This window comes from Flavobacterium sp. HJ-32-4, assembly GCF_022532105.1.
Classification (GTDB): Bacteria; Bacteroidota; Bacteroidia; order Flavobacteriales; family Flavobacteriaceae; genus Flavobacterium.
The window spans coordinates 346,029-403,699 of sequence record NZ_CP092832.1; the positions used below are offsets into that span (position 1 = coordinate 346,029).

Annotated in this window: 52 protein-coding genes, 1 pseudogene and 1 riboswitch (1 of these 54 only partly in view); of the genes and pseudogenes, 28 read left to right on the plus strand and 25 right to left on the minus strand. The window is 51.6% G+C overall.

Annotation, left to right across the window (positions count from 1 at the left end; genetic code table 11):
* Positions 1–618, plus strand: partial view of a translation elongation factor Ts gene (gene tsf, locus MKO97_RS01295; RefSeq protein WP_241104270.1) — the 3' portion only. It extends 207 nt beyond the left edge of the window; only the last 618 of its 825 coding nucleotides appear in the window; the start codon falls outside the window, past its left edge; its stop codon occupies positions 616–618.
* 71 nt (positions 619–689) lie between these two features.
* On the opposite strand, the gene MKO97_RS01300 is transcribed toward tsf, so the two are convergent.
* The 3 genes from MKO97_RS01300 to MKO97_RS01310 form a co-directional block, all read right to left on the minus strand.
* On the minus strand, positions 690–1,244 hold the full coding sequence (locus MKO97_RS01300; protein ID WP_241104271.1) for a DUF4256 domain-containing protein: 555 nt from the start codon (positions 1,242–1,244) through the stop codon (positions 690–692).
* Positions 1,245–1,344: 100 nt separating this feature from the next.
* Positions 1,345–2,883, minus strand: coding sequence for a ribonuclease E/G (locus MKO97_RS01305; protein ID WP_241104272.1), 1,539 nt, complete (start codon positions 2,881–2,883; stop codon positions 1,345–1,347).
* A 370-nt stretch (positions 2,884–3,253) separates the two neighbouring features.
* Complete coding sequence (locus tag MKO97_RS01310; RefSeq protein WP_241104273.1) at positions 3,254–3,544, minus strand: HU family DNA-binding protein; 291 nt, start codon at positions 3,542–3,544, stop codon at positions 3,254–3,256.
* A 132-nt stretch (positions 3,545–3,676) separates the two neighbouring features.
* On the opposite strand from MKO97_RS01310, the gene mutY reads away from it, so the two are divergent.
* Genes mutY through MKO97_RS01335 form a run of 5 tightly spaced genes read left to right on the plus strand, consistent with a single transcriptional unit; the run spans position 3,677 to position 7,512 of the window.
* Positions 3,677–4,741, plus strand: a complete 1,065-nt coding sequence (mutY, locus tag MKO97_RS01315; protein WP_241104274.1) for an A/G-specific adenine glycosylase — start codon at positions 3,677–3,679, stop codon at positions 4,739–4,741.
* Positions 4,742–4,760: 19 nt separating this feature from the next.
* A complete protein-coding gene (locus MKO97_RS01320) occupies positions 4,761–5,195 on the plus strand; it encodes a single-stranded DNA-binding protein (RefSeq protein WP_241104275.1) in 435 nt (144 codons plus the stop codon).
* A gap of 21 nt (positions 5,196–5,216) precedes the next feature.
* On the plus strand, positions 5,217–6,512 hold the full coding sequence (gldE, locus tag MKO97_RS01325) for a gliding motility-associated protein GldE (RefSeq protein WP_241104276.1): 1,296 nt from the start codon (positions 5,217–5,219) through the stop codon (positions 6,510–6,512).
* Complete coding sequence (gene gldD, locus MKO97_RS01330; protein ID WP_241104277.1) at positions 6,509–7,063, plus strand: gliding motility lipoprotein GldD; 555 nt, start codon at positions 6,509–6,511, stop codon at positions 7,061–7,063. The genes gldE and gldD overlap by 4 nt, the downstream gene beginning before the upstream one ends.
* Positions 7,060–7,512, plus strand: a complete 453-nt coding sequence (locus tag MKO97_RS01335) for a hypothetical protein (protein WP_241104278.1) — start codon at positions 7,060–7,062, stop codon at positions 7,510–7,512. Before gldD ends, MKO97_RS01335 begins: the two co-directional genes overlap by 4 nt.
* 139 nt (positions 7,513–7,651) lie before the next feature.
* On the opposite strand, the gene MKO97_RS01340 is transcribed toward MKO97_RS01335, so the two are convergent.
* Positions 7,652–8,038 carry a heavy-metal-associated domain-containing protein gene (locus tag MKO97_RS01340; RefSeq protein ID WP_241104279.1) on the minus strand — a complete coding sequence of 129 codons (387 nt, stop codon included), beginning with the start codon at positions 8,036–8,038 and terminating at the stop codon, positions 7,652–7,654.
* 109 nt (positions 8,039–8,147) lie between these two features.
* On the opposite strand from MKO97_RS01340, the gene MKO97_RS01345 reads away from it, so the two are divergent.
* Positions 8,148–9,014 carry a DMT family transporter gene (locus MKO97_RS01345; RefSeq protein WP_241104280.1) on the plus strand — a complete coding sequence of 289 codons (867 nt, stop codon included), beginning with the start codon at positions 8,148–8,150 and terminating at the stop codon, positions 9,012–9,014.
* 139 nt (positions 9,015–9,153) lie between these two features.
* On the opposite strand, the gene MKO97_RS01350 is transcribed toward MKO97_RS01345, so the two are convergent.
* Together MKO97_RS01350 and MKO97_RS01355 are read right to left on the minus strand one after the other, a co-directional pair.
* On the minus strand, positions 9,154–11,160 hold the full coding sequence (locus tag MKO97_RS01350) for a pitrilysin family protein (protein WP_241104281.1): 2,007 nt from the start codon (positions 11,158–11,160) through the stop codon (positions 9,154–9,156).
* A 57-nt stretch (positions 11,161–11,217) separates the two neighbouring features.
* The gene (locus MKO97_RS01355; protein ID WP_241104282.1) at positions 11,218–12,546 is read right to left on the minus strand and encodes a pitrilysin family protein; all 1,329 of its coding nucleotides are present in this window, start codon (positions 12,544–12,546) and stop codon (positions 11,218–11,220) included.
* 306 nt (positions 12,547–12,852) lie between these two features.
* On the opposite strand from MKO97_RS01355, the gene rplU reads away from it, so the two are divergent.
* Together rplU and rpmA are read left to right on the plus strand one after the other, a co-directional pair.
* Positions 12,853–13,281, plus strand: a complete 429-nt coding sequence (gene rplU / locus MKO97_RS01360; RefSeq protein WP_241104283.1) for a 50S ribosomal protein L21 — start codon at positions 12,853–12,855, stop codon at positions 13,279–13,281.
* A gap of 23 nt (positions 13,282–13,304) precedes the next feature.
* Positions 13,305–13,565, plus strand: a complete 261-nt coding sequence (rpmA, locus tag MKO97_RS01365; RefSeq protein ID WP_241104284.1) for a 50S ribosomal protein L27 — start codon at positions 13,305–13,307, stop codon at positions 13,563–13,565.
* A 105-nt stretch (positions 13,566–13,670) separates the two neighbouring features.
* Here the strand turns inward: rpmA and MKO97_RS01370 are convergent, their stop codons facing one another.
* Together MKO97_RS01370 and ahcY are read right to left on the minus strand one after the other, a co-directional pair.
* A complete protein-coding gene (locus MKO97_RS01370) occupies positions 13,671–15,044 on the minus strand; it encodes a hypothetical protein (protein ID WP_241104285.1) in 1,374 nt (457 codons plus the stop codon).
* A 332-nt stretch (positions 15,045–15,376) separates the two neighbouring features.
* On the minus strand, positions 15,377–16,693 hold the full coding sequence (gene ahcY, locus MKO97_RS01375) for an adenosylhomocysteinase (RefSeq protein ID WP_241104286.1): 1,317 nt from the start codon (positions 16,691–16,693) through the stop codon (positions 15,377–15,379).
* 280 nt (positions 16,694–16,973) lie between these two features.
* Here ahcY and MKO97_RS01380 point away from each other — a divergent pair, with 280 nt between their 5' ends.
* The 6 genes from MKO97_RS01380 to MKO97_RS01405 all read left to right on the plus strand — a co-directional run bounded on the left by MKO97_RS01380 (position 16,974) and on the right by MKO97_RS01405 (position 23,923).
* Positions 16,974–17,606, plus strand: a complete 633-nt coding sequence (locus tag MKO97_RS01380; RefSeq protein ID WP_241104287.1) for a 4'-phosphopantetheinyl transferase superfamily protein — start codon at positions 16,974–16,976, stop codon at positions 17,604–17,606.
* Positions 17,590–18,330: a geranylgeranylglyceryl/heptaprenylglyceryl phosphate synthase gene (locus MKO97_RS01385; protein WP_241104288.1), complete on the plus strand. Its 741-nt coding sequence runs from the start codon at positions 17,590–17,592 to the stop codon at positions 18,328–18,330. Before MKO97_RS01380 ends, MKO97_RS01385 begins: the two co-directional genes overlap by 17 nt.
* 1 nt (position 18,331) lies before the next feature.
* On the plus strand, positions 18,332–18,952 hold the full coding sequence (pnuC, locus tag MKO97_RS01390) for a nicotinamide riboside transporter PnuC (protein WP_371820448.1): 621 nt from the start codon (positions 18,332–18,334) through the stop codon (positions 18,950–18,952).
* A complete protein-coding gene (locus MKO97_RS01395; protein ID WP_241104290.1) occupies positions 18,916–20,520 on the plus strand; it encodes a DUF4301 family protein in 1,605 nt (534 codons plus the stop codon). The genes pnuC and MKO97_RS01395 overlap by 37 nt, the downstream gene beginning before the upstream one ends.
* Positions 20,520–20,921, plus strand: a complete 402-nt coding sequence (gene arfB / locus MKO97_RS01400) for an alternative ribosome rescue aminoacyl-tRNA hydrolase ArfB (protein WP_241104291.1) — start codon at positions 20,520–20,522, stop codon at positions 20,919–20,921. Before MKO97_RS01395 ends, arfB begins: the two co-directional genes overlap by 1 nt.
* 570 nt (positions 20,922–21,491) lie before the next feature.
* A riboswitch (TPP riboswitch) is annotated at positions 21,492–21,584 on the plus strand.
* A gap of 227 nt (positions 21,585–21,811) precedes the next feature.
* Positions 21,812–23,923, plus strand: a complete 2,112-nt coding sequence (locus MKO97_RS01405; RefSeq protein WP_241104292.1) for a TonB-dependent receptor — start codon at positions 21,812–21,814, stop codon at positions 23,921–23,923.
* 64 nt (positions 23,924–23,987) lie between these two features.
* Here the strand turns inward: MKO97_RS01405 and MKO97_RS01410 are convergent, their stop codons facing one another.
* On the minus strand, positions 23,988–24,419 hold the full coding sequence (locus tag MKO97_RS01410) for a hypothetical protein (protein WP_241104293.1): 432 nt from the start codon (positions 24,417–24,419) through the stop codon (positions 23,988–23,990).
* A 221-nt stretch (positions 24,420–24,640) separates the two neighbouring features.
* Between MKO97_RS01410 and greA the strand changes: the two genes are divergently transcribed.
* Positions 24,641–25,117 (plus strand): transcription elongation factor GreA, encoded by a 477-nt coding sequence (greA, locus tag MKO97_RS01415; RefSeq protein ID WP_241104294.1) that lies wholly within the window; start codon positions 24,641–24,643, stop codon positions 25,115–25,117.
* Complete coding sequence (locus MKO97_RS01420) at positions 25,117–25,506, plus strand: HIT family protein (RefSeq protein WP_241104295.1); 390 nt, start codon at positions 25,117–25,119, stop codon at positions 25,504–25,506. Before greA ends, MKO97_RS01420 begins: the two co-directional genes overlap by 1 nt.
* A 5-nt stretch (positions 25,507–25,511) precedes the next feature.
* Here MKO97_RS01420 and MKO97_RS01425 read toward each other — a convergent pair whose 3' ends face one another.
* Positions 25,512–26,660, minus strand: a complete 1,149-nt coding sequence (locus MKO97_RS01425) for a PAS domain-containing sensor histidine kinase (RefSeq protein WP_241104296.1) — start codon at positions 26,658–26,660, stop codon at positions 25,512–25,514.
* A gap of 125 nt (positions 26,661–26,785) precedes the next feature.
* On the opposite strand from MKO97_RS01425, the gene MKO97_RS01430 reads away from it, so the two are divergent.
* The 3 genes and pseudogenes from MKO97_RS01430 (at position 26,786) to aat (ending at position 28,773) form a co-directional block, all read left to right on the plus strand.
* The gene (locus tag MKO97_RS01430) at positions 26,786–27,664 is read left to right on the plus strand and encodes a flavin reductase family protein (protein WP_241104297.1); all 879 of its coding nucleotides are present in this window, start codon (positions 26,786–26,788) and stop codon (positions 27,662–27,664) included.
* 18 nt (positions 27,665–27,682) lie between these two features.
* Complete coding sequence (locus MKO97_RS01435; protein ID WP_241104298.1) at positions 27,683–28,072, plus strand: DUF3127 domain-containing protein; 390 nt, start codon at positions 27,683–27,685, stop codon at positions 28,070–28,072.
* Positions 28,073–28,131: 59 nt separating this feature from the next.
* Positions 28,132–28,773: pseudogene (aat, locus tag MKO97_RS01440) on the plus strand (leucyl/phenylalanyl-tRNA--protein transferase).
* A 6-nt stretch (positions 28,774–28,779) separates the two neighbouring features.
* Here the strand turns inward: aat and MKO97_RS01445 are convergent.
* From MKO97_RS01445 to MKO97_RS01470, 6 genes are all read right to left on the minus strand, one after another.
* Complete coding sequence (locus MKO97_RS01445) at positions 28,780–29,598, minus strand: hypothetical protein (RefSeq protein ID WP_241104299.1); 819 nt, start codon at positions 29,596–29,598, stop codon at positions 28,780–28,782.
* A gap of 15 nt (positions 29,599–29,613) precedes the next feature.
* Positions 29,614–30,174: a DNA-3-methyladenine glycosylase I gene (locus MKO97_RS01450; RefSeq protein ID WP_241104300.1), complete on the minus strand. Its 561-nt coding sequence runs from the start codon at positions 30,172–30,174 to the stop codon at positions 29,614–29,616.
* Entirely contained in the window at positions 30,155–30,823 is a 669-nt protein-coding gene (locus MKO97_RS01455; protein ID WP_241104301.1) for a queuosine precursor transporter, read from the minus strand. The genes MKO97_RS01450 and MKO97_RS01455 overlap by 20 nt, the downstream gene beginning before the upstream one ends.
* 92 nt (positions 30,824–30,915) lie before the next feature.
* Positions 30,916–33,291 carry a penicillin-binding protein 1C gene (gene pbpC, locus MKO97_RS01460; protein WP_241104302.1) on the minus strand — a complete coding sequence of 792 codons (2,376 nt, stop codon included), beginning with the start codon at positions 33,289–33,291 and terminating at the stop codon, positions 30,916–30,918.
* Positions 33,292–33,294: 3 nt separating this feature from the next.
* Positions 33,295–38,928, minus strand: coding sequence for an alpha-2-macroglobulin (locus MKO97_RS01465; RefSeq protein ID WP_241104303.1), 5,634 nt, complete (start codon positions 38,926–38,928; stop codon positions 33,295–33,297).
* A 182-nt stretch (positions 38,929–39,110) separates the two neighbouring features.
* Positions 39,111–39,554, minus strand: coding sequence for a nucleoside deaminase (locus MKO97_RS01470; protein ID WP_241104304.1), 444 nt, complete (start codon positions 39,552–39,554; stop codon positions 39,111–39,113).
* An 81-nt stretch (positions 39,555–39,635) separates the two neighbouring features.
* Here MKO97_RS01470 and MKO97_RS01475 point away from each other — a divergent pair, with 81 nt between their 5' ends.
* Together MKO97_RS01475 and MKO97_RS01480 are read left to right on the plus strand one after the other, a co-directional pair.
* The gene (locus tag MKO97_RS01475) at positions 39,636–41,396 is read left to right on the plus strand and encodes a 1-deoxy-D-xylulose-5-phosphate synthase (RefSeq protein WP_241104305.1); all 1,761 of its coding nucleotides are present in this window, start codon (positions 39,636–39,638) and stop codon (positions 41,394–41,396) included.
* A gap of 33 nt (positions 41,397–41,429) precedes the next feature.
* Entirely contained in the window at positions 41,430–42,398 is a 969-nt protein-coding gene (locus tag MKO97_RS01480) for a DUF3078 domain-containing protein (protein WP_241104306.1), read from the plus strand.
* Between the two features lie 2 nt (positions 42,399–42,400).
* On the opposite strand, the gene dgt is transcribed toward MKO97_RS01480, so the two are convergent.
* From dgt to MKO97_RS01505, 5 genes are all read right to left on the minus strand, one after another.
* Complete coding sequence (gene dgt / locus MKO97_RS01485) at positions 42,401–43,750, minus strand: dGTP triphosphohydrolase (RefSeq protein WP_241105482.1); 1,350 nt, start codon at positions 43,748–43,750, stop codon at positions 42,401–42,403.
* Positions 43,751–43,804: 54 nt separating this feature from the next.
* Positions 43,805–44,098 (minus strand): hypothetical protein, encoded by a 294-nt coding sequence (locus tag MKO97_RS01490; protein WP_241104307.1) that lies wholly within the window; start codon positions 44,096–44,098, stop codon positions 43,805–43,807.
* Between the two features lie 83 nt (positions 44,099–44,181).
* Positions 44,182–44,688, minus strand: coding sequence for an RDD family protein (locus MKO97_RS01495; RefSeq protein ID WP_241104308.1), 507 nt, complete (start codon positions 44,686–44,688; stop codon positions 44,182–44,184).
* 12 nt (positions 44,689–44,700) lie between these two features.
* Positions 44,701–47,112, minus strand: coding sequence for a ribonucleoside-diphosphate reductase subunit alpha (locus MKO97_RS01500; RefSeq protein WP_241104309.1), 2,412 nt, complete (start codon positions 47,110–47,112; stop codon positions 44,701–44,703).
* A gap of 258 nt (positions 47,113–47,370) precedes the next feature.
* Positions 47,371–48,348: a ribonucleotide-diphosphate reductase subunit beta gene (locus MKO97_RS01505; protein ID WP_241104310.1), complete on the minus strand. Its 978-nt coding sequence runs from the start codon at positions 48,346–48,348 to the stop codon at positions 47,371–47,373.
* 442 nt (positions 48,349–48,790) lie between these two features.
* Here MKO97_RS01505 and MKO97_RS01510 point away from each other — a divergent pair, with 442 nt between their 5' ends.
* Both MKO97_RS01510 and MKO97_RS01515 read left to right on the plus strand, forming a co-directional pair.
* Complete coding sequence (locus tag MKO97_RS01510) at positions 48,791–50,254, plus strand: PhoX family protein (protein WP_241104311.1); 1,464 nt, start codon at positions 48,791–48,793, stop codon at positions 50,252–50,254.
* A gap of 62 nt (positions 50,255–50,316) precedes the next feature.
* Positions 50,317–52,098 carry a cytochrome-c peroxidase gene (locus MKO97_RS01515; RefSeq protein ID WP_241104312.1) on the plus strand — a complete coding sequence of 594 codons (1,782 nt, stop codon included), beginning with the start codon at positions 50,317–50,319 and terminating at the stop codon, positions 52,096–52,098.
* 10 nt (positions 52,099–52,108) lie between these two features.
* On the opposite strand, the gene MKO97_RS01520 is transcribed toward MKO97_RS01515, so the two are convergent.
* A complete protein-coding gene (locus tag MKO97_RS01520) occupies positions 52,109–52,681 on the minus strand; it encodes a DUF3109 family protein (protein WP_241104313.1) in 573 nt (190 codons plus the stop codon).
* A 238-nt stretch (positions 52,682–52,919) separates the two neighbouring features.
* Here MKO97_RS01520 and MKO97_RS01525 point away from each other — a divergent pair, with 238 nt between their 5' ends.
* Genes MKO97_RS01525 through MKO97_RS01535 form a run of 3 tightly spaced genes read left to right on the plus strand, consistent with a single transcriptional unit; the run spans position 52,920 to position 54,343 of the window.
* Complete coding sequence (locus MKO97_RS01525) at positions 52,920–53,495, plus strand: MarC family protein (RefSeq protein ID WP_241104314.1); 576 nt, start codon at positions 52,920–52,922, stop codon at positions 53,493–53,495.
* 39 nt (positions 53,496–53,534) lie between these two features.
* Positions 53,535–53,732: a hypothetical protein gene (locus tag MKO97_RS01530; RefSeq protein ID WP_241104315.1), complete on the plus strand. Its 198-nt coding sequence runs from the start codon at positions 53,535–53,537 to the stop codon at positions 53,730–53,732.
* The gene (locus MKO97_RS01535) at positions 53,732–54,343 is read left to right on the plus strand and encodes an FAD-dependent oxidoreductase (protein WP_241104316.1); all 612 of its coding nucleotides are present in this window, start codon (positions 53,732–53,734) and stop codon (positions 54,341–54,343) included. The genes MKO97_RS01530 and MKO97_RS01535 overlap by 1 nt, the downstream gene beginning before the upstream one ends.
* Here the strand turns inward: MKO97_RS01535 and MKO97_RS01540 are convergent.
* From MKO97_RS01540 to MKO97_RS01550, 3 genes are read right to left on the minus strand one after another with little or no spacing between them, the layout of a single operon-like run.
* Positions 54,340–55,923, minus strand: coding sequence for a S41 family peptidase (locus tag MKO97_RS01540; RefSeq protein WP_241104317.1), 1,584 nt, complete (start codon positions 55,921–55,923; stop codon positions 54,340–54,342). The two genes, MKO97_RS01535 and MKO97_RS01540, sit on opposite strands and share 4 nt — an antisense overlap.
* A complete protein-coding gene (locus MKO97_RS01545; protein ID WP_241104318.1) occupies positions 55,920–56,357 on the minus strand; it encodes a dCMP deaminase family protein in 438 nt (145 codons plus the stop codon). The genes MKO97_RS01540 and MKO97_RS01545 overlap by 4 nt, the downstream gene beginning before the upstream one ends.
* Before the next feature lie 49 nt (positions 56,358–56,406).
* A complete protein-coding gene (locus MKO97_RS01550; protein ID WP_241104319.1) occupies positions 56,407–57,003 on the minus strand; it encodes a HupE/UreJ family protein in 597 nt (198 codons plus the stop codon).
* Positions 57,004–57,177: 174 nt separating this feature from the next.
* On the opposite strand from MKO97_RS01550, the gene MKO97_RS01555 reads away from it, so the two are divergent.
* Positions 57,178–57,609 (plus strand): TerB family tellurite resistance protein, encoded by a 432-nt coding sequence (locus MKO97_RS01555; RefSeq protein ID WP_241104320.1) that lies wholly within the window; start codon positions 57,178–57,180, stop codon positions 57,607–57,609.
* Positions 57,610–57,671 lie beyond the last annotated feature (62 nt).

Sequence of the window (57,671 nt, forward strand, 5' to 3'; positions counted from 1 at the left end):
AAAACAGAAGGTGCGGTCATCACGCTGAACTGTGAAACTGACTTCGTAGGTAAAAACGAAGGTTTTGTGAAACTCGCTACCGACCTGGCGAACCTGGCCCTTGGTTTCGACACCAAAGAGGCATTCCTCGCGGCTGACTACAACGGCATCACCGTTGCAGAGAAACTGATCGAGCAAACCGGTGTTATCGGTGAGAAAATCGAAATCGGTACGTTTGAGAAACTGTCAGGTGCGTTCGTAGGATCGTACATCCACGCAGGTAACAAAATCGCGACGCTTGTAGCCCTTTCTGCTAACGTAGCCGGTGCTGACGAAGCAGCGCGCAACGTAGCGATGCAGGCGGCTGCTATGTCGCCAATCGCGCTTGACGAGAACGGCGTAGATGCTGCTACCATCGAGAAAGAAATCGAGATCGCGAAAGACCAATTGCGTCAGGAAGGCAAGCCAGAGGCTATGCTCGACAACATCGCAAAAGGCAAATTGCAACGTTTCTTCAAAGACAACACCCTGGTTAACCAGGACTATATCAAGGATGGCTCTATGAGCGTTTCTGCTTATGTGAAATCCGTTGATGCGAACCTTACCGTAACCGGCTTCAAAAGAGCTGCATTGGGTTAATCATAATTCACCATTGAAAAAAGGGATGTCGAAAGGCGTCCCTTTTTTTTATGCCTATGAAATGCTTATGGTTATAAACGGATCTTAGCGCGAAAACCCCGCCCCGCATAATACGATTCGGCTCCGTTATGGTAGGTGAAAACGTGTCCGTACCGACGGTCGCAGAACAACGCGCCTCCCTTCTGCCGGATGGCGTCGGGCGTCAGAATCCAACTCGACGTTTTCTGGTCGAATTCGCCTACTTCCTGCAATTTCCGGTATTCTGCTTCAGTGAGTAACACGGCGCCCATCTCCTGGGCCCACTCCAGCGCGTTGTGGGCAGGTTTGTGCTCTTTGCGGGCATCCAGTGCTGCACGGTCATAACAACAGCTCCTGCGGCCTTTAGGACTCTCGACAGCACAATCGACAAAAACGACGCTTCCGTCGGGTTCGATGGCCAGCACATCGGGTTCGCCGCCGGTCATTTCCATCGCGTAGAGGCTTTCCAAAACCTCCGGCCGGGCTTCAAGTCGCTGTCGCACCTGCGACCATTGCGTATCGGGATGCCGTTCGGGATGGTTGTGAAACCGACTTTCGAGATGGGAAAGGAAGGCAATGCGTTCTTCGGAGGATAGTGGTTGCGTCATGAGAGGGGCGTCTACTGACACAAAGATCGCAATTTGACAGTTTCCTCCTGAAACAACCGGGCATAAAAAAACCGCCGATCTTTCGAAAGGCGGTTCTGTATTATTCGATTTGTTTCCCCTGTTTGTCGTAGAAGTGATACTCAAGGAAGGTGTAGGCATCCCGGGGGATGATACGAATCCACTTCCGATGAGCGAACAACCACTTGTAGCGCGGCGACGGAAAACCTTTTGACAGGTAGGCCGCCACAAAGGGATGGGCGTTCAGGATCACGTTTCCGTGTGTCTTCAACAGGCGTTCAAGGTCTTGCGCAATGCGGTCGACGATGACAATCGGCGCTTCGATTTCCCCGTTGCCATTGGGGTTGTCTTCATGGGTCTTGATATTGACCTCTGGCCGCACCCGTTGTCTGGTAATCTGCACCAGGCCAAATTTGCTCGGCGGCAGGATTTTGTGTTTGGCTTTGTCGTCGGCCATTTCGTCACGAAGTTTATCAAACAACACCTTGCGGTTGTCGGGGTTCGACATATCAATGAAGTCGACCACGATGATACCGCCCATATCGCGAAGGCGCAGTTGTCGTGCGATTTCGGTCGCAGCGATCATGTTCACCTCCAACGCGGTGGCTTCCTGGTTGGTTGCCTTGTTCGATCGGTTGCCACTGTTGACGTCGATGACGTGCAGGGCTTCGGTGTGTTCAATGATCAGATAGGCTCCTTTCTGCATGGAAACCGTTCGGCCAAAAGCCGTTTTGATCTGCCGTTCTATGTGGAACTTTTCAAAGATCGGATAATCCCGTGACTGGTAAAATCGGACGATCTTTTCTTTGGAAGGAGCGATCTCGCTGATGTACTCCTTCGTCTGTTGGAACAATTCGGCGTCGTCTACGTGGATCCCGGTGAAGGTGTCGTTGAAGACATCCCGCAGGATCGACGAGGCCCGGTTGAGTTCACCGAGCACTTTTGACGGATGGTGCGCCGTTGCTAATTTTTTACACATCCCCGACCATCTGTCGAGCAATGTCTGTAAGTCTTTTTCCAGTTCTGCCACTGATTGCCCTTCGGCCACCGTTCTGACGATGACCCCGAATCCTTTAGGGCGTACGGATTGTACCAGTTTTTTCAACCGGTCTTTTTCTTTCCTGGATTCAATTTTTTGGGAGATGGACACCCGGTCTGAAAACGGCACCAGCACAACGAACCGTCCGGCTAACGAGAGCTCGGAACTGATGCGTGGTCCTTTGGTGGAAATCGGCTCCTTCACGACCTGCACCAGCAACGATTGGTTGGCGGCAAGGATGTCGAGGATTGCCCCGTTTTTGTCGATTTCTTTTTCAAACTGGAAGTTCTTCAGGAACGGATCCCGAAGTTTTCCTGTGGTGGCCAGTTTGAGGAATTTAAGGGAAGTGAGGAGGTTAGGCCCCAGGTCATGGTAATGCAGGAACGCGTCTTTGTCGAAACCCATGTTGACGAAGGCGGCGTTCAGGCCGGCAACCGGCTTGCGGATCTTCGCAATGAAGATGTCGCCTACCTGGTAGTTGCTTTTTTCTTCTTCCCTGTGTAATTCAATGAGTCTTCCATCTTTCAGTAAGGCAAAATCTACGGCGTCAGAACTTGATCGGATGATTAATTCCTTATTCACTCTGTAGTTTTTTATCGACTGGCGACGGCGACGAAACGGATCATGGACCACTCCCTCAGGAGCGCCTTCCCGCCTAGTCGTTCACCAGCAAATGGATTGAACAATGTTTAACAGGCGTAATACCCAGTGTTTCCGATGGCTCCGGACGTTTCTTGGACGTCGGAAACCTAATGAACGCGTGGTGACACGCTTCCGGAAACTATTTCAATGAACGTTGATGCTCAAAAAAAGAAAAAGTAGTCGGAACTACTTTTTCTTCTTGTGGCGGTTAGCTCTCGCACGTTTCTTACGTTTGTGCGTCGCTACCTTATGTCTCTTTCTCTTTTTACCGCTTGGCATAGGAAGGTGTTTTTTTGATTAATGGTTCGGTTTATTTAGGCTCGTTGTTGGTTTTAACACCCTCTACGAATACTTTGGCTGGTTTGAAGGCAGGTATGTTGTGGGCTGGAATCTTGATCGTGGTGTTTTTTGAAATGTTACGACCTGTTTTCTCAGCTCTAGTCTTGATGATGAAGCTTCCGAATCCCCGAAGGTATACGTTATCTCCTGTCTCAAGCGAAGATTTCACCTCGTCCATGAAGGATTCAACGGTTGCCTGAACGTCTCCTTTTTCAAGGCCAAGCTTTTCAGAAATTTTCGCTACGATATCTGCTTTCGTCATTTTCTTTCTAGTTTTATTATTGTATTAAATTTTGCGAGTGCAAATATAGGAATATAAAAACGAAATATTCAACCTAATCAATTAAATTTTAATTACATAAACTTTACTTTTACCAAGCCCTACACCCCTTTCATGGATTTTGCCAACACGCTCAAAGACTGGTATTTAACAAATCGCCGCGACCTGCCCTGGCGGCACACCCGCGACCCCTATGCCATCTGGCTTTCTGAGATCATACTGCAGCAAACACGCGTGGCGCAGGGCCTTCCCTACTACGACGCCTTCCTAACAGCATTTCCCACCGTTGGTGACCTCGCCGCCGCCGAAGAGCAGCAGGTATTGCGGCTTTGGCAGGGGCTCGGCTACTATTCCCGTGCGCGAAACCTGCACGAAACGGCCCGGAAAATTGCGTTCGAACTGGGCGGCCGCTTTCCCGATGATTACAAGGGACTGACACAACTCAAAGGTGTGGGCGATTATACCGCAGCGGCCATTGCCTCTTTCGCCTACGATGAACCCGTTCCGGTGGTGGATGGAAACGTCTTCCGGGTATTGGCGCGGTATTTCGGCATCGAAGACGACATCGCCAAGCCCTCGTCGCGCGCTGTTTTCCGCGATGTGGCGCAACGGCAGTTATTGCACGACGATCCGGGTTTGTTCAACCAGTCGATCATGGAGTTCGGTGCCCTGCAATGCATTCCGGGAAAACCCGACTGCGAGAGGTGTCCGCTCCAGGTGGGATGCGTGGCATTCGCAACCGGAAAAGTCGCGCTTCTTCCTGTCAAAAACAAAAAAACGCGCATTACCGAACGGCACTTCCAGTATCTGGTGGCTGTCGATCCGAACGGAAAAACGCGGGTGCATCCCCGAACGGGACCGGGCATCTGGCGCAATCTCTATGAATTTCCTTTGCATGAAACCACCGCGGCAGTTGACGCCGATACGATACTCGAAGTAGCGCGGCTGGATTCCTTCTTCGGATCTGCCGTTGACGCCGTTTACCAGGTCAACCCGACTCCGATCATACACAAGCTGTCCCATCAGCACCTGTCGATCACCTTCTGGCACATTACGCTGTCTGATGAACTTCGCAATGGGATAGCCGTCAACGAACTGGCGGCGCTTCCGTTCCCAATTGTACTGCACAACTTTATAGAGCGGCACTTTCCCGGAATCCTCAAAAAACAGTATATTTGAGGATTCAAGCCAAAATCCCATGAACAACGGAACGCTCAATAAAGTCATGCTCATCGGCCACCTCGGCGATGACGTAAAGATGCACTACTTCGAGGGAGGCAACTGCATCGGGCGCTTCCCGCTGGCTACCAACGAGGTGTATATCAACAAATCGACCAACGAAAAGATCACGTCGACCGAATGGCACAATTTGGTAGTGCGCAACAAAGCGGCCGAGATCTGCGAAAAATACCTGACCAAAGGCGACAAGATCTATGTGGAAGGCCGCATCAAATCGCGTCAGTGGCAGGCTGAGGATGGAACGGTAAAGTATACGACGGAAATACAGGTAACCGAATTTACCTTCCTTACCACCAAGAAAGAAACCGAGGCGGGCCGCACGGCAGCGCCTTCCTATCACGATAGCAAAGGTGCCGAGAGCCCTGCCCTTCCAGAGAACGACATGCCGTTCTGATGTGTAACGAAAACCGTTGATTTGCTCACCGAGCCTCCCCCCTCCGATCCCACAGCGGCCCTTGCGACAGGGTTGCCGGCGCTGCTGGCGCTTCTCTTCCTTACGGCTATGGTTTCGGGTGCCGAAGTAGCCTTTTTTTCGCTGTCACCCTCCGATTTGTCGGATATTGCCAACCGCCATCCTGCCAAGGCAAAACGCATCCGCCGGCTGGTCGAACGGCCCCGTAAACTGATCGCTACGTTGGTCATGGCCAACACCTTCCTCAACATCAGCATCGCCGTTTTGTTTTCGCTGATCGGCCGCGACTGGTTCGGTTTCATCCCCTCGCCGTCGCTGAAGTTCATTGTCGATGTGACCTTCGTCGCCTTTCTCATCCTCTTTTTTGGCGACATCCTGCCTAAAATCTACGCCAACCGCCATCACACACAATTTGCGCTGGCCCTGGCACGACCGCTTTCGTTGCTCGACACCCTTCTCACCCCTTTTAGTGTGCCGATGCGTGCCATGACGCGTTTCCTGCAGCGGCAATTTGGCCCGGGACGACCTGATATTACCATCGAGAAACTGTCACAGGCCCTTGAGCTGACCTCCGATGTTGACGCCTCGCAAGACGAACAGCGGTTGCTGGAAGGCATCGTTTCGTTCGGAAATACGGATGTTGACCAGATCATGACACCCAGAATCGATATTTTTGCGCTGGATATCCGCTGCGAGTTCGCCGAGGTGATGCAGAAGATTGTCGAAAGTGGATTTTCACGGATTCCGGTCTATCGGGACAATATCGACCACATAGAGGGCGTTCTCTTCGTGAAAGACCTGCTTCCGTTCATCGGAAAAGACAACTGTGAATGGCAAAACTTGGTGCGTAAGCCGTTCTTTGTACCCGAGAACAAGAAGCTCGACGACTTGCTCACCGAATTCCAGGGGATGAAGAACCACCTGGCCATTGTAGTGGATGAATATGGAGGGACATCGGGCATCGTCACGCTTGAGGATATATTGGAGGAAATTGTGGGCGATATCAGTGATGAGTTCGATGATGGGGATATACAGTATACCCAAGTCGACGACACGACCTTCCGGTTTGAGGGCAAAGTGGCGCTCAAGGACTTTTACCGCGTCACCGGCGCCGATGCCACAGTGTTTGAAGCCGTGCGGGACGAGGCTGAAACGGTGGGCGGCTTTTTACTGGAACGATTTGGTCGTTTCCCGGAAGCTGGGCAGACGCTCGATTTCGGGGGATGGCATTTCAGGGTGGAAGAAACGGATACAAAACGCATACGGCAGGTGAAGGTCTGCCCGATAACAGCATTATGAAGCGATACTACTTTATTTTATTAGGGCTGGCCCTGACACTGGCTTCGTGCAAAGAAGAGGTCTTGCCGAAACCACCGGCGCAGCTCCGACTCGAATACGGCTCGGCCTCATATGAGCGGTTCGACAAAGATTGCCCGTTTTCGTTCGATATGAACCGTGCGGCTGTGCTTAACGAGAAAAATGGCTGTAACCTCACGATCGACTATCCGAAAATGAAGGCGACGATTTATATCAGTTACAAGCCTGTTTCCGGCAACATCAAACTATTGCTTCGCGATGCGCAGAAGCTCACCTATGAACACGTTATCAAGGCCGACAATATCATTGAGCAGCCGTTCCTTAATCGGGATCACAAGGTGTATGGGATGTTTTATGAGGTCAACGGCAATGCGGCGACCAACAGCCAGTTTTACGTGACCGACAGCATCCACCACTTTATCGACGGGTCGGTCTACTTCTATGCCAAGCCGAATTTTGACTCGGTGATGCCGGCGGTAGAGTATGTAAAGAAAGACATGCGAAAAATTATGGAGAGCCTTAAATGGAAATGAAACGTATACTTCTTCTTTTCTCCGCCTGTTTGCTTTCCCAAATTGGAGTAGCGCAATATCAGGAGACCATCGCCCTTTTCTATGCACCGGCGGGCGCAACAGAGGAAACTCCCCAGATCAACATTAGCCTAAGCAAAACGGAAGACGGGCACGCTTTTGTGGCATTCTCCTTTGGAAGCACCGATCGTTTCGAAACCGTAGATGGTCGGTATTTTGACGATGCACTTCGTTCGTTCAAGCAAATCAACCCCGAAGCGCTTTTTTCAGAAACGCAGGAAACAGACGGAAGAACGTTTTCCGTTTCCTGGTATTCCGAAAAAGGCTCGGCTGTCTACTCGCTTCATGCGCTTTCCCCTGCCGATTACGATAAGCCCGCTGCACCTTTTCTGAAAGTAGTGCTGACACTGTTGGAATCGGTCGGATTGGATTTTCTCTACCTACCCCAATAAAAAAAACCGGCCCTTTTCGCCGGTTCTTACGATTCTCTTTTTCATTATAACGCCTTTGGTACGGCACAAACGACTCAGGTCTTTTGCTTTTGCCGCTGCTGAAGCCTTCCTTAGGTATTCAGACCTGTCCTGAATTGAATTATTTCTTGGCGGCACGGGCCAACATGGCATGATCGGCCGTTGACTTCAATTCGGATACTTTATAGGTTTTTCCATCCGCTACTCCTTCCACTTTCGCTTTCAATTGCTGTGGCGTTACGGCTGCGGCATCATACTCGACGGTTGCCGACTTTTTGTCGAAATCCACTACGGCTTTTTTTACGCCTTCCATCTTCGACAATTCCTGTTGGATCTTTCCGGCACACATGACGGCGCAGCTCATCCCTTCGATGTGAAACGTAGCAGTTTCTGTTTTGCCCGCGACCGCGGTCGTTTTAGCAGTGGTATCGGCTGCGGCTTCTTTTTTACAACTGGTGAGGGTGCTTACCGCCAAGGCGAGGCAGAGCAGTGATAACGTCCATTTCATGGGAAACAAATTAAAGGTTGACTTCGTTTGATCGAAGGATATACAAAAATAACGAATGACGGCGCGCGGTCTCGTTAAAATACCGGATTTTTGTTCCAACACTACCATCATGAAGACCGAAAACCTCAAATGGCTGCTGCTGGCTTTTTTGGCCCTGATCTGGGGCAGTTCGTTTATATTGATCCTCCGCGGACTCGATGCGCTCTCACCGCTTCAGGTCGGAAGCCTGCGGATGATTGCCGCCGGCGCTTTCCTTTTGCTGATCGGGTTTCGGAAGTTGCCACAGATTCCGTTAGGAAAATGGAAGTATGTAGCGCTGACGGGGATTACCGGTAATTTCATCCCAGCCTTCCTGTTTGCGCTTGCCGAAACCGAGGTCAATAGTACGGTTAGTGCCATCCTGAATTCACTTACGCCCCTCAACACCCTCATCTTCGGACTCCTCTTGTTCCGGATGGATGTGGGACGCCACCAGGTGTTGGGAATCCTTGTGGGTTTCGCCGGCTGTATGCTGTTGGTCTACGGCGGTTCGTCGGAAGGTGGTGGTGACTGGCGGTATGCGTTCTTCATCCTGCTGGCCACGATTTGCTATGCGCTGAACATCCACTTTGTGAAACGCTACCTTTCGGATCTTTCCCCGCTTACGATCTCAGCAGGTAATTTTGCCGTACTGATCCTTCCCGCTACCGCCATTTTGCTGTCAACGGGCATCACCGGACACTACAGCGAACACGCCCTTCAGGTTTCCGCCTTTTACATCATCCTGCTTGGATTACTGAGCACGGGCATCTCCAACGTCGTTTTCTACCGCCTGATCCAGATGTCAACACCCATCTTCGCCTCGAACGTTACGTACCTTATTCCCGTTGTAGCGGCCTGTTGGGGACTACTTGCCGGCGAACGCCTCGGGTGGATGCAATTGATCGGCGCCGCGGTGATTTTGTCGGGTGTGTATTTGTCATCGCGGAAGCGGTAAGAGAGAGGAGAGCAGTGAGAGGTGAGAAGTGAGGGGAGAGAGGAATAACTACTGACCACTGACCACTGACTACTGACTACTGACTACTTCAAAAAAAAGGCCACCCGAAGGCAGCCTTTTCATTACACAAAAACAGTGCTTATTGGAAATCTGCGTCGCTGACGCCTTCGTTGATTTTCACATCCGACATTTTGATGTCGAGTTCGAAACCTACGTTCAACACCATGTTGAAAGGAAGTTTCACCCCTTTTACATCACGGTAATCGTTGATGTTGGTTACAACGGCTACTTTCTTACCGTCCTGGCCTTCCTGCATGTTTGACTCGGCTACTTTCAATCCGCTTGTCACATCGTAGTAGTAGGTTTTGTCACCGTCTACGACTGCATAGGCGTCTTTGCCGTTCATAGGCTCGATACCGGTTACGGTAACGCCTGCTTTCGACATCAGGTTGAGTTCTTCGAATGGAACAGCCGTCAGTTTCTCTTTTGCGAAGTCTTCAGCTGACATCGCCTGTTTCTGGCCTTGTCCGGACTGATAGCCCTCTTTTGCGCCTACTACCTGCTTCATGAGGCTTCCCATACCAGGCAGTGACAATTCTGTCATCACGAGGCCGCGTGCATCTACTTTACGCACGAACGAAAGTGGTGCCGGAGCTTGTGGAATCTTGGCAGAACCCGTGTAGAAAACAGTTTTTACCGCTTTTACTGCTTTCTCTCCACCAATCGCCTTGATGTAGTTGTCGAAAACGGTTTTGGCTGTTACGCCGGCAGGAACCGGTTTTTTCATCGCCGGTTTTTCAGCCGGGTTGCCGTATTTGTCGAAATACAGGATAGGCACCCCGATTTTCTCGAGTCCAGGCAACACATCCGAAGCCTTGCCCACTACGACGATCCGCCAGTTGTCGGCTTTGAAATAGGTGTTCGCCACACGCTTGATGTCTTCCGCTGTAACCGCGTTGATGTTCGCGATGTAGTTTTCGTAGAAGTTGTCAGGCAGGTTTTGTGTGCGTGTCTGCAAGGCATACTGCGCAACGGTCTGTGGTTTTTCGATGTTCATTACGAAACGGCCGATGTAACCCGCTTTCACGTTTTTCAGCATTTCATCCGTTACATCTTCTGTGCGGATACGCTTCAGTTCTTTGATCATCTCTACAACGGCACTGTCGGTAACCGCGTTGCGCACCTGAGTGGTAGCAGAAAAGCGCGATACATATTTGTTACCGCTGATACCGGAACGGGCACCATACGTCCAGCCGTGGGCTTCGCGCAGGTTCATATTGATGTAGCTGTTGAAGTCGCCTCCGAAGATTTGGTTGGCTACGATGGCAGCGAAATAATCTTTGTCGCCCATTTTGAGGTTGGTCACGTTATACGCCCCAATCTCTGACTGCACGGCATTCGGCATGTCGACAAAGTTGATTTGCGTATACTGAACGTCCTTAGGATCGTTGTACGATACGGAAGGAGCGGTCGCTTTTTTCCATGAACCGAACAGTTTCTCTACCATTTTCTTGGTATCCTTGAACTTCACATCCCCTACGATAACGAGGTACGCGTTGCTAGGTACGAAGTAGGTGTTGTAGTTCTGCTCAACGTCGGCAAGGGTTACGTTTTTGATGGTTTCCTCGCTGAGGTACTCACCTGCCGGGTGGTTGCGTCCGTATACGAGTACGCTACCTACACGCTGTGCAGCGGCCGGTACGCTTTTTTCGTCTGACTTCAATCCTTCGAGCAATTTGTCTTTCTCTTTCTCGAATTCTTCCTGTGTGAAAACCGGGTTCAATGCACCGTCCGCCATCAGTTCGAGTACACGGGCGCCGTATTTAGAGAGTGCGCTGGCACTTGCACCGCTGTCCCAGAAGTTGATATCGGCCCCAAGGAAGTCGATTTCTTCGTTGAATTTCTCCTTCGAGATCTTCTTGGTGCCATTACCCATCAGTGCGCTGGTCAGGTCAGATACGCCTTTCTTCGCTCCTTCTGCATACGGGGCATTGTCAAGTGTAAGGGTGAAGGATACACGCGGCAATTTGTGGTTCTCGACCACCATCACCTTGAGTCCGTTCGGAAGTTCGAACGTTTGTGGTTTGCCGATATTGATCTTCGGCGATGGGCCTGGTTTCGGCTGCGGAATTACTTGTCCTTGCATAGCGAAAGATAAGAACAGGCCTGATAATGCTATAAATATTTTTTTCATGATAGGTGCTTAGTTTTGGGCTTTTTCTTGGGCCGGAACATAACGGAGGATAAGACGTTGGTTCGGGTTGAGGTACTTTTTAGCAACCTCCCGGATTTCCTCACGTGTGATCGAACGGTACAGGTCAAGCTCGGTGTTGATCAGGTTGACATCCTTGTAAAGAAGATAGAAAGTCGCGAGGTTATCGGCTACACCTTCTACACCTGAGTTAGCGTTGACGTACTGATTTTCGTATTTGTTCTGCAGTTTCTGGAACTCGCTTTCGGAAATCAGGGTCGTTTGGAGTTTGGTGATCTCTTCGTCGATTTCTTTCACGAGGTCATCCATCGTGAAAGGCGACTGTGGCAAGCCGTAGATGAAATACGTGCCATAATCTTCCTGGCTGTAGTTGAAAGCGGCCATTTGGAGCGCCATTTTCTTGTCGTCCACCACTTTTTTGTAGAGGCGTGAGCTCTTACCATCGCTGAGGATGGTCGAGATCATATCCAGGATACGGGCATCGCGGGTCTTCATGGAAGGGGTGCGGTAGGCCGTTACCACCATTGGCAATTGGATGTTCGGATCTTCGAACGTTGCATTGATCGTTTCAGTGATCGGCGCTTCTGTGTAGGTCTGACGCGTGATCGGAGCCCCTTTCGGGATGCTGCCAAAGTACTGCGAAACCCATTTTTTAGTCTGGTCGATGTTTCCAAGGTCACCCGCCACTACCAATACAGCATTGTTCGGGATGTAGAACTTCTTGTTGAATGCCTGGAACTCCTCGAGTTTGGCCGCATCCAGGTGGGCCATGTCACCGATGGTCGTCCAGCGATACGGGTGGTTCTTGAACATGTATTTCTTCACTTGTGGAAGAAGTTGTCCGTATGGACTGTTGTCATAACGGAGACGTTTCTCTTCTTTCACCACCTCGTTCTGGGTGTCGACCCCGATTTGGTTGATGACCGGGTGAAGCATCCGCTCTGATTCCATCCACAGACCCAGTTCGAGGCTGTTGGAAGGGAACACTTCAAAGTAGTACGTACGGTCGTCGGTCGTATTGGCGTTGTTTACACCACCGTTGGACGTTACGATCTTGAACCACTCGCCGCGTTTGATGTTTTCGGTCCCTTCGAAAAGAAGGTGTTCGAAGAAGTGCGCAAATCCTGTGCGATCAGGTTGTTCGTCTTTTGCACCGACGTGGTACATCACCGAGGTGACGACGACAGGCGCGGAGTTGTCGTTGTGGAGGATGACGTGAAGCCCGTTGGGCAGGTCATACTCCTCGAAGTTCACTTTCTGGGCCGTAGCGGCTCCACCTAAAGAGAGTACAGCACCTAAAGCCATCAATGATTTTTTCATAAGTTACTATTTTGTTGCGAGCGTTGGTCGGCCAACGTTGGTTTTTGTTACGCAAAAGTAGGAATAAGTTTGTTTGGAAGTCGAAAGTCAAAAGTCGAAAGTCGAAAGTTGAAAAGATCAAACATGGAACCGGATGTATAGCCTGGAAAAGCGCGATCCCGCGGCTAACGACTACCTAGACATAGGTAAATTCCTCATTTTGAATCACCCCTTTTGACTTTTGACTTTCGCCTTTCCACTTTTTCCTTGCCCATTACATATTTATTCCTATATTTGCAGCCATTTTATAAACAAAACCTTATTGTTATGTATGCAATCGTAGAGATAGCAGGGCAACAATTTAAAGTTAGCAAAGACTCAAAGGTGTTCGTTCACCGTTTGGCAGGCGAGGCTGGTTCGAAAGTTTCTTTCGACAAAGTGCTTCTCCTCGATGACAACGGAACCATCACCCTGGGCGCCCCGGCTATAGAAGGTGCAACTGTTGAGGCCACCGTGCTTCAGCACCTGAAAGGCGACAAAGTGATCGTCTTCAAAAAGAAAAGAAGAAAAGGCTACAAGAAGAAAAACGGACACCGTCAGTCTCTTACAGAGATCCAGATTGGTGGTATCGTAACTTCGGCTCCAAAGAAAGCGGCTGCTAAGAAAGAAGCAGCGCCAGCATCCGAGGAAGCAGCAGAGGCTCCTAAAAAAGCCCCGAAAGCCAAAAAAGAGGAATCAACCGAATCAGCTGAATAATAACCTAATAATCCTAGAATAAGATGGCTCACAAGAAAGGCGTCGGTAGTTCCAAGAACGGACGCGAATCAGAAAGCAAACGTCTGGGCGTTAAGATTTTCGGCGGGCAGGCTGCAATCGCCGGTAATATCATCGTGCGTCAGCGCGGCTCAAAACATAACCCAGGCGACAACGTATATATGGGCAAAGACCACACCCTACACGCAAAAGTAGACGGTGTTGTACGTTTCCAGAAAAAAGGCGACAACAAGTCGTATGTATCGATCGTTCCGTTCGAAGCATAAGACAATCGCTCCTTATACGAACAAATCCCGCTTTCGAGCGGGATTTTTGTTTAGGATGGGTTCGGGTTCGTATAACTTTTTAATTCCATTTATTCCGTTCGCATATTACATCTTCTCGGATACAATCTTGACCGTTTTCGTCTTGTTGTCAAAGAATACGGAACGAAATTCCCCGTTCGTGAACTCGGCCGAAAACTCCCGTTTGCTTTTGTCATCCTTATACTTGTCGAGATAACGCTCTTTATCGACGTCCGGAAATAGCGTTTCGGACTTATCTGTTCCAATTTGGGTGAAGTCTGCGCTGACCGTAAATTCGATGGCCCTGGTTTTCTCACTGACTATGTCGATTTCGGCATCGGCGGGATGTGCGGGTCCAAACCCCCTCGGCATCGACATCTGCTGTTGGCGCATCATTTGCTGCTGCCACATCATTTGCTGCATGAACCATTGGAAATGCCACCAATCATGGTTATAGTTGTATTCGTTACGGTCGACGCGATCGATTCGTACTGCAAGATCGCCGCTACGCATTTTGTTGACGGTGACGGTGGCCGCAATATTGCTTTTGACGACCTGCTTTAGGTATTCGGAATAGGCATCGGGATTGATTTTGACGTCGCTGAGTGAAAATTGCCTCACCGCCTCACCGCGGTCAAGATCGAAAACCTTCATCGTGACCTCATTTTTGTCAATGCCCACGACAGCCAGTTTGTCATCTATTACGTAATCCGCGGTTTTCCTGACCTCGGACGGAAAATCGAGAGCTATAGTGGAATGGGCCAGTTTCTTTTCGACGAGATCAAACAGGAAGGTCTCCGTTTCCTTGCTGTCGCTAAGGGTGTATATAATCGCATTGCGTGTAATGTATCCTTTTGCGGGGGCAATCGACCCGTTCTTTACGAACTCCTGCTGGTTGACAGCTTCTGGTTTGGCGAAGGAGAGTTTGCGAAATGCTTTGGCCGTATCGGCAGAAGCTTTGATTGTCGTCAATACGGCTTTACCCCCCGTTGTTATAGTTTTTACCTCAAGTTCATTCGTCTTCTTATTGAACTCAACCAGCACGGTTTTATCAGAAAGGCGGAAAAGGTTGTCGTAAGGCAATTTCTGCTCTTCATTACCCACCGTAAAGCTGCCGCTTCTGAGATCGTAGTCCAATATCGAAATGGTTTTCTTCTCGGAACTGTATAGTACCAGTGTGAATGTCTCACCGTTGCGGTGGTACGATGCGATTTCGAATTGGATCTTTGAAACGAACGGGTCCAGGGCTTTGACCTCCGACCGATCATCGAGATGGTACGGAGTGACGGTGAAGTTCTTAGACACACTGTTCTTTGTCATCACGACATGTACTGTAGCATTGCCCAGGACGGCGCTGTAGGTGCCCTCTACCTTCTCATCTTTGTCGGGTTTTATCTCGAAGGGAGTGCCTGCAAAACCTAAACCTGAAACGAACAGCAATAACAGATACATTGTCTTCATCTTTTTTTTTGTTCGAAAGATATTCGATTTCGGTTCAAAAAGCAACGGTCCAATACGCCTACATTTGCGCTACTGTGGCGCGTCGCAGGCCCTCAACCGGAGGATGAAGGAAACCCACATGGTTCACCGAAGGCGTCTCAAGACGTACGAAATCGCCACGGCCGGGTCGTCTTTGAAAGGAGCGAGATCGGGGTGCGTTTTGTCCTGTGAACACGAATGCGTAACTGTATGTATGCACAGTACAGCACATGACCATATTCATTCGCTAATTACTACATCCGCTAATCAAAAAAGCCCCAGCGTCTCCGCCAGGGCTTTATCTCATTCGCTAGTTAATAACGATAGTACTCCGGCTTATAAGGTCCTTCCACCTTCACACCGATATACTCCGCCTGCTCCTTGTTCAGCTCCTCGAGCTCAACACCCAGTTTCGCAAGGTGCAGTTTCGCTACTTTCTCATCGAGGTGTTTCGGCAGCATGTAAACGTCGTTACCGTATTTGTCAGCGTGTTTCCACAACTCGATCTGCGCCAGTGTCTGGTTGGTGAACGAGTTCGACATTACGAAACTTGGGTGGCCTGTCGCACATCCCAGGTTTACCAAACGGCCTTCCGCCAGGATGATGATGTCTTTGCCATCGATGGTGTATTTGTCAACCTGTGGCTTGATTTCCACTTTCGACGCACCGTAGTTTTTGTTTAACCATGCCATGTCGATCTCATTGTCGAAGTGGCCGATGTTACACACTACCGTCTTATCTTTCATTTGTTCGAAGTGACGGCCTACCACGATGTCTTTGTTACCGGTAGTCGTGATCACGATGTCGGCCGTAGCGATCACCGTATCCAGTTTCTTCACTTCAAATCCGTCCATTGCCGCCTGAAGCGCACAGATCGGGTCAATTTCCGTCACGGTTACGATAGAACCGGCACCACGGAAAGAAGCCGCTGTACCTTTACCTACGTCACCGTAGCCACATACTACCACACGCTTACCAGCCAGCATCAGGTCAGTCGCACGACGGATCGCGTCAACTGCCGACTCCTTACAGCCGTATTTGTTGTCGAATTTCGACTTCGTCACCGAATCGTTTACGTTGATCGCCGGCATCGGAAGCGTACCATTCTTCACACGCTCATACAGACGGTGTACGCCTGTAGTCGTCTCTTCAGACAGACCTTTGATACCTGCTACCAATTCCGGATAACGATCCAATACCATGTTGGTCAGGTCGCCACCGTCGTCAAGGATCATGTTCAAAGGCTGACGGTCTTCACCGAAAAACAGCGTTTGCTCAATACACCAGTCGAATTCCTCTTCGTTCATTCCTTTCCAGGCATACACCTGAAGGCCCGCTGCTGCAATCGCAGCTGCTGCGTGGTCTTGCGTAGAGAAAATATTACAAGAGCTCCAGGTCACTTCCGCGCCCAGTGCTTTCAGCGTCTCGATCAACACCGCCGTCTGTATCGTCATGTGCAAGCACCCTGCGATACGTGCGCCTTTCAATGGCTGCTCGTTCTTATATTCCTCGCGAAGCGCCATCAGTCCGGGCATTTCAGCTTCCGCCAGTTCGATTTCCTTCCGTCCCCAGGCCGCCAGCGAAATGTCCTTCACTTTATAGGCCACATACGGCAATGTCTGTGTGCTCATCATTATTACGTTGATTTACTGAAAAAATTTTTGCAAATTTACGGAATAAGGTTGGGAATAACCAATGAGCAATTGTGAAATTCAACCTCCTTGTAACCAACTCCGTACGTTTAATTTTTTTGAAGCTTTTTCCGGCTGTTCGCTGCAAGCTTTTTCCCGCAACGCCGCTTTTGCGACCGCGCCTCCCGGCTTCCTCCGGTCGCCGTCGCCACGGGCAAAACCAGGCGTCGCGTGCAAAAAGGCTTTCCGCTGCCATCCGGGCTAGGGCTTCCTTCTGACCATGCCGCTTTATACTACCCTTACCGTCGATGACCACGCCCGGCTTTACGTCTGGAAAATCACCGAATCGTATGACGAACTGGCCACAGGCATGCGACTGAAACCAGCCAGCGAAGCCCGCCTGTCAGGCATGAAGTCCGAACAGCACCGCCGCGGCTTCCTGTCTGTACGCGCCCTGCTGCACGCCGCCGGCTACTCCGACTTCGACCTTTATTATGATGCCTCCGGCAAACCACACCTGCTCGACGGCCGCTATATTTCCATCAGTCACTCCTTTGGTTTTTCCGCCATCATCGTCTCCGACCGTCTTACCGGCATCGACCTGGAACTCCGCCGCGACAAAATCCGCCTCATCGACTACAAGTTCGCCGAACATGAAATGAAGTACCTTAACCCTGAGTACCACGACGACTACATCGCGCGGCTGACCGTCATCTGGGGCGTCAAGGAAGCCATTTTCAAAATCCGGAACGAACCCGGAATCAGTTTCAAAGACCATATCTTTGTACTTCCTTTCGAAAGGGCAACGGGCCAGGCCACAGCCGAACTGCACTTCGGCGACCGCCATGCCCCGTTCGACATCCGCTTTCTTGAAATCGAGGATTACACTATTGTTTATGCCTTTGAAAAATGACGTCATACCCTCGCTCTACGGCCACCTGCTCGACGCCCGGTCACGCGGCGAAAAAGCACTTGCCGTATTGATCGACCCCGACAAGGTTACTCTGGCACAGGTTGACGCGTTGTCGCATCGCCTCGAAGCCTCCCCGGCCACCTACCTGTTTGTAGGCGGAAGCACCGGCCCTACCGACCACCTCGATGAACTGGTACTGGCGCTGAAGGTCCGAACCGGACTTCCCATCGTGTTGTTTCCCGGGCATCCGTCGCAACTGTCGCGCCACGCCGATGCGTTGTTGTACCTCTCGCTTCTTTCCGGTCGCAATCCCGATTTCCTGATTGGGCATCATGTGGCCTCGGCCCAGGCGGTGGTGGCCTCCAAACTGGAAGTCATCCCCACCGGCTATATTCTTTGCGGCAGCGACGACCGTACTTCCGTGGCACGTGTCAGCGAAACAGCCCCCCTTCCGTTCGCCGACGGTGACCACATCGTCGACACAGCCCTTGCCGCACAATTGCTAGGCAAACAACTGGTCTATCTCGAAGCAGGCAGCGGTGCCCGCGAAGCCCTTCCCGCGGATATAATCAAACGCGTAGCCGACCAACTTTCGATCCCATTGATCGTTGGCGGTGGCATCCGTACCCAAAAAGGCATCCACGACGCCCACCATGCCGGTGCCGACCTCGTCGTAATCGGAACGGCATTTGAAAACGACCCTGATTTCTTCCTCCATGGATGAGATCGTTTCCTTCCTGCTCAACCCTTACCGCGATAGGCCCGTCTACGCCATCGTACTGGAAGCACTCACGTTCGTACTGGGCATCGCCAGTGTATGGCTCGCACGAAAGACCCATATCCTTACCTATCCGGTAGGACTTATCGCGACCGCCATCACCGCCTGGCTCTTGTATGAAGCCGGTTACCTTGGCGACATGAGCGTCAATATCTACTTTACCCTGATGAGTTTTTACGGCTGGTACCGGTGGTCGAAAAACCGTAACGCCGATTCCGATATTGCGATTTCCAGAACGACAAAACGTGAAAAAATAGCAGGTTTCGGCTTGTTTTGTCTCACAATTGTCGTAATTTTCGGGATTTACGCCGCTTTTGACATGGAAATCGAAACGGCGAATTATATTGACATACTGACCTCAGGGCTCTTTTTTACCGCGATGTGGTTCATGGCCCTGAAAAAAATCGAAAACTGGACGCTCTGGATCGTAGGCGATTGTATCGCCGTGCCACTCTACTGGCACCGCGGTCTCGGCATCCTGGCGCTGGAGTACGTCGTTTTTACGGCACTGGCGATAATGGCATACCAAGAATGGAGAACACTACTGAAACACAAAACAACGCGATAAAACAACTCAAACGCGCCTATCCGGAATTTACGGATGACGACTTCATCCAGATCGCGGCACACGGACTTACCCCCGCCGACGTCCTGCGGCAACTGCAGATTTTCGAGACCGGTATCGGCAAGGCCCATTTAGACCGGCCGGCCGTAATCGGCGATGGCATCCGGGCGTATTCAGAAGTCGTGCATGGTGAATTTGCCGCTTTTTTTGACAGCGTCCGCGACCAATACCGACTGAAGAAATTTGTTCCTGCGTCTGGTGCGGCCAGCCGGATGTTCAAGTTCCTGAGCGAATTCCGCAATGAATTCGACATCAGCCGTGAGACCATCAACGCGTACATCAACCGTAAAGGCGCAAAAGAGCTGCAGATTTTCCTGGCCGGGCTCGAAAAATTCCCGTTCTACGAAACCGTACGGAGCGCCTTGCGTCAACGGCAGCCGCAGTTCGAAACCTTTACCCGAGACCACCAGACACTCTGCTTTATCGACACTATGTTGTCGGAAAACGCACTCGATTATACCAATCGCCCGAAAGGTGTACTGCCCTTCCATAAATACTTCGACCACACCGCCGTTCCGGTGGAAGAGCATTTGAATGAAGGGGCGTATTATGCCGCTTCCAACCGCGAATCCCACATCCATTTCACGGTATCAGAGGCACATCGCACCCTGTTTGAAGACGCCGTAGATGCGGTAAAGGACAAAATCGCACGCCGTTCCGGAAATGAAATTTCCATCCGGTTTTCGTACCAACAAAAAGCAACCGACTCCATTTCCGTAGACGAACACAATCGCCCCTGCCGACACGATGGCGAACTGCTATTTAGGCCCGGTGGTCACGGCGCGCTCATCCGCAACCTGGGCGAGTTGGATTCCGACATTATTTTTATCAAAAATATCGACAACGTCATCCAGAACCACGTCGCCGAGACGACGCTCTATAAAAAATCACTTGCGGGCATCCTGGTCAGCACCCAGCAAAAAGTATTTGGCTATTTACAGGCCCTTGAGACGGCCACGACTCCGGCGAAACTGGCGGAAATCCGCTTGTTCGTCGAAACCGAGCTCTCTCTATCCATCATGGACGACTTCGACAAATTTACCGACGACAATAAAATCGCCTACCTCCGTGATCGCCTCAACCGACCGATTCGCGTGTGTGGCATGGTACGCAATGAAGGCGAACCCGGCGGAGGCCCTTTCTGGGTGCGGAGTCCGAAAGGTTCGCTCTCGCTACAGATCGTCGAATCGGCACAGGTCGACCATGACAATAAAACGCAGGTCGGCATCCTGAAGAGCGCCACCCACTTCAACCCTGTTGATTTGGTGTGTGGCATACGCGATTATAAAGGACAGAAATTCAACCTCGATCACTTCGTCGATACCGAAGCCGGATTCATTGTCGAGAAAGCCAAACACGGTAAATTGGTAAAAAGCTACGAACTACCCGGACTCTGGAACGGCGCCATGGCTAAATGGATCACGCTTTTCGTGGAAGTGCCGCTCATTACCTTCAACCCGGTGAAAACGGTCAATGACCTGTTGAAACCGGCCCACCAGCCGCAACTTTGATGGATGCTGAGAAACTGCGCGCAGAACTACAATACAAAGCCGTCAGGAGCTCCGGTCCCGGCGGACAAAACGTCAATAAAGTCGCTTCTAAAGTTGTCGTGACCTTTGACGTCGACGCATCGAACGCCCTTGACGACGATGAAAAAGGAAGGTTGCGCGAAAAACTGGCCTCGCGACTCACATCGGCGCACGTACTCATGATGGCCGCCGATGACGACCGCAGCCAATTGACGAACAAGGAAATTGCAACCCGTCGTCTTCTCGAACTTATCCGAAAAGCACTCCTCGTGCCCAAAAAACGAAAACCGACCAAAGTACCGCGCGCGGTGATCGAAAAACGCATCAAGGCAAAAAGAACCACTTCGGAAATCAAGCGAAACCGGCGGAAACCGGAGTTTTAAATTGTCCGTGGGTCGTAATGGGTATTCATCTTTAACAAAAGATGCGGTTTTCCCGTAAAACGGTGTCGCCGGGAAATCGTAGCTTGGCTTCGGGGAGGGGCCGATGCCTTTCCCTACCGAAAAAAACCGACATAGCCATACGGGAAAACCGCACATTTTGTTAATCTTTACGCGTGTGACCCGATACCATCCGCAGATCGGCAACCTCAATCCGTCAAGGCTTCTCTCGAAGCGGATTCAGACAACTATCAAATACGTTAATCCAATCCGATTTATTGAAACTCTGGGGTCCTAGTTCCAGATTCGTTCATCGAACCAAAAATAAGTTCCTTCTATCTCATTACATGTTTAACAATTTCTACGGTTTTCCCGTAAAACGGTGTCGCCGGGAAATCGTAGTTTGGCTTCGGGGAGGGGCCGATGCTATTCCCTACCGAAAAAAACCGACATGGGAATACGGAAAAACCGCACATTTTGTTAATGTTTCAGTGCCGGACATCAAGATCGACTAAACAAATGTCAAAAAACACCCGCGAACGCAAAAAAACCAACTCTTCTCCGTATTTTCGCGTCGTCTCAAAGGGGTGCTCTACCAAGGGCTGAGATTATACCCGACGAACCTGGGCAGGTAATGCTGCCAAGGGACTTACGACTGCCGGAGTGCACGCCGCAGTCGCGGATTTTCAAGTTTAACCAAAGGATAATAGCCCCTTTTATTCGTAAATCATTTACGGATGAAAACTCTTTTCCATTTTGCTTTTGGGCGTGCCGCCGGCCCATTACCCTCGGCGGATCTTCAACATGTATGCAAGGGCCGCCGTCGGGCTGTCCGTTCCAAGTCCTCGCTCGTACCTCGCTGCGGGCTTTCCTCTCCCATCCCTCACGCAATCATGGCACTGGCGCTGGCGTTTTCGGTTTCAACCCGCGCCCAGGAAAAACCCAATGATTCACTGAAGGGGCTCGACGAGGTGCAGGTGTCCTCCATCCGGGCAACGGCCAAAACGCCGGTCAGCTTCAGCAACCTGTCAAAACAGGAGATGGCCTCACGCAATCTGGGCCAGGACATTCCCATGCTGATGCAGTTCCTTCCATCGGTTGTCACCACATCCGACGCCGGAAACGGTTTCGGCTACACGGGCATCAGGGTCCGCGGAAGCGATGCTACCCGCATCAACGTCACGCTCAACGGCATCCCTTACAACGACGCCGAAAGTCACGGTACGTTCTGGGTGAACATGCCCGATTTTGCGTCGTCGGTACAAAACCTGCAATTACAGCGGGGTGTGGGAACGTCTACCAACGGAGCCGGTGCCTTCGGGGCCAGCCTGAACCTGCTGACCGATTCCTACAGCGAAAAGGCGTTTGCCGAAATTTCGAACTCGTTTGGCAGCTTTAACTCGCGTAAACACACCGTCCGGTTCAGCACCGGATTGCTCAACGACCACATTGAAGTGGCCGGACGGCTTTCGAACCTTGCCTCCGATGGCTACATTGACCGTGCCACCTCGCGACTGCGATCGTATTTCCTCCAAACGACCTTCGTCGACAAGGGAACGCTGGTAAAAGCGTTGGTGTTTGGCGGTAGCGAAAAGACGTATCAGTCGTGGTACGGACTCGAAGACCCAGAGAAACTCGACAACGACCGTACGTTCAATCCGGCAGGTATGTATATCGACGACAGCGGGAACATGCAGTTTTACGACAACCAAACCGACAACTACAACCAGGATCACTACCAACTCCACTGGAACCAAAGTTGGAGCGACCGTTGGACGAGCCATGTAGCCCTGCACCTCACCAAAGGCAAAGGGTACTATGAAAACTATGAGGTAGGTGAAACCATCGATTTTGGATCAGGACCGGTAGAAACCGACATGATCAACCAGAAATGGCTTGACAACGACTTCTACGGCATCGTTTCATCCTGGCAATACAAAGGCGATGCGCTGCAGGTCACCCTCGGCGGTGGCTGGAACCACTATGACGGCGCCCACTTCGGTAAAATACTGTGGACGCGCGACGTAGTACTTCCTTCTTATGGCTTTCGGTTTTATGACGACGCTGTAAAAAAAGACGGAAACGTGTATGCCAAAGCCAATTACGACCTGGGCAACGGCTGGAACCTGTTTGGTGACCTGCAATACCGTCGCGTTTCGTACGATGCCAACAGCGACGAAACCGGGATAGTACGCGATCGGTTTGACTTCTTCAACCCGAAGGCCGGTATTACCTTCCGAGCCAACGAAAAAAACAGCGTATACCTTTCGTATGGCCGTGCCAATCGAGAACCTAACCGTACTGATTATGAAAACGGAAGTCCACGCCCCGAACGCCTCGACGATTTCGAACTTGGCTGGCGCTACACCGGGAAAGCGCAGTTCAACCTTAACGCCTACTACATGCGCTACCACGACCAATTGGTGTTGACCGGGGCCCTTGATGATGTGGGCAACCCCATCCGGGCCAACAGCGGAAAAAGCTACCGCCTGGGAATAGAAGCGGAAGCGGTCGTGCCCCTAAGCGACAAATGGACCCTTCGCCCGAATGTGACGTTGAGCCAAAACCGCAACGAAGACTTCCTCTTCCAGCGGGATGGGGTGCTAACCAATTTGGGTAATACCGAAATCGCCTTCTCTCCGTCGGTCGTGGCTGCCAATGCTCTTTCCTTTCAACCAATTAAAGCGCTGACCGCAACGTTCCTGACGAAGTATGTGGGAAAACAATACATGGGTAACATCGATTCCGAAACGTCGGCACTCGATGCCTATTTCGTAAACGACCTCAACGTCTCGTATGCCTTCACCCCGAAAAAATTCTTCAAAAAAGTCATTCTAAACCTACTGGTCAACAATGTGTTTAACGAAGAATATGAGTCGAATGGTTACTTCTATACCTATGACGACGACTTCTCCACGCCCGGCACCATCACCACGGTAGAAGGTGCGGGCTTCTATCCGCAGGCAGGCACGAATTTCCTGTTGGGACTGACCTTATCACTATAAGATGAAGGCCAAAAAAGAAGAAACCTCCGGAAGTACATTCCGGAGGTTTTGTTTTCTATTACCGTCAGTTATACACCCGAATGTGTCGGTCGTCAATCACCTCCACCCGATACGGACGCATGGTATATTGGTAAGGACCCGTGCCGTCAAACAGGCTGTAGGTGTGATTGGGCTCCGTACAGGTGCAAACCGCGTTGAGTCCGTCTATGTCCATCGTAGAACATGGTTTCGGCGCCTCGTTCGGGCAAGCCGCTTCCCAGGCGCGGTAATCGGTTGAGGAAACCCGCATGACGATGATGCCGCTAACTCCGCTTGTGCCGTTGTTGATATACACCGGATTCATCGGAATAGTGAGGCCGCTGTTCGTGGGAAGGTTCTCATCTATGGTGACCGAAAAGCTATAATCGGGCAAATACGGATTGCGGTAGCGAACGTTGTCGGATGAGCAGGCAGCCAGTAGGCCAAGACCCCATCCCAGGAGCAGTATTTTTTTCATTTCGTTTTTCAAGGCAATTGTTGGATACAAATTTAATTTTTTTACTTTTGGGCGGATGCCGGATGGTGTTTAATACGTCGGCATCGTTGAAAAAACGTATCTTTGTGAAAAGAAATCCCGTCGCGATGGGATTTTTTCTGTTTATATAACGGGATTGCGGTCGTTTTCATATGCAAGGGAAAAAGTGTGTGACTGGCGATTCCGTAAATTTTTATTGAACTATGAGTACAGTATCCTACTACACGGCCGAAGGCCTCAAAAAACTGAAAGACGAACTCGACCAACTGAAAAACGTCGAGCGACCGAAGGCGTCGCAGGCCATTGCCGAAGCGCGCGATAAAGGCGATTTATCGGAGAATGCCGAATACGATGCTGCCAAGGAAGCACAGGGTTTGCTGGAAATGCGTATTTCCAAACTCGAAGACCTGTATGCCAATGCCCGTCTTATCGACGAATCGCAACTCGACCTGTCGAAAGTACTCGTACTATCGAAGGTAAAGATAAAGAACGTCGGCAACGGCATGGTGTTGAATTATACCCTGGTCGCGGAAAGCGAAGCCGACCTGAAAAGCAACAAAATTTCTGTAACCTCTCCGATCGGCAAAGGCCTTTTAGGAAAATCGGTCGGTGACCTTGCCGAAATTACCGTTCCGAACGGGAAACTGCAGTTTGAAATACTTGAAATTTCGCGCGACTGATGGCATCGATTTTTACCCGTATCATCAACCGGGAAATTCCGGGACACATCGTGTCAGAAGACGATCGCTTCATTGCCATACTGGATGTCAACCCCAACACCGAAGGCCACACACTCTGCATCCCGAAGACTGAAATCAACAAGCTCTTCGATATGGAAGAAGAGCACTATCTGGCCTTAATGGCCTTTTCACGCAAAGTCGCCCAGGCACTGGAGAAAGCCGTCCCCTGCAAAAGAATCGGTGTGGCGGTTGTGGGATTGGAAGTACCTCATGTGCACGTCCACCTCATCCCCTTACACGACATGGACGATATGCGGTTCCAACGGAAGGTGAAACTGTCAGACGATGACTTCAAACGCATCATTGCGGCGATACAGACGAACCTATAGCCTTTCTACGTCTTAGGCAATGCAACCTGCATCGTCGTTCCCTTCCCTTTTTCCGAACGCGCCACTTTTATACGCCCTTTGTGGTATTCCTCGACGATGCGCTTCGTCAATGACAGACCGAGGCCCCATCCGCGTTTTTTCGTGGTAAAGCCCGGCTCGAAGACTTTGCGGAATTGTTTCTTGGGAATCCCTTTTCCGGTATCCGACACATAGATCTTCACAAACGGATGCTCATCAATGATGGTAACATCAAGTGCACCGCGACCGCGCATGGCGTCAATGGCGTTTTTAACCAGGTTTTCAATCGTCCACCCATGCAGTGCCCGGTTGATACGGGCTTTGATTGGATGCTCGGGGGCCGCGAACGTAAATTGAATCTGGGCAGAAAAACGGGCTCTCAGGTAATCATACGCCTGTTCTGTTTCGGCAATAATATCGCATTCCTCCAACACCGGTTCCGATCCGATCTTGGAGAAACGGTCGGTAATCGACTGCAACCGCAGGATATCCTTTTCAATCTCCGCCACCATCACCGCGTCCATTTGATCGGCTTTCATGATCTCCAACCAACCCATGAGCGACGACAGCGGTGTGCCAATCTGGTGGGCCGTTTCCTTCGCCATACCCGCCCATAGTTTGTTTTCGATGGCCATTTTGTTGCTTCGGTAGAAGTTATACACGAGTGTCACGAACAACACGATAATCAGCAACAACGCCAACGGATAATACTTTAACTGGTTCAGGCGCGATGAGTTTCCGTAATACACATAGGTCGTTTTCCCTTCCGCATACGTATTCACGATCGGGGCATTCTCCTGTTTCAGGCGATCGATAAACGCCGCCATCTTCTTGCTGTTTTTACTGATATCCTCCGGTACATTGATTTGGCTGATGATCCGTCCGTTTTCCATCTGCACCGCCGGAATGGTGGTATTGCTTTGCAGGACGTCGAGCACCAAGGGATCCAGTTCGTTGTTCGGATCGAGGTTTTGCAAGGAGGTCTGCGCCGAAGCCCACAACTCCATCTTTTGGCGCTCCTCCCCTTTGAAAATTTGGAAAAACGAATACGTATTCCATACGATGAGCGAGACGACCACCAATGACGTAATGACGATGACCCATCGGGCGCGGTTCCGGCGTTCGGAGAGATCCATGCAAAGCGTTTGTGTGCTAAAGATACAGTTTTTTGGAATGGCAGCCGGCCTCGCGCACGCTTCGATCGGGACACGCCACACTAGCAACCGAATGCCTACCTTTGCACTTCAAAACGTTTCACAACATGATCTCTATAACACCCGACGGGGCGTCTACCGCCCAATTCCAATCGTATTTACAGGGCGCAGTAGGCCCGCGTCCGATTGCCTTTGCCAGCACCATCGACGAGAACGGCAACCGCAACCTCTCGCCTTTCAGTTTCTTCAACGTATTCAGCGCCAATCCGCCCATTTTGGTGTTTTCGCCTTCGCGACGCGTACGCGACAATACGGTGAAACACACCCTCACGAACGTACAAGCTGTGCCTGAAGTGGTCATCAACGTGGTCAATTATGCCATCGTGCAGCAATCGTCGCTGTCAAGTACGGAATACCCTGCCGGAGTGGACGAATTCACCAAATCCGGACTTACCCCGATCGCTTCCGATCTCATTCGACCGTTCCGTGTGGCGGAAAGCCCCGTGCAATTCGAGTGTCGGGTAAACGAGGTCATCAGCCTCGGTGAAAATGGTGGCGCCGGCAATCTGGTGATTTGTGAGGTATTGAAAATCCACGTCGACGAAAACATCCTTGACGAAAAAGGCAACATCGACGCGGTGAAGATCGATCTCGTGGCACGTATGGGTGGTAACTGGTATTCGCGCGCCAACCAGGGGCTTTTCGAGGTAGAGAAGCCACTTTCCACACTAGGCATCGGTGTTGATAAAATTCCGGCATTTATACGGGAAAGCCGTATCTTTGATGGAAATGATTTTGGTAAATTGGGCAACGTGGAAGCACTCCCGTCAGAGGCCGAAATCAGGGCATTCGTGTCTGAAACCATCGCCGTAAAAGCGGTGCTCAGCGCTGGCGACGAAGAGAAAATCCACAAAAAGGCCAAACAATATCTCGACGAAGGCAATGTGTCTTCTGCATGGAAAACGCTTCTGGCCGAGCGAATTTGAATTTAAAAAATACAGACAATGGAAGTTACAGGAAGAATCAAGGTCATCAATCCCGAGCAACAAGTGAGCGCGTCGTTCCGCAAACGGGAACTGGTAGTTACCACCGAAGAGCAATACCCGCAACATATCATGGTGGAGTTCACGCAAGACAAATGCGATCTGCTCAACAGTTATAAAGTAGGTGAACCGGTGCGCGTATCCATCAACCTTCGCGGTCGCGAATGGGTGAGCCCGCAAGGTGAAACCCGCTATTTCAATTCGATCCAGGGATGGCGTATCGAGCGCCTTGCCCAGGAAGCGCCTGCCACACCGCAGTACGCCCAACAGCCTGCCGCACCGGCCATGCCGCAACATTTTGAACCGGCTACCGACTTCAATGAAGAGGAACACGACGATCTTCCCTTCTAATCGCAAAAAGACACTCCTGAACCCGACCGGTAACGCGTCGGGTTTTTTATTTTTGCGCCATGTATTTTTTGCTAAAGGAACTGTATTTCCCTCCGGTGGAAAAAGCCGATCGCCATGGACTTCTCGCCATTGGCGGCGATTTGTCACCCGAGCGGCTCTTACTGGCCTACCGATCGGGCATCTTTCCCTGGTTCCAGGAAGGGGAGCCTATTTTATGGTGGGCGCCTCCGAAGCGCATGGTGTTGTTCTTCGACGAACTGAAGGTCAGCAAAAGCATGCGCCTGCTGCTGCAAAAGAATCCTTTTACCATCACCTTCAACTAGGCGTTTGATCAGGTCATCCACCACTGCCGCCACATGGTCCGAAAAGGTGAGACCGAAACCTGGATTACCCCCGAAATGGTGGAAGCCTACCGCGAATTACACCGCCAGGGGCATGCCCGTTCGGTGGAAGTATGGCAGGATGGAGAACTGGTCGGCGGTTTATACGGCATCGACCTCGGTACGATTTTTTGTGGGGAAAGTATGTTTTCGCTGGTGCCCAACGCGTCAAAGGCGGCCTTTATCTTTTTAGCGCGAAAACTAGAGGTCGACGGCTACCGCCTTTTGGATGCCCAGCTACATAACCCCCACCTGGCGTCGTTGGGTTGCCGTGAGATTCCCCGGACGCAGTTTATGGACCTCATCCGAACCCCGCGCTAAGGCACGCTATTGCGGCGGATCGGCAAGATTGTTCTCCCTACGGTTCCAGAGCTCTTCATAACTCACCAAAAAGCTACCCAGAACCTTGTGCTTGGGATCGAAATACTTGAACCGCAACGTCCGGATCCCGTGTACCCCCACGAGCTTGTGTATGGCAGCCAGGTCGCTGTTTCGAATGACCAACCGCTTGATCTCTTGCATCACCCCCGGGTTGTCCATCATGGAGGCATAGGGTTCCTTAACCGTGATATGGTACTCCAGTTCCATGTCGGCATTGATATCAATGTCGGTAATGGTAGTACCTTCTTTCTCATCCACCAACGGAAGTCCACGGCGTACGACATTCACACTCTTCCGAAGTTCGGGAAGGATGACGCGGTTGCCGGGTATAATACCGTTCGGGTTCACGGGGTTCTCAATTTTCTTCGTTGCCAGCCCCTGGATCAACTTGTCCATCCGCGCCTTATTCAACACAATCCGGGCTATACGCGATTTATCGAGGGCCATTATATCAAGCTCAAAAACAACCCCCTTATCGACCAACGGTTTGGTATGGCTGTCGTTGGCGAGGTTGTCCGCCAGATAGGGTACGAAGTTCATGAAATACTGCTTCTCCATGGCGGTGTTGGGGATGTTGAGATCAATGCGAATGCCGACCCGATTGTCGTCTCTCACCTCCGCCTGGGTCGATAAAACATCCCCATCTTCGTACAACTGTACGGACGATTGGTTATAATCTTTAACGAAACGCTCTAGCTCCTGTCTTGGATTTTGGCAGGAAACGAAAAAAACACCGAGGAGTATCACTAAAGAAAAATACTTCATAAACTATCGATCGTATTAAACGTGGCGCGTCCAACAATCTGCCACATGGTCGTTCACCATTCCCGTTGCCTGCATATGGGCGTACACCACGGTGGATCCTACAAACTTAAAGCCCCGCTTCTTCAAATCCTTGCTTATGGCATCGGAAAGCGGCGTGGTGGCTTGCGCCTGCGACAGGTCGCGGATCGGATTGTCAATCGGTTGGCCGTTTGTAAAGCCCCAAATATAATCGGAAAAACTTCCGAATTCCCGTTGGACTTCCATAAAAGCACGTGCGTTGCTGATAGCGGCAAGCACCTTCAGACGGTTCCGTATAATTCCCGTATCCTCCAGCAATTCGGCTACTTTCGTATCATCGTAATCGGCAATCCGGCGGTAATCGAACTGATCGAACGCCCGTCGAAAGTGCTCGCGTTTCCGCAGGATCGTAATCCAGCTTAAGCCCGCCTGGAAGGTTTCAAGGATCAGGAATTCAAAAAGTGTGGCGTCGTCTTTCACCGGACGGCCCCATTCCTCATCGTGGTATTTCTCATACAGTGCGTCGCCAACACACCATTTACATCGTGTTTTTTCCATGTGCAGGATCGGTTTCTAAATAGCGTTTGATGCTATGGTGTCCTAAATAAATCAACGGCGTCAGCACGACGGCGACCACCAGTTTGAAGGTGTATCCGGTGAGACCCGAGGAAATATAATTCGGTAAGTCCATCTTCCCCGGAAGGTAAAATCCGATACCCAACACGATGAACGAATCGAAAAGTTGCGATACAATAGTCGACCCTGTCGTGCGCAACCAAATCATCTTGCCGCCCGTGCGATTTCGGAAGAACCAGAAAATCGATACATCGATGAGTTGCGACACAAGGAAGGCGACGATACTTCCGACGATGATCCACATCGACTGGCTGAATACGGGCGTGAACTGGGCGTCCGTTACCGGACTGATCGCCGCCGCCGGCACGTGGATCGCCACATACAGGATCAGGAACGCATAGCCGATGAGTCCGGCCGTAATCAACGACAACTTCCGAACACCGCTGTGTCCGTAATACTCATTAATAAGGTCGGTTGTCAGGAATACGATGGGCCACGGAATGATCCCCATACTCATCACAAATGGCCCGATCTGGATGAGTTTACCGCCTATGAGTTCGGCTGTGACGGCGTTGGTAATGAAAATACCGGCCAGTAGGATGAAGATGAGATCGCGTCGCGTCTTGAACATATCGAATGGGTAAGCCGCTAAAATACATGAAAAAGCGATACCCGTCGTGGGGCAATTGCCAAAAGTGCGGGGTCCACCGGAGACGGGTTCCGTTAGTTACGCACGATCTCCACCACCCGGTGAATTTCGTTGCCGTCTTCGTCGGTCACCGTCACATCGTACCGTCCGGTTTTGGCTTTCAGCGGCATTTCATGGAAGGTCTTAGTCGATCCCACATACCGGTGGTCGATATACCAAAACAGCTGTTTTTCGCGGTCGGAATGTGCTACTTTGATGATCACAGGCTGCACCTGGCTGTCGAAATTCTTGGTAAGGTAAATTTTGGTATGCGCCTTGGGGTAGATGAAATCCATCGTGGCCTGTTGGGGCGACTGGCAACCCGGACGGAACGGCGGCAACGGCTCATAATCGATGTGTTGCCCCCTGTAATACCATTCCATTACCGGAGGCAGCACGAACCAGGGCCGCGTGACGATGTTGTCAACGGCCTCGCAACTGCTGTTCACCCGAAACCGACCAGACACATCGGTATGGATTTGCTTGTGATACGGACAAAGCGATGACGTTTTTCCTTTCAACGGAACAAACTCTTTTCGGGTCGGGCAAAATGTTTGGGGAAGGAATCCGCTTTGGGCGCATACTTCCACTTCTTCCAAATCGTTCAACGGCGTGGCAAACCATCGCTTGCGCGGAAGCAGGTTGAATACGTCAAACATCACAGGTGCCGCCGATCCGACACCGGTCAGTTCCGGACGGCCTTCCCCAGTGGCATTTCCTACCCAAACCCCGACGACATAATCCGGACTGGAGCCAATGGCCCATGCATCACGATTGCCAAAGCTGGTGCCGGTCTTCCAGGCGACCTTCCGCGAACTGTCGTAGAATTTCCAGGCCTCATCGCCTTCCGGCCGGTTCACTTCCTCCATGGCCAGATACGCCAGGTAAATGGACCCCGCACCCACGATCGTTTTCTGGAAACTTTCTTCCCCAAAGTCGACCTGCAGGTCGTTGTCAAGGTTCGGTTCGGCAAACTCGCCTTTACGGTACCGGGCCTGATGTGAGTTGAAATAGGTAACGGTAGAAGACAGGCCCGCATACGTCCGGCATAAGTCCCATAAATTGCTTTCGGCACCACCCAGGATGAGCGAGAGCCCGTACTGCCCCACCGGACGATTGATGTCGCGCAGCCGGAAGCGGTGTAACTGGTCATAGAACTTCCCGATGCCGTAATCCTGCAGCATGAGAACGGCGGGAATGTTGAGCGACCGCGATAAGGCGCGACTGGCGGGAACGGCTCCATCGTAGGTTTGGTTGAAGTTTTGCGGCGTGTATCCCGATATCTGGGTCGGCACATCGGCCACCAGCGTATGGGGAAGGATTTGCCCTTCGTCGAGCATCGACGCATACAACAGCGGTTTCAGGATACTCCCCGTGCTGCGCGGCGCCCCGATGATATCAACGTCCTTCTGGTGATCGCTATCCGTAGGCGTATTGCCCACATAGGCGATGACGTTGCGCGTATGCACATCCAACACCAAAACCGCCATGTTGTAAATCTCGTTTTGGCGGTATTGTCCATAGTAAAACCGCACCAGCTCGTTCGCGCGTTGCTGCAGGTGGATGTCGACCGTCGACCGTACCCATTGTCCTTCCCGCGTTTTCGCAACACGCTGCAGCAGGTGTGGTGCCGATGTGGGAAGCGGATACGGCTTCTGCGGCAGGGGTTCCGCCACGGATAGCCGATAGGTCGCTTCGTCGATGACGCCTTCCTTCCATAATTTGGCCAGCAGGCGGTCGCGTTTGGCGCGGAGTTTCTCCTGGTTCTTTCCCGGATAAATCAAGGACGGGGCATTGGGAAGTACGGCCAATGTGGCACTCTCCGCCCATGAAAGTTGGTGGGGCCGCACACCGAAATACCGCCAGGAAGCCATCTCCAATCCTACTACGTTACCGCCAAACGGAGCATGCGCCGCATACAGCCCGATGATCTCGTCTTTGGAATAACGGCATTCGAGCCGCGTGGCCAGTATGATTTCAATGGCTTTCTCAAAGTAGCTGCGTTTTTTACCGTCCCTCGACAACCGGATAACTTGTTGGGTTAACGTACTGCCCCCTCGCACGACCCGGCCCGCTTTGGCGTTCTGTCGCACCGCATTGACCATCGCCACGGGGTTGAACCCCGGATGGGAACGAAAATGTTGGTCTTCGAAATAGATCAGGCATTGCTGGAATTTCACCGGGATACTATCGCCCTGCGGAAACCGCCATTGGCCATCACGGGCGATTTTGGCGCCCAGTAATTCGCCGTTGCTGCTTTCGAGTACGGTGGAATAAGGCGTTTCGAAAAGCGGATCGGGCAGGCAGAAATAGTAGCCGACCAGCAACAGCACTGTCAGCGCCGATTTGATAGGATGGCGGCGCACCCAGCCTTTGAGCCGACGCCATCCGTTTTGGATCCTCTGTTTCATACCTTATCGCACCACCTGCACCCACTGCCCCTTCGTACGGGCTACATACGAATGGTCGTACATCGCTTCACACTGCAAACCAGGCAGGTAATAAGTGCCCAGATAAGAGGCATTCAGCTTGACCGTCAACACTTTCGTTTCATTGGCCTTCAGCGCAAAGTAGAAGTTCGTCCGGTCATCGCGGATGTCGATGTAGTCGGCGTAATTCTTCGTTGCTTCGCCGTAATCGGTATACCGCGTATTCACGATTTCAAAACCGGACGGCAGTATCTGCGTCAGCGCCACGTTCTCTACCCGCTCGTTGGTGATATTCTTTACGGTGATCAAGGCCATAAACTCTGTCCCTTGCCGGATCGCACCTACCTTCACCGGTTGTCCTTTTCCGTCGAGGTATTTGATGGTTGCGGTCAGGTTGCCCGTTTGTGGTTGCTCCTGGCCCACCGGCATAACGCCCGAGTTCTCAAGTGTTACAAACAAGGTATTCCCCTTCCGGTTCTTCAGCGTAACCGAATTCGCGCCGGCACCCACCGGCAACACCCGGGTCACAACGGATTTTCCGGTTTGGATGGTTTCCTGTTTACCTCCCACGGTAAGAACAACATCGACGCCTTTGCCTCCATTCTCACGGGCAAAGCGCGACATAGCCAAGAGTCCGTAGGCCGTTGTCTGGGTGCTCATGTAGCCGTCAGACGACATCGAGGCGGCGAGTTTCTTCGCCATACGGAAGGCCCGCTGTTTGTCGCCCATTAACAACAGGGTTTCGAGCGCCATCGCCCGATTGCGGTCGGCTGAACCGTAGTAATACCAATAACGACCGCCTGTTTCATCGATGGGTGTATTCGCCAGGAGTGCCTGTCCTGCCGATTTTTGCCCGGCAACGGCGTAAGCTGCGGCGAGTCGGAGCTTGCTTTCGTTTGAAATGCCTTTCGTTTCGCGCATCCGGTTCATCGAGGCAAGGTCAGGGGAACCGGCCACGGCAAGGGTATACAGTCGGTACGCCTGTGCGATATCGTTGCCATATTGCGGTTGGAAGCGCCATAACTTGGCCTCTTTTTTCTGGTAGGAAATCCATTTTTGACGGAAACCGGACGGTATGGCGTAGCCCTTTTTCTCGGCTTCCAGAAGGAAGTGCCCGGCATATGACGTGCCCCAGTCGTCTTCATCACTATTTCCCGGCCAGTACGAGAAGCCACCCGATGCCAGTTGGAAGCCGCTTACGCGCTTGATTCCCGCCATGACATTGTATTGGATCTTGCCCCGTCGGTCGGCATCCACATCGGCAATATCGGTGAGGTACAGTTGCGGGAATACCGACGAGGTGGTCTGTTCGATGCAGCCGTGCGGGTAGGTCACCAAATAGTCGAGACGGCTGTTGAGGTTCATGGCCGGAATCGACGAAATCTCCAGCTTTGCCTTATTGCTTCCGGCGACGCCAAACGGCTTCCAGGTCAGCATGCGCGACTGGTTACCGGCCAACACAGACGGCGTCGACAGATTCGTAACCGGATTCGGATTGACGAGGTCGAGTTCGACATCATAAGCGGAACGGAAGGCACCGGAGCTTGCTGTAATCTGCACCTTCGACACGCCGGTAAGGTTACTTGCCGCAATGGTGAAATATACCAGTTTTTCATCCGGTGAGGCAAACGAGACTTTTTGGGTGGCACTTCCTACTACCTTCAATCCGTTGCTGGCCTTTAGGGTAACGGTCACGTCCTTCACGCGCTTATCCATCGCAAACACCGTCACCGGTACCACGGCTTTTTCCGACGGCGATATCTTCCGCGGAAGCGAACCTAACACCATGAGCGGGCTCTTCACTGCCACAGTTTTATCCGCCTTACCATACGCACTGGTCTCTGTATTCGCCGCGACCACCATCGCCCTGACGGAGCCGATATATTTCGGTAATTTGATGGTATGCGTCGCACTTCCGCCTTTCGCCAATTCAAAAGGCCCGAAGTAGACGACCACCGGCTTGAAGCGATTGGCTTTCTTGGCTTTACCACCAAGCAAGTCCTGGTCGCCACCGATGCTGAAAATTTGGCTGATCTGGCCGCCATACGCCCCGATGACATCGTCGTAAATGTCCCAGGTGCGCACGCCGAGGGCCTCACGCACGTAGAAACTCTCCCACGCATCCGGTGTCTTGAAGCGGGTGAGGTCGAGCAGGCCATCGTCGACAATGGCTACCGTATACGTCATCCGTTTGCCGGTCGCTTCTGAGACACGCAAGTTGAACGATTGTTCCGGCTTCAGCTCATCGGGCATGGAAATGACCGGCTTGAGGATGGTATTTTTATCGATGACGCTCACCGGCACGATACCGTACATCCGGATAGGCGAGTCGTTCTTCGTATTGGCATGAGGCTGCAGCAGCGTCACGTTCAGGTACACATTGGGTGCCATTTGCGGCGTCACCGGAATCGAAATACGGGTTTCGCCTTTTTTCGTCTCGGCCCACAAGGTGCTGACCACATGCGATCCGTTTTCGAGTGACACCAACGCCCGTCCGCCGGCACTTGACGGGAATGATAATTCGATGTTTTCGCCGACGCCATATTCTTTCTTGTCGGTCGACAGCATCAGCATGTTGGCATTCGTCGAGAAATCATTGCGGCTGCGCGTCGTCCAGGATGGCCAATCAATCGTTACCGCCGTGGCCGTAGCATGGCCGCCCTCGGGATCGGACACCCGAACGACATACCGCCCCCATTCGTCATTCGACAGCGAAAATGCCACGCTCGCCTTGCCCGCCGTATTGGTGCTGACTACAAAACTGCGGACCATCTGCGTCGAACTGGCCGAGCTGTAGTCGGCATTTTCATCCGATTGTTGCCACCACCAATTCCACTCGGTCTTGAAGACCTTCACTTCCAGTTTGGAAACAGCCTTCGGGCGACCCGCGTCGTCAACCGTCACGATATCAAACTGGTTGGACCGTCCGGTTTCGAGCATGCCGTAGCGATTTGGTTCCGGCGCTTTGATGCCGACGTAGGTAGCGAACGGTGAGTAATTGGCGGTAAAAACATCGCTGCTGAAATCGCCCCCTTCCTCATATACTTTGGTTACGAAAGCGGCGCGCAACATACCCGGCGCCTGCCCCTGTAATTTCGGATTGAGCGGTATGGAAACGCGGCCTTTGTCGTCGAGTTTTCCGTTGAAAATGCTGATCTCCTCGGTGTTGAACGTGCGCACGAGGTCGTCGAAATGGTACAGCGGATATTGTTTAAAGGTCGTAGCCTGCTGGGTAAATTTCGCCTGTACGTCCACTTTGAGTCCTTTAGCGATCGCACCGTGCAACCACGCCACTTCCAGGTTCAACCGGTTCGGGCGGGCGAAGCTGAACCGCGGATCGGCCAGTGCATTCCGGATGCGGAGTCGATTCGGCTTGATTGTTTCAATCTTGATGCTTTTGTAGAAGCGCGCGCCGCCCACCGACACCATCGCTTCCCAATTTCCGGTAGGTGCACTGGCGTCGGTGTCGACAGGAAAGACGTAATGGTTCCACTTGTTCGACTTGCGGACGGTTTGGTAGACGACCTTACCCTGCGGATCCGACAGGCGGAAACGGATAGGATGCCCTTCCGGGATGCGGTTGGCTGCGTCGTCAAGGATGAACGACAACCACAGTCGGTCGCCCGGACGCCAAACACCCCGCTCGCCATACAAATATCCCTTCAATCCCTTTTGCAGTTCTTCACCGGCGACATCAAAGTTGGAGACGGAAAGCGCCAATCCGTCGTCTAACTTTACATACGTTGTATTCGAACCCTTGGTCACGATGGCGAAATAGGCAAACTTCTTCGATGTAAGGGTCGCCACGCCTTCCCCGTTGGTCGTGCCGGTGGCGATTTTCTGCTGTTGGTAGCTGTAGAACTCGACTTTAGCACCGCCCACCGGCTGCGTCGTCAACAAGTCCGCCACGGCAACCAGGTACGATTTATTCTCGCCCCGTTTGACGATGACGCCCAGGTTGGTCGCCAGCACATTCGTGGCCACACCGGCGTCGTAGTAGTACGAACTGTTGCACGGATCCTGTCGTTCGCGCCATTCATAGCTGTCGAAATAGCGACCGTAATACGAATCGTAGCTGTAGTTCCGCTCGTCTTCATTCTCCTCTTCTTCGTCATCGGATGAATCGTCGCTTTCGTAGGAGTCACCCGAGTCTTCGCGTCCGACGCAGTCGTAGAGCGAATACGACTTCCGGAAGGTAAATTCCACCCGATAAATCGCACCCGGATCGGGTTGGATAATCTTGGCAAGGTCAAGGCTGAAGGTGTTCCATTTCGACATTTTCACCAACGGATTCTCGTCCAGGTTGAGCGTCTTCGTCGCGATGGGTTGCCCGACCCGTGCCAGGTTTTCGTTTCCGTTCAGTTCGTTGTACTGTAGGAATTGCAGGATGTTGTTCTTATAAATCTTGAAAATCCGCACATCGACCTTCGACAGGTTGACCGCCTCGAAATTGATGCGTAGGTTTCCGGAAGATGGCAGGATGGTACCGTTTTTCACCAACCGTATGTTCGGCTTGATCTGTTCAAGCGAAATATCGGACGTGCTGTTGCCCAGGAGTTTCTTACCGTATTCACTTTCGATTCCGGCAAACACTTCTACGCGGATGGCACCTGAAACGGATACGTCTTCGGAAGCGGAAGGTGACACATACGCAACCAGCGCCGAATCGGTGCTCACCGCGGTTGAATCCACCACCGCAACAGTGTCGGTAGCAACGGTAGTTGTTTCCTGCGTTGGGATCCGGTTGCTGAAAAACACCTTCAGTATATTTCCCTGCACGGCAAACCGGAGGTTGTTCGCGTTCCGGATGGAGACGAGTCCGCTGAAATCCTGCATTTTCAACAAAGGCTGTGAGAAATTGATGAGCGCCAGTTGGTTGTTAGCCGGATCGAGCCGCACATCCAATATCCGAAACTGTCCTTTAGCCGCTACGGTATGCTCGATGACGTTCTTGCGGTCGATGTCTAACGGCGCGCCCGTTTCGTCGATATACAATTTACTCTCGGTGGTTTGGAGGGGAATGCTGTCAATCCGAAAACGAAACTCAGTGCCCGGACCCGACTTCGCAAACACAATTTTCAGGTCTTTGCCCATATGGTGTGCCCTGACCAACTGCATGGCCTCGGCCGGTTGCAGCACGTCGGCCGAACGCAACACCGCATTGAGGTATTGATAATCCGGACTATACGATTGGAAATCGAGGGTTTCAACCGCAAAATCTTGTTTGACCGTTTTGATGGTAAAGCGGAACTCGCGGAGGTCTTTCGGCACTTTTGCTACGGCGCCGAGACGAAACTCGACCTGATATTCCGTATCCGCCTCCAGTTTTTTAGACGGTACGAAGGCCACCGTGTTCGTCGACAGCGCGACTACTTTTCCGGAGACAGAGGGAGAGATGTCGAAGAGATCGTCGTCGAGTTCCTGCCCTTTCTGCCATTGCGGGTGCTCGGTGGCCAGCACCACCCGGATGTCAGAGCCCGTCGGAACGATGCCCGCCGTAAAACCCGTTATGTAATCTTTGTAGAATTCAGGGTTGGAATTGAAATCGGCAGCCGGTTTCTTACAGGCATGAAAAACCATCAGTGTGAGCAGTACACACCAGATTCCTTTTGTTTTCATTGGTTTTGGAGACGTGTTGGTTGAGAAGAGGGTGAACGGTCGGTAACGAAGTACTTCAAATTTCTGCCATAACTGGGAAAGACTTCCATATATTGCATGAAAGTACTATTATTTTTTTAGGATTTGTTCATGCGCATTTCGCAAGCCGCAAAATAATTTTCAACAAACGGTAAAACAGGGCATTACTTTCGCCTCGACGCAAAAAAACGCAGCATCAAATCGGCGGCTTCGGCTTCGAGTACACCCCACGAAACCTCTGTCTTTGGGTGAAGGGTGGTACCCATGTTGCGATAGCCCCGCTGTGCATCAGGAGAAGCGAAGACAATTCTTGAGATCTGGCTCCAATACAGGGCCCCGGCGCACATCTGGCAGGGTTCGACCGTCACATATAACGTACAACCTTTCAGGTATTTACCGCCCAGATAGTTGGCCGCAGCCGTTATTGCCTGCATTTCGGCGTGGGCTGTTACGTCATTCAATAACTCGGTAAGGTTATGTGACCGGGCGATGACCTGATCGTTGGCAACGATGACCGCCCCGATCGGAATTTCCCCTTTGTCAAACGCCATTTGCGCTTCCTGCAGCGCTTTTTTCATGAAATAGTCGTCGGTGAAGGGATTTTCCATACGGCAAAAATAGCGGTTTTACCCAGACGTCCCGAGGGTGGATAGCCCCTAAGTCGACGTAAAATCGTAATTTTGCCCGACATGGCTTCGCTTCTTGACACCCTCGTCTTTCCTTCTGATCTACGGAAACTTCCGGAAGACCAACTCCCGAAGTTGGCCGAGGAATTGCGGGCCTTTATCATTGGCGTAGTGGCTACCAAAGAAGGCCACCTGGGCGCCAGCCTGGGCGTGGTTGAACTCACGATCGCGCTGCATTACGTATTCGACACGCCCGATGACCTGCTTATCTGGGACGTGGGGCACCAGGCTTACGGCCATAAAATATTAACTGGCAGACGCGAACAGTTTCCGACCAACCGCCGTTTGGGAGGCATTTCCGGTTTCCCGAAACGGGAGGAGAGCATCTATGACACCTTCGGCACCGGCCATTCCTCTACGTCGATCTCGGCCGCCTTGGGCATGGCAATTGCCTCGCGGCTCAACGGCCACCCTGACCGCCAACATGTGGCAGTGATCGGTGATGCATCGATTGCTTCGGGGATGGCATTTGAGGGCCTCAACCACGCCGGTGTTACCGATGCGAATCTATTGGTGGTATTGAACGACAACGCCATTGGGATCGACCCCAGTGTCGGTGCGCTCAAAGCCTATCTCACCGCCGTCAAAGAAGGACGGAATCCGCGTACGAACAACATTATCAAAGCCCTTAACTTCAATTACTCCGGACCGATTGACGGCCACGATTTGCCGACGCTCGTACGGGAACTACGACGGTTAAAGGCGGTCAAAGGACCTAAATTCCTGCACATCATCACCACCAAAGGAAAAGGATTGCGACAGGCCGAGGAAGACCAGGTGCGGTATCATGCGCCCGGACGCTTCGACGCAGTAACAGGCGAAATCCAGGTGAAGAGTGAAGAAGGCCTTCCTCCCAAATTCCAGGATGTATTCGGTTTGACGTTGTGCGAGCTTGCCCGCCAAAACCGCAAGATCATCGGTATCACGCCCGCCATGCCGACGGGCAGTTCGATGAAATTCATGATGGAGGAGTTCCCCGACCGTGCGTTCGACGTGGGCATTGCCGAGCAACATGCCGTTACGCTGGCCGCCGGTATGGCCACGCAGGGCATGGTGGTTTATTGCAACATTTACTCGTCGTTCCTGCAACGCGCATACGACCAGGTTATACACGATGTAGCCCTGCAGAATCTCCCCGTGGTATTCTGCCTCGATCGCGCCGGACTCGTGGGTGAAGACGGACCTACCCATCACGGCGTATTTGACCTCGCCTATTTGCGGTGCATTCCCAATATGATGGTGTTTGCCCCGAAAGACGAAGTCGAGTTACGGAACATCCTATATACCGTTCAATGTGGTTTACCCCACCCGATTGCCATCCGTTATCCGCGTGGACGTGGCACCGTTACTGACTGGCAGCAGCCGTTCGAGGTCGTTCCGTATGGCAAGGCCGTATCGTTGCGATCGGGTGAACGGGTGGCGCTGCTTTCAACGGGTACGATGGCGCACGAAGTAACAGCTGCGCTCGACCAAAGCGGCGTCGAATTTGCCCACTTCCACTTCGGTTTTATCAAGCCATTGGATGAAGACCTATTGCGCCACCTATTCACCACCTTCGAGACCGTGGTCACTATAGAAGACGGCTGTGTCAGCGGCGGATTTGGTTCAGCCATCGCCGAACATGCCGCGCAAAATGGGTACAAGGGCACCTTGCAACTACTCGGAATTCCAGATGAATTTATCCCGCAGGGAAGCATTGAGGAACTAAAACGTTATAGTAAAATAGATGTTAAAAGTCTGGCGGAAATTTTCGCGTCGCTCTGAAAAAAGGCATTTTTGTAAAGCGGCAAAGACGATATGAGAACGTTTCTTTTCTTTCTATTGCTTGGTAGTCCTATCCTCCTTTTCAGCCAGACAAGGGACACGATCGTTACCGTAGAAAAAAAGGTAAGTGTGAAAGTGCCGGATGTCGTTTCGCCCTGGCAGAAAAAGAACAGTATCGGCTTCGATGTAAACGAAATTGCCTTTGTAAACTGGAACGCGGGTGGTGTCAGTTCCATTTCGGGTTTACTCAAAACGAACTTCAGCCGTATTTACACGAAGCGGAACATCAAGTGGGGCAACGAGTTGATCATGCGCTACGGCCTCAACAAACAGGATGGTATCGAGGTGCGTAAAACCGACGATGCCGTGCAATTGAACTCGACCGTGGGGTACCGACGTGACACCCTTTCGAACTGGTTCCACTCGGCCAAGTTCACGTTTTCCACGCAGTTTTCGAACGGATACAACTACCCTGATAAAAGCCATCCGATTTCGCGCGCCTTCGCACCGGCTTACACGTTTTTGGGTATTGGTGCCGAGTATTCCAACAAGGAGAAAAAAGTCAATATCTACTTATCGCCGCTCACGATGAAAAACACCCTGGTGCTCGACCAACGCCTGGCCGACCTGGGGACGTTTGGCGTTGACAAGGCCGTGTACGACGCCGATGGCAATCGCATCCGGCGCGGGAAGCGGTCACGGACCGAGTTGGGAACACTGGTCTCTACCCACTTCAAAGCCACTGTCGCGAAGAACATTACCTACGAGAACCGCCTCAGCCTCTATACGGACTACCTCAACCGGTTCGGCAATATCGACACTGACTGGCAGGGAACCCTTGACCTTGTAGTCAATGAGTATATACGGGCTAATATCGGTTTCCACGTCATTTATGACGATGATATCAAGGCAAATGAAGAACGGGATGGCAAGCAGGTGCAGGTCGGGCCGAAAATCCAGCTAAAGCAAATGCTCGGTATCGGCGCTGTTTACAATTTCTGACTTCAACGCACGCTATGGGTACCTTTGATGGTTTCGTAGAGTTCAAGTGCTTTCCCATCCGTCAGTAGCGATACGTAATGGCAAACGTGGAGCAACCGGTCGTATAATCCTTCTTTTTCGGTTCGGAACCGTTCGGGCAACAAACGTAAAACCAGTTTATCATAGCCCGTAACAGCTCCCGCCGCCTGGTTATTCAACGCCCGGATGAACGTATCGAGCAAGGTCTGGATGATCTGGTAACCCACCAACTCTTTTTCGACCACTTCACGGCTTTGGTAGATGTTGCGAATGGACAGCGCGATGATGTCATCCATCTGTGCTTTAAAGCGGCTTTTATCGGTCAGGGCGGAGTGAAAATTCCCCTGGAGGATGAGTTCTTCCTGTTCCATAAACACCGAAACGGCATCGTTGATCAGGCTGCCAATGGCGAGCGCCCGCAGGTAACTAAGACGATCTTCCTTTGTAGTCAGCTCATTGTATTTCGCCGTATTGATACTGTCTTTTACCAATTTAATGAGGTACTCCAAGGCAAAATCCTCTGACACCAACCCCAGGTTGATTCCATCCTCAAAATCGATGATTGTATAACAGATGTCATCGGCTGCCTCTACCAAAAAAGCAAGCGGATGGCGTTGATAGGCAATGTCGTCGCCGCGGTCTTTCCGGATCATCCCCAATTCGGTCGCCACCTCTGTAACGAAGGCCGCATCCGTTTGGAAAAAACCGTATTTCTTATCCGAAATCGCTGGCGTGGGTTTCTTCGGCAGACTTTCCTTTGGGTATTTCATAAAAGCCCCCAGTGTGGCATACGAAATCCGAAGCCCCCCCTCAATACCCGGACGACTTGCCGTCAGTAGGTTGAACCCATTGGCATTTCCCTCGAAATCGATGAGATCCTGCCATTGTTTGGGCGTAAGTCCGTCTTGGTACTGCCGTCCGTTTCCAATCGAAAAATACTCGCCTATCGCCCGTTCGCCGGAATGTCCGAACGGCGGATTGCCAATGTCATGCGCGAGTGCAGCTGCGGCCACAATCGCACCAAAATCGTTCGGTTGGTAACCGTGGACTTCCCGCAAATACGGATACTTCTCAATGATGCGTTTTCCCACCAATCGGCCTAACGAGCGACCGACAACGGATACTTCCAGGCTATGGGTGAGTCGGGTGTGCACGAAATCGGTTTTCGACAACGGGATGACCTGCGTTTTATCCTGCAGGCTTCGAAAGGCTGAGGAAAATATGATCCGGTCATAGTCGACTTCAAAGCCCAGTCGTGCGTCGTCTTCCTCCGTCCGGAGGCGCTTGCCTTTATCGCCGTGTTTCCTGAGGGAAAGGAGTTGCTCCCATTGCATCATAGATGTGCCGTTTCGCCAAAAATACGCGAATTATTCGGTCTGGCAGCAGCGTCATCCCCAGCTTATCCACCAACAGACAATCTGGGGTTGCTGACCGGGAAACATCGCGAGTACGGCATCTAAAAAAGGACCGAGGAATTCCACCACGATCCGGCGCCACATCCGCGAAAGCGTCGCACAGGGCCCGCCGAACGAAAGGAAGTACGTGTGCGGCACACCCGACACCAGGACGGTCACATTGAGGGTCATCGTACACGTACCGGGCAGAGCAGAAGGCACCCGCTGCGAGGCCTGGCCGAAGGATACGAAAGCAAGTAGTAAAAAAAGGCAGGTAATTCGATACATGGCATATAGTTTATACTGCCAAAGATACCGACCTCCGTTTCGACGATTTTACGGGAAAACCGCATGAAATGTTAAACCCGGCCTTAGACCGGGTTTTCTGTTTCTGTTCCGAATGACTCGAAGTCGTCGTGAAGTCGTTTCGCCTCCTGCAGGCGTTTCTTATGCACCACATAGACGTCCGGTATGCTGTCATGCATGCCGCGCGCTCCGTTGAAAAACGTGAGGAAATCAAACGGGATAATCCGGCAGAAGGTTCGTTTGATAATGGTGCCTGTACCCACGCGATCGCCGTTATAGTCTACGACGATTGTACCCGTGATTATCTTGCCCACCGTTTGTCCGCTGATCGACTCAAAGACCGCGTAATAGATCAAGCTCAGCCCGAGGGTAATCAGCGTATCCGTCAGGGTCGATATTTCCTGCGTCCACGACAGCCAGGAATCATCGCCTGTTACACCCGCTATGAAACCCAGCATAAACATCAGAATGAGGATCACCGCATACACCACCAAACGGTCCAACACGGCGTGGGCAAAACGTAGCCAACTGCTCACCAACAAATCTTCTGTAACGATATACGGTTGCCGCATACTTTAATCTCTTTACGACCCACACATCTCACAATCTTCCGGGCCGGCGTTCTTCGAACGCTCGAGCATGGCGCGGAATTCCTCGGCCGACATGGCCTCATTCTCCTCAACGGTAACCGCCACGGCAGCCGGTTCAGCCACGGCTTGTTCTTTTTTGTCGTTGTTGAGGGTAAACTTGATGGCATCCACCGCCGATTTCGTACGCAGGTAATACATACCTGTCTTCAGGCCTGACTGCCAGGCGTAGAAGTGCATCGACGTGAGTTTCGCATAGTTCGCGCCCTCCATGAACAGGTTGAGCGATTGCGACTGATCAATGAAGTACCCGCGCTGACGCGACATGTCAAGAATGTCTTTCATCGACATCTCCCACACGGTCTTATAAAGGTCTTTGATATCCTGCGGAATCTGGTCAATGCTTTGGATCGACCCGTTGTTCCGCATGATTTCCTGTTTCAGTGTTTCGTTCCAGATACCGGCTTCCACCAGGTCTTCGAGCAAGTGTTTGTTGACAACGATGAACTCGCCCGACAGCGTACGACGGGTATAGATGTTCGACGTATACGGTTCAAACGCCTCGTTGTTCCCTAAAATCTGTGAGGTAGATGCGGTTGGCATCGGCGCCACGAGCAGCGAGTTGCGAACTCCATGCTCCATCACTTCCTTACGAAGCGAGGCCCAGTCCCACCGACCCGACAAATCCGAATCTTTCAATCCCCACAGGTTGAATTGGAACTCCCCTTTTGAAATCGGTGATCCCTCGAAGGTTGAATACGGTCCTTCCTCCTTCGCCATTTCCATAGAGGCGGTAACGGCGGCAAAGTAGAGCGTTTCGAAGACCTCCTGGTTCAACTGCTTCGCCTCGTCGCTGGTGAACGGCATACGGAGCATGATAAAGGCATCGGCAAGACCCTGCACTCCCAATCCGACCGGACGGTGGCGCATGTTCGAATTCTCGGCCTCGATCAACGGATAATAGTTCCGGTCGATCACCTTGTTCAGGTTGCGCGTCACACGCTTGGTGACATCATAGAGTTTCTGGTGGTCGAACTTGCCGTTTTCGATAAACATCGGCAGCGAAATCGACGCGAGGTTACACACGGCAATCTCGTCCTTCGAGGTATACTCGATGATCTCCGTACACAGGTTCGACGAACGGATCGTACCCAGGTTCTTCTGGTTCGACTTGCGGTTGGCCGCATCTTTATACAACATATACGGAAGTCCGGTTTCGATCTGTGATTCCAGGATTTTTTCCCAAATCTCACGTGCCTTTACCGTCTTACGTCCGCGGTTCTCCGCTTCATATTTCGTATACAACGCATCGAATTCCTCGCTGTGCACGTCGTAGAGACCCGGACACTCGTTCGGGCACATCAACGTCCACAGGCCATCTTCCTGTACGCGTTTCATGAACAAATCCGGAATCCACATCCCAAGGAACAGGTCACGCGTACGCATCTCTTCCTTTCCGTGGTTTTTACGAAGGTCAAGGAAGTCAAAGATGTCGGCGTGCCATGGTTCCACATAAATCGCAAACGATCCTTTCCGCTTACCGCCGCCCTGGTCGACATAACGCGCGGTGTCATTGAACACGCGCAGCATCGGCACAATTCCGTTTGACGTACCGTTGGTGCCGCGGATATACGATCCGGTAGCGCGGATGTTGTGGATCGAAAGCCCGATACCACCCGCCGACTGCGAAATTTTCGCCGTTTGCTTCAATGTATCATAGATGCCGTCGATTGAGTCGTCCTGCATCGCCAGAAGGAAGCAGGAAGACATTTGTGGTTTCGGTGTACCGGCATTGAAAAGCGTAGGTGTGGCGTGGGTGAAGAACTTCTTCGACATCAGCTCATATGTTTCGATCGCCGAATCGATGTCGTCGAGGTGAATTCCCACCGACACCCGCATCAGCATGTGCTGCGGACGTTCTACGATCTTGCCGTTGATTTTCAGCAGGTACGAGCGCTCAAGCGTTTTGAAGCCGAAGTAATCGTAACCGAAATCACGGGTATAGATGATAGCCGAGTCAAGACGTTCGGCGTTCGCCATGATCACTTCGTAGGCCTCATCCGACACCAGCGGCGATGCCTTTCCGGTGCGTGGGTTCACGTAGTGGTACATATCCGACATCGTCTCAGAGAACGACTTCTTGGTGTTTTTGTGCAGGTTCGACACGGCGATACGTGCCGCCAACTGGGCATAATCAGGGTGCGTCACCGTCATGGCCGCCGCGGTTTCAGCTGCCAGGTTATCAAGTTCCGATGTGGTGACGCCGTCATACAATCCTTCGATTACGCGCATGGCCACCTTTACCGGATCGACCAATTCGTTGAGCCCGTAGCACAACACTTTAACCCGTTCCGTGATTTTATCGAACATCACCGGCTCCCGCTTGCCGTCTCTTTTTACTACATACATACGCTTTTCCCTTTAAAGATTGGTAATTTATTTAGGTGGTTAGTTGTCTTTGTTTTGGCGCCTTTTCCGGCTGTCCGCTTTAGCTTTCTTGCCCCAGCCTGTTTTTGGCAACGGCTTCGCCAGCTTCCTCCGGTCGCGGTCGCCGCCGTGCAAAAACGAGGCTTTCGCTGCGAAAGGCTACCGCTTCCATCCGGGGCGGAAATATTCTTCAATCAAATAATCGGAGACCGGAAACGTGTCCGGCAATCGGCGGATACGCTAGAAATCGGCGTCGAACGTGATTTTTTGTGAGTCGGCATCTTTTGACAACACGCCGGCTTTCTGGTATTCCGATACCCGCTTCTCGAAGAAATTGGTTTTCCCCTGCAGCGAGATCATGTCCATGAAATCAAACGGATTGGATCCGTTGTATACGCGGTCGCAACCCAGTTCCACTAACAAACGGTCGGCTACGAACTCGAGGTATTGTGTCATCAGCGCCGCATTCATCCCGATGAGGCTGACCGGCAACGACTCGGTAACGAATTCCCTCTCAATGTTCAATGCATCCACGATAATCTCCTTGATACGCGCCTTCGGCACTTTGTTCACCAGGTGATGGTTGTGGAGGTGTACGGCGAAATCGCAGTGAACGCCTTCGTCACGCGAGATCAACTCGTTTGAGAACGTAAGTCCGGGCATAAGTCCGCGTTTCTTCAACCAAAAGATCGAGCAGAAAGCCCCCGAGAAGAAGATGCCTTCTACGGCAGCAAATGCGATGAGGCGCTCGGCAAACGAATCCGATTGTATCCAGCGAAGGGCCCAATCGGCTTTCTTCTTGATGGCCGGAAACACTTCGATGGCATGGAACAATTTGTCTTTTTCCACTTCATCCTTTACATACGTATCGATGAGCAGCGAGTAGGTTTCGCTGTGGATGTTCTCCATCATGATCTGGAAACCATAGAAGAACTTCGCTTCCGGATACTGCACCTCATTCACGAAATTCTCGGCGAGGTTCTCGTTCACGATGCCATCCGATGCTGCGAAAAACGCCAGGATGTGCTTGACGAAATATTTTTCATCCGCCGTCAGCTTGTTGTTCCAGTCGTTGAGATCCTGGTGCAGGTCGATTTCCTCGGCAGTCCAGAAACTGGCCTCCATTTTCTTGTACCATTCCCAGATATCGTGGTGTTTGATAGGAAATATTACAAAACGGTTCTTGTTTTCCGTCAATATCGGTTCAATCGCTGCCATTTTTCGTGTGTCTTTTGGGGTTGTTGCGAAGGGTTTCTTCCCTCCGTTTCGACCTTTACAAAGATTGGCAATTTTGCACCCGAATGAAAGCCAAACTTTTCCACAATCGGGCGTAGTTTTTAACAACGGGGTTTTTTTCCGACGGAAATAAATTAATTTACAAATAACTGTAAATGAATTATTTGCAAATTGTTACGAAACTGTTTTCGAACCGATTCAACACCGCCGAACCGCCCAAAAACAAAGCGATTTCGCCCAATTCAGGGGGCCGTTTCCCCATGCCCGAAACCGGCACGTGCGGCAACCAACATCCCTTATTTATATCCAGTTTACGCAGTAACAATTTCGTAAAGCGCGCTCGACTTCATTTTCCTTTTAAACAACCTTCCCATAGGATAGCCGTAACATCATGGCAGTAGTTTTACACAACAAAAAACTCACCATGAAAAACACTATTTTTCCACTGATCGGCGCAGCTGCCCTGCTCGTCGCAGGATGTAATGACGACAACGGCCCCGGCGTCAACAAGAACATCGACTTTACTACCACTTCATCGGTACCGCCTTTGGTGTACCCAATGACCGGATTCGAAGACATGGAGATCACCACCCTGATTTCCAGCGAAGACATCCTTCCGGAATCACCGAACTTCGTGTATGGTGCACAGCCGGATGGTGCCGGACTTATGAAAGACCCAGACAGCGATGGCTACATCCTGATTTCCAACCACGAAATCCTGAAATCGGTATCGCGCGTGTACCTTGATAAGGCTTTCAAACCGGTTAAAGGCGAATACATCGTAGACGGTATCGGCGGCATGACCCGTTTGTGTTCGGCTACGCTCGCAACGCCGAGTATCCATGGCTTTGGCCCCATGTTCCTCACAGCCGGCGAAAGTGGCGAGGAAAGTCTGGTGCACGGCATCGATCCGTTTAGCCCGACAAGCGATCGCGCCCGCACAGACCGTGTGCTTCCGGCCCTTGGCAAAGCCTCAATGGAGAACGCCGTTCCGCTTCCGAAAGGCGTTTATGGCAACAAAACGGTCATCCTCATCGGCGAAGACCAATCCTACTCTTCGGCACACACCAGCGCCGGTCAGCTCATCATGTATGTCAGCAACACCGTGGGCGACCTTGAAAACGGCAAACTGTATGTCCTGAAGCGCAATGACGGCAACCAGGTCGAAACCGCGATAACAGTAGGTACTGAATATCCGGTCTCATGGGTCGAAATCCCTAATGCGAAAAACCTCACCGGAGCGGTCATCAATACTACGGCCAACAGCCTGGGCGCAATTCGCTTCTCACGTGTGGAAGATGTCGACTACCGCAAAGGAAGCAAGTCGAACAACCGCGAAATCTATTTCACCGCGACAGGTCAGGCAAGCGCCGGCCAGCCGGTTGAAGGTTATACGATGTGGGGACGCGTCTACCGTCTGAAAATGGACGCCAACGATCCGTTGAAAGGCGTTATTGATCTTGTAGCCGAAGGTGACAGTACGCCGGGAACAGGCCTTATCAATCCTGATAACCTTTGTGTGACCGAAAACTTCGTGTACATCCAGGAAGACGGCGACAGCTACTATACGGCCGCACAGCACGATTCTTATATCTGGCAGTACAACATTGCGAGCAAGGCTTTGAAGCCGTGGCTTAACATGAACCACAAACGCAACGATGCCGCTTGGAACAGCCGTTTCAACCAGACCAACGAAATGCGTTATGGCAGTTGGGAATATGGCGCGATGATCGACATTTCAGATATCATTGGCGTACCCAACACCTTTATGGTTAACATCCACCCGCACACCTGGCAGAAAGATGCCTTCCTGAATGCTGACGGCAGTGGCACGAACACCAATAAGGAAGGTGGCCAAACCGTTATCATCCGCAACGTAGAACGATAGTACACAAACAACTATTTTACCTTAAGCAACCCCGGCCCCATGGGGTTGCTTTCGTTTACAATATGAAATACCTCTCCTTTTTTATCACCCTGCTTCTATGCTGCGGATGCCAAAATGAACCCCGCAGCCTGACCGTAAAAGAAAGCCTTCTTCGAAACATCGATTCGCTTGAATCGGAAGTGGTTCATTTCCGCGACCTGGCGAAACAAGGTGCAACGGAAGCCGAACTCGCCGGCGCGTTCCGCCAATGCAGGCTCCTGTATAAGAAAACCGAATGGGCGGTCGAGTATTTCCAACCTTCGGTGGCCCGTTTTATTAATGGTCCGGCGCTGGATGAAACCGAAGCCGAGGAAAACCGTTTTTTCCCTCCGGGCGGCTTCCAGGTGGTGGAAGAGCTGCTCTTTCCTTCGTATGACGGTGCGAATCGTGACGAACTGGTTCGCGAAATCGGCGTACTGCTTTCGAATATCCGTCAAATCCGCACCCATTTGGACGCTGTAAACCTAAGCGACGACTATGTGGTGGACGCCCTGCAACAGGAATTCGCCCGAATCGTGGCGCTGGGCATCACTGGTTTCGATTCGCCGGTTGCGTTATACTCGATTCCCGAAACAGAAGCGGCCCTCGCTTCCGCCAAGGAACTGTTACCACTACTGCAATCGCACGCAGCGTCCGACCCTCTCGAGAAGGCGTTGGCCTATGCACACGCATTCTGCGCATCCCACCGATCTTTCAACTCGTTCAACCGTGCCGATTTCATGACCCGCCATATGATACCGATTGGACGTGAAATGCTGGTCTTTCGCAAACGGAACCATATCCGGGCGGTGAACCGCAATGAAGTCGTGCGCAACGACAAAGCAACGTTCTTTGACGCCGATGCGTTCAATCCGGATGCCTTTATTCCGTCGGGGGAATACGCCTACTCGGCGGAAAAAGCCGCATTGGGTGAAGCGCTCTTCTACGACACCCGCCTGTCGAAAAGCAATGACCGCAGTTGTGCTACCTGCCATCACCCGGAAAAAGCCTTTACGGATGGCCTGGCGACCAATCACGCGCTTTCTGGGAAAAACCTCGCGCGGAATACCCCCACCCTTACGTATGCAGGCTTCCAAAATGCGTTGTTTTGGGACCTGAGACAGCCGGACCTCGAAAAACAGAGCCTGGACGTAATTAACAACAAAGAGGAGATGCACGGAACGCTCGAGGACATGCTGCCCCTGGTGAACAGCGACAAAAAATACGGGGCCCTGTGGCAAGCCGCCTTTCCTAACGAACGCAACGCAAAGAACTGGCAATTGCAGAACGCCTTGGCTACCTATATTCGAAGCCTAAGCCCCTTCGACTCGCGTTTTGACGCCTACATGCGGGGCGATGCCCGTCGACTGACCCGAACGGAAATTGCGGGCCTGAACCTGTTTATGGGCAAGGCGAAATGTGCTACCTGTCATTTTGTGCCGCTTTTCAACGGAACCGTGCCGCCGCGCTACGCCAAAACCGAACAGGAAGTACTCGGCACACCCGAAACGCTCTCAGAAACCGCCATCAGTGATGACCCGGGACGGTATGGCATCACCCAATTACCGCAATTCAGGAACGCCTTCAAAACGCCGACACTTCGGAACGTGGCCGTTACGGCACCGTACATGCATAATGGCGTTTACCGCACACTGGAACAGGTAGTGGAATTCTATAACAAAGGAGGTGGGCGCGGACTGGGCTATCCTGTCGACAACCAAACGTTACCGGACGACCCTTTGAATCTCACGAAACACGAGAAAGCGCAGCTTGTGGCATTTCTTAAGACGCTGACCGACTCGAAATATGCCCAAAAACAGAAGTGAAGAAAGAACATTACCGACCCGATTTGAGTTCGAGGGCCACTTTTTCGAGTTCCATGTACCAGTCTTCGCCAAAACGCCGGATTAGTGCTTCCTTCACGAATTTATAGACGGGCACTTCGAGTTCGGCACCCAGCGCACAGGCCGGATCGCAGATGTCCCATCGGTCGTAGTTTACCGCGGCGAATTCCGAGAAATCCTTGACCCGAACGGGATAGAGGTGGCATGAAACGGGCTTCTTCCAACTGACAAGTCCTTGGTTATAGGCTTGTTCGATACCGCACAGCGCCGTTTTTCCATCGAAGATCACGTATGCACAATCTTTGTTGTCGATTAGTGGCGTTTCGAGTGTGCCGTCGGTGCCCGTCACCCAGGTGCCTTGTGCTTCGATAGCGGCAATACCCTCTGGGCGTAGGAAGGGCTTCACTTTATCATAGATGTCCTCAAGCACGCGGGTCTCGCTTTCAAGCAGGGGCGCACCGGCATCGCCATCTACACAACAAGCGCCGTGGCAGGCCGATAAGTTACAGACAAACTCCTTCTCAAGGATGTCTTCGGATATAATGGTTTTGCCAAGTTGGAACATGGCGGCAAATATACAAGGTAAATAGTCTCAAAACTCCACTTCCTCTTACCTGGGTGACCGTATGCTTTCCTTATATTCCAATATATATTATTTACAACTCGAGGGGGTTAAATCGCCGTAGCCAAAATATATGTTATCACAGTGCCTGGAATGCACCTCCTTACATCTTAAAATTAACGCAAATTTGGCTTAATCCCCACAACAGACGCCGTAATTTTGCAGGCCGAAATTATAGACTATGTCATTCGATTTCAAGGAAATAGTAACCATCAGCATGGTGTTGTTCGCCGTGATCGACGTCGTAGGCACCATTCCCGTACTGGTTGACCTACGCTCGAAGTTTGGCCATATCGAATCAGAGAAAGCGTCATTGACGGCCGGCGCCATTATGATTGTCTTCCTGTTTATCGGCGAGGAATTGCTGAAGCTCATGGGGGTTGATGTCAATTCGTTCGCTGTTGCCGGTTCCTTCGTACTCTTCTTTCTTGCCCTTGAAATGATCCTTGGCATCCGGATTTATCGCGACGAAGATCCTGGTTCAGCATCTATCGTTCCTATCGCCTTTCCCCTGATTGCGGGAGCGGGCACCATGACAACGCTACTGTCGCTCCGCGCCCAATATGCGGCCCCGAATATCCTGGTGGCAATCGTGCTGAATATCATATTGGTTTATGCGGTGCTGAAATCATCCGGTAAGATTGAGCGGGCACTTGGCAAAAGTGGACTCGGGGTCGTACGGAAGACCTTCGGTGTTGTGCTTCTCGCCATCGCCGTTAAATTATTTGCCGCGAATGTTAAAGCATTGTTCGTATAACGGCTTTTTTCCTACTTTCACCCTACATTTTTCGTATCCATGAAAATCTTCACCAATATATTGATCGTCATCGCGTTTGGATTGATTGTTTTCAACTGCACCAAGCTCGATTTCCGAAACCTCTTCGAAGGCGATAGCATGGCGGCCCTTATCGGTATCGTCGCTGCCTTCTGTGCCGTATGCGTGTTGGTCATCTTTCGCTTGTCGAAAGCGATCGAACAAAAAATGAAGCATTGATGTTCGACGTACTGATTGTAGGTGGCGGTGCCGCCGGCATGTCATGCGCCCTGGTATTGGGTTCGGCCCACACCAAACCCTACGCTGCCGAACGAAAGATCGGTGTTTTCGTCCACCAAAAGGCATCCGCCTTGCAAGACGGCCTCTACAACAATGCCTATGGTATCGCACCCGGAACACTCGGAGCCGACCTTCTTCTCAACAGCCGCTCGCACCTGGCGTCACAGTACCCGCATGTGGTGCAAATCGAGAATGAAAAGGTCATGGCTGTGAACGGGCAGTATCCAGATTTTGAAGTGGTGACCAACAAAGGTTCGTATCGCACACGAGAAGTGGTAATCGCTGTCGGTTCTTCCTCCGCTTTTTTCATTGAAGGATTAACAGAATTCGTCATGCCGCACCAAAAAGCAGCACCTGAGAAAAATCGCATACAGTTGCGGAATACCGATCATTTGGTGGCGCAGGGTCTTTACGTAGCCGGCACACTTGCTGGATGGAGAAGCCAATTGGCCATCGCTGCCGGCAGTGGTGCAGCCGTAGCCACTGACATCCTTACAAACTGGAACGACGGCAAACCGTCACAGGTGCACGACAGTACCCGCGCCCACTAGGATTTCTTTTCCGAAGCTTCTTTTACGGCTTTGATCATCGGGTCTCCCTGCAGCACTACCTGGTAGTATTTTTCATCCGAAAACAACTGACGCGCAAACTCCGCGGTAAGGTAACGCCTGACGAGTTCGGGGTCGTGTATCTTGAGGTCATAACCTGCCTGGGCAATGTATTTCCGGAAACCTTCAATATAGCGATCCGTGCTTTTCATACGGGCTACCAACGCATCGAAAGACAGTGAGTCGAAGGCCAGACGGTCTTTTTCCAATTCTTCGAACACATAGTTTGACGGACTTCCAGACTGCATCAGATATAGGGTCTCTTCGTCGCCCTGACTTGCCTCGAGCGGTACGAAAATATCGGGTACGATACCACCGCCGCCATATACAATGCGTCCTTTCGGCGTCTTGAACTTAAGGGTATCGGCAATTTTGATACTGTCTTTATCGTAGAGTTCGCCGTTTTCAAATCGGTGGTCGAAGTCTTTGTAGTAGGCTTCCGTTCCGGATTTATACGACTTCTGGATCGATCGTCCCGTCGGTGTATAATACCGCGCCACGGTAAGGCGCACGGCCGAACCATCGCCGAAGTCCATTTCGCGCTGCACCAATCCTTTTCCAAACGAACGTCGACCGACGATATACCCGCGGTCATTGTCTTGTATCGCGCCCGCCAGGATTTCGCTCGCAGAAGCAGAGTTCTCATTCAATAACACATAGATTTTTCCCGCCTCAAAGCTGCCGGCATCCGTCGCCAAGGTTTTGTCGACCTTGCCGTGTCGGTCTTTGGTAAAGACGATAGGTTGCTTGTCTTTCAGGAATTCGTCCGCGATTTCCACTGCACGTTCCAGGTAGCCGCCGCCGTTATCACGAAGATCAAGCACCAGGCTGCGCATGCCTTTCTTCTTTAGTTTCAGCAAGCCTTCATGGAACTCCCGGAACGTCGTTTCCGCAAACCGGTTGACTTTGATATAGCCCGTCGTGCGGTCAATCATCAGTGCCACATCGACACTTTTAATAGGAACGACGCCTCGTCGCAGCTTTACTTTGAACTTCCTGTTCTCGGTTTTTCGGTAGACGGTAAGCGTCACTTCGGATCCTTCCTGCCCTTTTAACTTAGAGAAAAGCGAGTCACCCTGTATCTTCTTTCCAAACAAACGATCGCGATCGGCATATAACAGACGGTCACCCGCCTTAATGCCCGCACGCTCCGACGGCCCCCCTTCCACTGGCTTGACCACCGTCAGCGTGTCGCGAAGCATGAGAAAATTTACACCGATGCCCACAAAATCACCTTTCATGTTTTCGGCTACTTCCTGCATTTCGTTTTCGGCAATGTACACGGAATGTGGGTCAAGTTTTTCGAGTATGCTGTTGACCGTAATGTCGACGATGGAATCGGTATTCACCTCATCAACGTATTCCGTATCAATGAAATCAATGAGTTTATTGAGCTTTTCCTTCTTACTGTTACCTGACAGCAACTGGTCGCGTATGGGAAAGTTCAACAGCGAACCCAGCAGCACCCCAAGGGCAAGGGTGGTAAAAAGGAGAAGCGGAAGGTAGTTCGTGTTTTTCTTCATGGTTTTTCGTCAGGTAAGGCAATATGTTCGACCTCGACACCCGCCTTGGCCAGGAACTGCAATCCCGAATCATCTTTATAACGTTCTTGGTACACCACTCGCGTAATACCCGACTGATGGATCAATTTACTGCATTCGCGGCATGGCGACATGGTAATATAGAGGGTCGCGCCTTCGCAGGATTGGGTGGAACCCGCTACCTTCAATATGGCATTGGCCTCCGCATGCAGCACATACCAATGGGTCATTCCGTCATTGTCTTCGCAGCAATTCTCGAATCCGCTGGGCGTGCCGTTGTAGCCATCAGAGATGATCATGCGGTCTTTCACTATGATCGCGCCCACCTTTCGACGCTCGCAGTACGACAACTGGGCCCATTCCCGCGCGATGCGTAGGTAAGCGGTGTCGTATTTATGTCGTTTTACGGTATCCATCTCGTTTGCTAAAGTAAACAGGATTTTCGGCATTGGGAAAGGGCCTCTGCTATTTTCTTTCCCAAAGCGGGCAGTTTAGCAACAGGGGCACCACGACTCCGATGATGAAGGCCGAAAGCACCAGCGTCCAGTCGCGTCGCGAAAAGCGAAAGAACGTCTGTGCGGCATACGACAGAATCAACACCGACAACACCACCAGCACCTGTGCTGCTTCAATACCCAATGCGAACTCTAACGTAGGCAACAACTTGTCAGCTGCTGTCCCGGGCAGCAAGGCGTTGAAGTAATTCGAGAACCCGAGTCCGTGCACAATCCCAAAAAACAAGGTCACACCCGCTATTATAGAAAGTCCCTCTTTGCGTGATGCTTTTCCGGCGGTAAAAAGATGGAAAAGGGCGGTAAGTGCTATCGTAACCGGGATGAGGAACTCGACCAGGTCGGCGCGCACCGACAGCCAGCCGAACACCGCCAACAAGAGCGAGGCCGTATGACCCAGTGTAAAGACACTCACGAGCAGCAACAACCGTTTCCAGTCGCGGAAGGCATAGGGAACCGTGAGGGCCATGAGGAATAGAACGTGATCGTAGGCGGCTATGTCAAGAACATGTCGCAAGCCGGTTTCAAAGAAAATCCAAAAGGAATTCATGTAGGGAACGATTGGGTGGTGCCAAACTTAGGGAAAAGTCCGGACGCCTGAAAGCCCACCGACGAGGAAGTGGAGCCCAGGGTTCCGATTTTCAGTGATGGAGGTTTTCTGTTGTTTTACACAACCGGACATTTGGACTTTCTTATATTTGCACTGCAATTAAACAACATCCTTATGTCTTTTTCAGATTTGTTCGACAGTGGCTTTCAGGAACGTAACAAAGGACACTTTGCTTCAATCGTCCGGGTGGCGATGGAGAACGGGCACCTGACCCCGGAAGAGCGTCAATTCCTTGATAAGCTGGCGGTACAACTTGAGATTTCTCCGGAAGAATATGCCGAGATTCTCGAAAACCCGATGAAATATCCGATTAACCCACCGTATCTGTACACACAGCGCATCGAACGTTTATACGACCTGTCGCGTATGGTGTATGCCGACCACGTGTTGGGTCCAAAACAAAAAGACATCCTGACGCGTTTCGCCCTTGCCCTTGGATTTACACCGGGCAACGTACATTACATCGTTGACAAAGCGTTGTCTCTGTTGGTGATGGGTGTAGATTTGGATACGTTTGTGTACGAAATCCAACACATGAACAAATAGACCGGATACGGTTTTTGATATAAGGCGCCTTCGGGCGCTTTTTTTATGGATAAGGCTGTCCC

Coding starts and splice junctions, on each gene's coding strand:
- MKO97_RS01300 (WP_241104271.1), bottom strand. CDS start 1,244: ATGACGCAACCACTATCCTCCGAAGAACGCATTGCCTTCCTTTCCCAT.
- MKO97_RS01310 (WP_241104273.1), bottom strand. CDS start 3,544: ATGACGAAAGCAGATATCGTAGCGAAAATTTCTGAAAAGCTTGGCCTT.
- mutY (WP_241104274.1), top strand. CDS start 3,677: ATGGATTTTGCCAACACGCTCAAAGACTGGTATTTAACAAATCGCCGC.
- MKO97_RS01320 (WP_241104275.1), top strand. CDS start 4,761: ATGAACAACGGAACGCTCAATAAAGTCATGCTCATCGGCCACCTCGGC.
- gldD (WP_241104277.1), top strand. CDS start 6,509: ATGAAGCGATACTACTTTATTTTATTAGGGCTGGCCCTGACACTGGCT.
- MKO97_RS01335 (WP_241104278.1), top strand. CDS start 7,060: ATGAAACGTATACTTCTTCTTTTCTCCGCCTGTTTGCTTTCCCAAATT.
- MKO97_RS01340 (WP_241104279.1), bottom strand. CDS start 8,038: ATGAAATGGACGTTATCACTGCTCTGCCTCGCCTTGGCGGTAAGCACC.
- MKO97_RS01345 (WP_241104280.1), top strand. CDS start 8,148: ATGAAGACCGAAAACCTCAAATGGCTGCTGCTGGCTTTTTTGGCCCTG.
- MKO97_RS01350 (WP_241104281.1), bottom strand. CDS start 11,160: ATGCAAGGACAAGTAATTCCGCAGCCGAAACCAGGCCCATCGCCGAAG.
- MKO97_RS01355 (WP_241104282.1), bottom strand. CDS start 12,546: ATGAAAAAATCATTGATGGCTTTAGGTGCTGTACTCTCTTTAGGTGGA.
- rplU (WP_241104283.1), top strand. CDS start 12,853: ATGTATGCAATCGTAGAGATAGCAGGGCAACAATTTAAAGTTAGCAAA.
- rpmA (WP_241104284.1), top strand. CDS start 13,305: ATGGCTCACAAGAAAGGCGTCGGTAGTTCCAAGAACGGACGCGAATCA.
- MKO97_RS01370 (WP_241104285.1), bottom strand. CDS start 15,044: ATGAAGACAATGTATCTGTTATTGCTGTTCGTTTCAGGTTTAGGTTTT.
- ahcY (WP_241104286.1), bottom strand. CDS start 16,693: ATGAGCACACAGACATTGCCGTATGTGGCCTATAAAGTGAAGGACATT.
- MKO97_RS01380 (WP_241104287.1), top strand. CDS start 16,974: ATGCCGCTTTATACTACCCTTACCGTCGATGACCACGCCCGGCTTTAC.
- MKO97_RS01385 (WP_241104288.1), top strand. CDS start 17,590: ATGCCTTTGAAAAATGACGTCATACCCTCGCTCTACGGCCACCTGCTC.
- MKO97_RS01395 (WP_241104290.1), top strand. CDS start 18,916: ATGGAGAACACTACTGAAACACAAAACAACGCGATAAAACAACTCAAA.
- arfB (WP_241104291.1), top strand. CDS start 20,520: ATGGATGCTGAGAAACTGCGCGCAGAACTACAATACAAAGCCGTCAGG.
- MKO97_RS01405 (WP_241104292.1), top strand. CDS start 21,812: ATGGCACTGGCGCTGGCGTTTTCGGTTTCAACCCGCGCCCAGGAAAAA.
- MKO97_RS01410 (WP_241104293.1), bottom strand. CDS start 24,419: ATGAAAAAAATACTGCTCCTGGGATGGGGTCTTGGCCTACTGGCTGCC.
- greA (WP_241104294.1), top strand. CDS start 24,641: ATGAGTACAGTATCCTACTACACGGCCGAAGGCCTCAAAAAACTGAAA.
- MKO97_RS01420 (WP_241104295.1), top strand. CDS start 25,117: ATGGCATCGATTTTTACCCGTATCATCAACCGGGAAATTCCGGGACAC.
- MKO97_RS01425 (WP_241104296.1), bottom strand. CDS start 26,660: ATGGATCTCTCCGAACGCCGGAACCGCGCCCGATGGGTCATCGTCATT.
- MKO97_RS01430 (WP_241104297.1), top strand. CDS start 26,786: ATGATCTCTATAACACCCGACGGGGCGTCTACCGCCCAATTCCAATCG.
- MKO97_RS01435 (WP_241104298.1), top strand. CDS start 27,683: ATGGAAGTTACAGGAAGAATCAAGGTCATCAATCCCGAGCAACAAGTG.
- MKO97_RS01445 (WP_241104299.1), bottom strand. CDS start 29,598: ATGAAGTATTTTTCTTTAGTGATACTCCTCGGTGTTTTTTTCGTTTCC.
- MKO97_RS01450 (WP_241104300.1), bottom strand. CDS start 30,174: ATGGAAAAAACACGATGTAAATGGTGTGTTGGCGACGCACTGTATGAG.
- MKO97_RS01455 (WP_241104301.1), bottom strand. CDS start 30,823: ATGTTCAAGACGCGACGCGATCTCATCTTCATCCTACTGGCCGGTATT.
- pbpC (WP_241104302.1), bottom strand. CDS start 33,291: ATGAAACAGAGGATCCAAAACGGATGGCGTCGGCTCAAAGGCTGGGTG.
- MKO97_RS01465 (WP_241104303.1), bottom strand. CDS start 38,928: ATGAAAACAAAAGGAATCTGGTGTGTACTGCTCACACTGATGGTTTTT.
- MKO97_RS01470 (WP_241104304.1), bottom strand. CDS start 39,554: ATGGAAAATCCCTTCACCGACGACTATTTCATGAAAAAAGCGCTGCAG.
- MKO97_RS01475 (WP_241104305.1), top strand. CDS start 39,636: ATGGCTTCGCTTCTTGACACCCTCGTCTTTCCTTCTGATCTACGGAAA.
- MKO97_RS01480 (WP_241104306.1), top strand. CDS start 41,430: ATGAGAACGTTTCTTTTCTTTCTATTGCTTGGTAGTCCTATCCTCCTT.
- dgt (WP_241105482.1), bottom strand. CDS start 43,750: ATGCAATGGGAGCAACTCCTTTCCCTCAGGAAACACGGCGATAAAGGC.
- MKO97_RS01490 (WP_241104307.1), bottom strand. CDS start 44,098: ATGTATCGAATTACCTGCCTTTTTTTACTACTTGCTTTCGTATCCTTC.
- MKO97_RS01495 (WP_241104308.1), bottom strand. CDS start 44,688: ATGCGGCAACCGTATATCGTTACAGAAGATTTGTTGGTGAGCAGTTGG.
- MKO97_RS01500 (WP_241104309.1), bottom strand. CDS start 47,112: ATGTATGTAGTAAAAAGAGACGGCAAGCGGGAGCCGGTGATGTTCGAT.
- MKO97_RS01505 (WP_241104310.1), bottom strand. CDS start 48,348: ATGGCAGCGATTGAACCGATATTGACGGAAAACAAGAACCGTTTTGTA.
- MKO97_RS01510 (WP_241104311.1), top strand. CDS start 48,791: ATGAAAAACACTATTTTTCCACTGATCGGCGCAGCTGCCCTGCTCGTC.
- MKO97_RS01515 (WP_241104312.1), top strand. CDS start 50,317: ATGAAATACCTCTCCTTTTTTATCACCCTGCTTCTATGCTGCGGATGC.
- MKO97_RS01520 (WP_241104313.1), bottom strand. CDS start 52,681: ATGTTCCAACTTGGCAAAACCATTATATCCGAAGACATCCTTGAGAAG.
- MKO97_RS01525 (WP_241104314.1), top strand. CDS start 52,920: ATGTCATTCGATTTCAAGGAAATAGTAACCATCAGCATGGTGTTGTTC.
- MKO97_RS01530 (WP_241104315.1), top strand. CDS start 53,535: ATGAAAATCTTCACCAATATATTGATCGTCATCGCGTTTGGATTGATT.
- MKO97_RS01535 (WP_241104316.1), top strand. CDS start 53,732: ATGTTCGACGTACTGATTGTAGGTGGCGGTGCCGCCGGCATGTCATGC.
- MKO97_RS01540 (WP_241104317.1), bottom strand. CDS start 55,923: ATGAAGAAAAACACGAACTACCTTCCGCTTCTCCTTTTTACCACCCTT.
- MKO97_RS01545 (WP_241104318.1), bottom strand. CDS start 56,357: ATGGATACCGTAAAACGACATAAATACGACACCGCTTACCTACGCATC.
- MKO97_RS01550 (WP_241104319.1), bottom strand. CDS start 57,003: ATGAATTCCTTTTGGATTTTCTTTGAAACCGGCTTGCGACATGTTCTT.
- MKO97_RS01555 (WP_241104320.1), top strand. CDS start 57,178: ATGTCTTTTTCAGATTTGTTCGACAGTGGCTTTCAGGAACGTAACAAA.